Below are 55661 nucleotides of genomic sequence, written 5' to 3'. Positions count from 1 at the left end.
CAGGTCTTGCCGTCCACGTCGCCGATGATGTTCATCACCGTGGCCACGTTCGCCTTCGGGCGACGCTTGTCGATGATCGCCAGATCGGCATCGTCCAGACGCTTGGCCAGCGCGCGTGCGCGCACCACGCCGCCGACGTCCGGACTGACCACGATCAGGTTGTCCATACTGTGGTTACGCCAGATGTCCGCCAACAACAGCGGCGAGGCATAGACGTTATCCACCGGGATATCGAAAAAGCCCTGGATCTGGTCCGCATGCAGATCGACGGTGAGCACACGATCCACGCCCACGGTGCCGATCATCTTGGCGACCATCTTGGCGGTGATCGGCACGCGCGCCGAACGCGGGCGACGATCCTGGCGGGCATAGCCGAAATACGGCATCACCGCCGTGACACTGGCGGCCGACGCCCGCTTGAGCGCATCGACCAGGGTCAACAGCTCGAACAGGTTCTCCGCGCTCGGCGCGCCGGTCGGCTGCAGCACGAACACTTCCTGCCGGCGAACATTTTCCTCGATCTCGATCTGCGTTTCGCCATCGCTGAAACGACCGATCAAGGCCTTGCCGAGCGGAACGCCCAGGCGTTGTGCGACATCTTCGGCCAGCTTGCGGTGCGCATTGCCGGTGAAGAGCATCGGGGAGGACGTATCCACGGTCACTTCCTTAAAAAAACTTACAGCCATTCGGTTGGATGGCTGGGGCGGCAGGATTCGAACCTGCGCATGCGGGAATCAAAATCCCGTGCCTTAACCAGCTTGGCGACGCCCCAGTGTTTCTCTATCCACAACCTGCGCCGGTAACCGCCGTAACGATCACCCACGCTTGTCTACCTGGTTTTTCAGGCCTGGCCGCCATGGCGGACCAGAGCCTCGTGTAACGGCGAAACATCCACCCCCGCGGCTACCCGCGCAGTAAATGTCGCCGGACATGCTTCGGCGATGACTTCCGCTGCGTCGCGCGAGCGCGTTTCGACAAAAACGCAGGCGCCACTACCGGAAAGCCTGGGCCGACCGTAGCTCTTGAGCCATTTCATCGCCGCGGCCACCTTGGGATGGCGCGCGATGACTACCGGCTCGAAAGCGTTTTCGGTCGTTTCGCCCGAAGCAAAGGATGAAATTGTCGCCCGAGCGGCATTTCGTGTCAATTCAGAAGCTTGAAAAAGTGCCGCGGTGGGCACCTGTTCATGGGGGTCGAGCACCACGTACCAACGGTTGGGGAGCTTTATCGGCTCCAGCTTTTCGCCGATCCCTTCGGCCCAGGCCGAGCGACCGCGCACGAAGACCGGCACGTCGGCTCCGAGCGTGCGCCCCAACTCGGCCAGCTCCGCCGGCTTCAGCCCGCAACCCCAGAGGTGGTTGAGCGCGACCAGCACGGTGGCCGCGTCGGAACTACCCCCACCCAGCCCGCCACCCATCGGAATGCGCTTTTCCACTTCGATATCGACGCCGGCCGTGGCGCCCGTGTGGGCCTGCAATGCCAAGGCCGCTCGCACGATCAGGTCGCTTTGGGCAGGTACCTCGGGAATATCGGTCAGCCGCAGCACCTGCCCATCGGGGCGGACGCGCAGGCGCAGCTCGTCACCCCAGTCGAGCAGGCGGAAAACGGTCTGCAGCTCGTGATAGCCATCCTCGCGCCGCCCCAGGATGCGCAGGAACAGGTTGACCTTGGCCGGTGCCGGCCAGACGGTCCATTCATCCGCGGCGGGCCGGTCGAACGTGCGGCTCATGAAGACGCGCAGGCTCTCGGGAAAGCCGTTCTCACGGTCGCGATCCAGGGCAAAAGCGAATTCAGGTGCGTATTTGTCGACTTCGACAAAGCCATGGCGACCGTAGAACGGCGCATTCCAGGGCACGTCGCGCAGGGTGCCCAGGTCGATCTTTCGGTAACCGGCGGCACGCGCCCAATCGCAAGCGTGCTCCAGCAGGGCCGCGCCAATGCCGCGGCGACCCCAGGTCGGCAGCACGTCGATCTCGGCAATGCCGATACTGTCGCCACCCTCTTCCACGTCCAGGCAGACGAAACCGACCAACTCCTCGGCGTCGCTGATGGCTACCCAGACCAGGCCACGCGCAATGGCGTCACCCAGGATGTCCGGCGGCAGTTCGATCGCCGAGTACGCCGGCCACGCGGCGTGTCCGCGGAACATTTCGACGGCACTGCGCTCGATGGCGCAGAGGGTGCCGACTTGGGAAGGTTGAGCGCGCTCGATGCGGAACATTTTTTCTTGTGGGATCGGCCACTGCGCGGCCTTGGGAACGGTGAACAGTAAACAGGAAGTGCCGGATAGGCCAGCTTTATCGGAAACTTCGAAAAGCCAGAGCTTTCTTGCAGGCACGGCTTCAGCCGCGACCCACGGTTACGTAACGACCTGTCGACGCTGAAGGAAATCCAAAAGGCATCTCCTACCCGTCGTCCCGGCGAACGCCGGGACCCAGCGCCTTACGCCGCAACATACCGAAGACGCTGGGCCCCGGCGTTCGCCGGGGCGACGATGAAAAGTGAGGTTATTCGAGGCTCCCTAAAGATTGGGCGCTTCAAGCTCCCGTCACTGCCCCAGCTGCCAGCTCTCGATGGAAAGCTTCACCTTGAACGGCGCCTTGTCCGCGAACACCTTCTTCGGCAACGCCGGCTGACGGGTCGTGTCCCATTCGCGGTAGTCGACATTCCAGCCGTCCTGCTGCAACAGCGACGGCAGGCGGTCCTGGCCGAAGCTCAGTTCGGCCGGCCCGCCATCGGCACGCAGGCCAAGCACCCAGGCCCGCAGCTCGCGCAACGGCACTTCCCAGCCCAGCGCCCGGCGCAGCAACGCTTCGGCATCCGGGCCGTTGATCGGACCGCCATCCATGCCTTCGAGCAAGGCCGCGTCCGGGCTACCCGTCAAACGAAAGCTCTTGCCGAAGGGGCCACGGATGGTGAACACGTAGTGCTGGCCATCCTGCACCCAGGTGATGTCGCCACTGCCGCTGGTCTTGCTATCGGAGACGGCGATGCGGCCTTCCAGCGTCCAATGATCCGTACCGGCCAGCGCCTGCTCGCGTGTCTGCTGCTCGTTGAGCATGCCGGCGTCGCCGGGCGTGCGTACGACGGCCTTGGGCACGCAGGCAGCCAGCAGCAGCGACAACAGCGCGGCTGCGCCCAGACGTTGGATCGACCTCATGGATTCAGACGCTTCAAGGTGTCGTGCAGGCTGGTGTTCTGCGGGTCGATCTTGCGCACCTCGTCAAACACTCGCCGCGCGTCCTCCTGCTTGCCCTGGCGCCACAACACCTCGCCAAGATGCACGCCGACGTCGGCGTCCTTATGGCTTTGCCAGGCGCTGTTCAAGGCTTTTTCGGCCTGATCGAGATGGCCCAGACGGTACTGCACCCAGCCCCAGGAATCGGTGACCGCCGGATCGTTGGGCTTGGCCGTGCGCGCGGTCTGGATCAGTTGCTCGGCCTCGGGCAGATCGCGATTGGCATCCGCCAGCGTGAAACCCAGCGCATTGCTCGCATCGGCGTCGCCGGGCTTGATCTGCAGCAGGCGGCGCAGATCGTCGATCGCCTGATCGGTCTGGCCGCCCGAGGCATACGCAAGACCCCTGCCGTAGAGCAGCCCCGGATCGTCCGGCGCAATCTGCAGGGCACGGCTGTAGGCCGCCTCCGCCTTGGCATATTGCTGCTCGCGCATGTACAGCTCGGCATCGACCTCGTAGGCACGACGCAGCTGCGCCGGCTGGTCGAGGTAATCGGTCTGCATTTCCTCCAACTGCGCGTGGGCTTCGGCCGAGCGTCCCAACTCAAGCAGCAGCACGGCGCTGCGCAAGTCGGCGTCGAAGGCGTGTTCGTCGTCATCCGGGACCTGGCCATACCACTTCAGCGCGTCGTCCTTCTGCCCCTGCATTTCGGCCAGCTGGCCAAGCAGATAGGCGCTGTCGTTGCGAACGTCGTCGGGCGAATGCTGTAGCTGATTGTAAAGACGACTGAGCGTGCGGGTGTCGTTGGCATGCGCCGCCAGAGCGGCACGCAGCTGAAACGTATCGGCGTTCTGCGGACCGTTGTCGAGCAGCTTGCCGGCGCTGGCGTAATCGCCGTTCTGCCCCAGCAGACTCGCATAGGCCAGGCGCAGGCGGATGTTCTTGGGCGCCTTGGCGATCGCCTTCTGGAACATCGCCTGGGCGCCCTTGCGATCGCCGGCCTTGTACTTGAGCTGTGCGGCCCATGCATAGGCGTCGGCGTTTTCGAAGCGTTTTACCGCCGCATCGGCAATCTGCTGTGCGTATGCCGTACGGCCCAGGCGGTCACCCAGCTCGCTCATGGCCAGCCACGCCTGCGCATCGCCAGCGGGCAGGCGCTGCGGGGTTGCCAGGGTCTCCAGCAGATTCGACGATTGCGCCGGATCGCGCCCGCCGACCAGCACACGGCCGAACTGGCGCCAGGCATCGATGTCGCCCGAGCTGGTGAGAATCTCGAGCTGACGCCGCGCCTCGGCGGTATCGCCCTGCCCCAACGCCAGTTGGGCCCGCGCCTGGGCCAGCTCGGCCGGCTTGGCGCCCAAGGCCTGCCAGCGAGCGATCGCACGCTGGGCGGCGGCATCGTCACGGATGGCGATGGCCATCCCGGCCGCCTGCTCGGCGACATGAGGGTCGTCCGAGAGCAGCATGGCCCGGTCGTAGGCCGCCGATGCGTCCTTGAGATCGGTACGCGTCAGTGCCATCTCACCCACCATGAGCTGCGCGAGCAGATCATGATCGGCATCGGGCGTCGCCACGACCAGATGGTCCAGGGGCTGACTGGACGCCGTCCGGCTTGGGCCCGTGCGATTGGGCATTGCAGTACAACCCACCAGGGCCAACACTATGACGCTCGCCCCAAAATGCCGCAGTTGCTTGAACTTGGCCGACCTGCTCAGCACACTATTCTCCGTTGGACCTTCTATTCCGGTCAGTTCGACGTCCGGACCGGGACATCAAGCCTAGTTTACGCCGCCCGGTACCCGTCGCAGCCACTTATTTCATGCCATGACGCTGATCGCCCTAGGGCTCAACCACCTCACCGCGCCGGTCAGCCTGCGCGAGCAGGTGGCGTTCGATTCGGACGCCGCGGGCAAGGCGTTGCATGACCTGCGTCAGCAGCCGGGCGTGGAAGAGGCGATGATCCTCTCCACCTGCAATCGCACCGAACTTTACGTCAGCGTCAAGGCCGGGGCGGAGAGCGCACCGCAGGTGTGGTTGAGTCAGCATCATCAGCTGACCCCGGGCAAGCTCGACGAGTTCCTTTACCGGCATGACGAGGACGACGCGGTCCGCCATATGTTCCGCGTCGCCACCGGACTGGACTCGATGGTGCTGGGCGAACCGCAAATTCTTGGGCAGGTGAAGGACGCGTATCAAATGGCGCGCGACGCCCAGTCGCTGGGCGCGCCGATGGATCGCCTGCTGCAGCACACCTTTGCCGTAGCCAAGCGCGTGCGCACCGACACGCGCATCGGCGCACATACGGTGTCGGTCGCCTTTACCGCCGTTCGCCTGGCCGAGCAGGTATTTACCGACCTGCGACAGGCCTGCGTGCTGTTGATCGGTGCCGGCGACACGGTAGAGCTGGCGGCCCGTCACCTGGTCGACAAGCAGGTGCGTCGGCTGATCGTCGCCAATCGCACGCTGGAAAACGCGCAGGAGCTGGCCGGCCGCCACGGCGGTTATGCCATTGCACTGCAGGATCTGCCGCAGCACCTGGCCGAGGCCGACATCGTCATTTCCTCCACCGCCTCGCGTGTTCCGGTGGTAACGCGTGCCATGGTCGAAAAAGCCATCAAGGCTCGCCGGCACAAGCCCGTTTTCATGGTCGACATCGCCGTACCGCGCGACATAGAGGAAGGCGTCGGCAAACTCGACGACGTCTATCTCTATGGTATCGACGACCTGAAACAGGTGATCGACGACAACCGTCGCTCGCGTGAAGCCGCCGCGCGCGAGGCCGATGCGATCATCGACCTGCAGGTCGAACGCTATATGGCCTGGCGCCGCGCATTGAACGTGCGCAACCCGGCCATGGACATGCGCCAGCATGCGGAAACCTATCGTGACGAAGTGCTGGCCAAGGCGCAGGCGATGCTGGCACGCGGACGTCCGCCGGAGGAAGCGCTCACTTTCCTCGCCAATACGCTGACCAACAAATTGCTGCATCATCCCAGTGCGCGCCTGCGCGAAGCCGCATTGAATGGCGACATGGACCTGCTGCATGCCGCGGGGCGGCTGTACGGCCTGAACGACACACCAGAAGCGAGTACCGAGGAGTGAGAAACGAGAAAGAACTGCCGATCCACTTTCTCGCCTCTTACCCCCTCCCTCTCGCTGCTGCCCCATGACGCCATCCATTCGCCGCAAACTCGAAGCCCTTGCCGAACGCCACGAAGAAGTCGGGCTGTTACTAAGCCAGCCGGATGTGCTGGGCGACAACACACGCTTTCGCGAGCTCTCGCGCGAGTACGCACAGTTGGAGCCGGTGACCGCGTCGCTGCGCGAACACGACCAGGCCGAGCGCGAACTTTCCGATGCGCGTTCCATGCTGGACGATCCCGATATGCGCGAAATGGCGGTTGAGGATATCGATCGCCTCGAACAGCGCCTGGTCGAACTCGATAGCGAACTGCAGATCCTCTTGTTGCCGAAAGATCCGCGCGACGAAGCAAATCTGTTCCTCGAAGTGCGTGCAGGCACCGGCGGCGACGAGGCGGCGATCTTCGCCGGCGATTTGTTTCGCATGTACGCGCGTTACGCCGAACGCCGCCGCTGGCACGTGGAAATCCTGAGCGAACACCCCGGCGAGCACGGCGGTTACAAGGAAATCGTCGCGCGCGTCGAAGGCGCAGGCGCGTATTCCAAGCTGAAGTTCGAATCGGGCACGCATCGCGTGCAGCGCGTACCGGAAACCGAATCGCAGGGGCGTATCCATACCTCGGCGGCGACAGTAGCGATCCTGCCCGAGCTGGACGATATCGCCGATATCGAACTGCGCGATGCCGACCTGAAAGTCGACACCTTCCGTGCATCGGGCGCGGGCGGCCAGCACGTCAACAAGACCGACTCGGCCATTCGCATTACCCATCTGCCCAGCGGCATCGTGGTGGAATGCCAGGACGAACGCAGCCAGCACAAAAACCGCGCCCGCGCGATGAGCCTGCTCAAGGCACGCCTGCTCGACGATGAGCGCAGCAAGCAGGCCGCCGCCCAGGCCGAATCGCGTCGCCTGCAAGTGGGCTCGGGCGACCGCAGCCAGCGCATCCGCACCTATAACTTCCCGCAGGGCCGTATCACCGATCACCGCATCAACCTGACCCTGTATCGCCTGCCCGAAGTGCTCCAGGGCGATATGGACGAAATGATCGATACGCTAACCCGCGAGCATCAGGCGGACGAGCTGAAAACGCTGACGGGTTAGGGGTAAAGAGTGCAGCAGTTCGCTGCCCTTGTGCCTCATTCCTGCCCTCTTGCTCCTGACGCCCCAAAAAGCTTGGCCCGGAACCCGACCTGCGCTAGCGTGCGCGCATGAACCGTACCGCATCACCTCCCGATTCCAGGCAACGAGTCGCCGACCTCATTGAGCGTGGCGCCATCGCCGAAGCCGAAATGGCCGCTGCCGAGTTGCGTGCGCAATTTCCCGGCGATGCCGAGTATGCGCGCATGCACGGGCTGGCCCTGTTTCAGCTGGGACGTAAGGAAGAAGCACTGGCTGCGCTAAAACGCGCGACCGAGCTGGCACCTGAACATGTCGACGCGTTCTGCAATCTTGCCACGGTGATGGTCGAAAGCGGTCAAGCCAATGCGGCGATCGAGCTGCTGCGCAACACCTTGAAGAAATCGCCCGGGCATCCGGGCATCCTGCTTACGCTCGGCAATGCATTGATGGCCGCGGCGCGTTACGCGCAAGCACGCGAGTCGTATGCGATGGCCACGCACGGCGCACCGGAGCACCCCGGACTGCGACTGAATCTTGCCGCGGCCGAACTGGAGCTGGGCAACACCGACCAGGCCATCAAGCACATCGAAGAAGCCCTGCATCTGGACTCGACCTTCGACGTCGCCTATGAACTGCTCGGCATGGTGTATCGCGCGCAGGGACGGCGAGCCGAAGCGGCGCAGGCTTTTCTGCATGCCGAGCAATTGTCTCCCGAGAACCCGCGTTATCCGCTGCAAGCCGGTATCGCGCTGGATGACTCTGGCCAATTGGAGGCAGCCGGTCAGGCCTATGCGCGCGCGTTGCGCCTGGATGCATCGTCAGGTCTCGCGCTGAGCCAGTTGGTGTTTACCAAGCGCCGGCTATGCGATTGGATCGACCTGGAGGAACTGAGCACCCGGCTTCATCGCGCCGTCGCCGAGCAACGCCAGGGCATCACACCTTTCCCCTTTCTGGCCGAAACGGCGACGCCAGCGGAACAGCTGCGTTGCGCAACCACGTTTGCCAAACACACGGAAACACAGATCGACCCGCTGCGACGCCAGCTGGCCTTCAGCTATCCGAGCCTGAAAGCCACCTCGGCCTGGCGCGTCGGCTTCGTCTCGAACGGATTCGGCGAACATCCGATCGGTCGGCAGATCGTGACGCTGATCGAAACCTTGCGCGGCGACGATTTGGATATCCACCTGTTTGCCACCACGCCCAGCGACGACAGCCCGATTCGTCAGCGATTGGAAGCCGCGGCCAAGGTGCACGACATCACCCGCCTGGGCGTGGCCGAAACCGCCGAACGCATCCATACGGCGGATATCGAAATCCTGTTCGATCTGCGCACCTTCGGCAGCGGTTCGAACATCGACTTGTTCGAATTGCAGCCGGCGCCGATCCAGGTCAATTGGCTGGGCTTTCCCGCCACGTCCGGTGCACCATGGATGGATTACCTGATCGCCGATACGGTGGTGCTGCCCACCCCCATGCGCAAGCATTTCAGCGAAAAGCTGATTCGTTTGCCGCGCTGCTTCATTCCCTGCGATCCCGCTGCCGATGTTGCCGACGCACCTTCGCGCTCCGCCTGCGGCCTGCCCGAACAAGGCACCGTGTTCGCCAGTTTCAACAGCAGCTACAAACTCGACCCGGCCACATTCGCGCGCTTCATGCTGATCCTGCAGCATGTGCCCGATAGCGTGCTGTGGCTGCAGACCGGCCCCGATGGCACCGACCGTCGTCTGCGCGCGGCCGCGCAGGCGCTCGATATCGCGCCCGAGCGCGTGATCTTCATGCCTAAACTACGGCACGACGACTATCTTGCGCGATATGCACATGTCGACCTGTTTCTGGACACGGCCCCGTACAACGCACAGGCTACAGCCATCGATGCCTTGCGCGCAGGCTCCCCGGTGCTGACGCTCCCCGGCGCCAGCCTGGCCGGACGTGTCGGTGCGAGCCTGCTGTTTCATGCCGGCCTGCCGGAGCTGATCGCCGAAGACGAAGACAGTTTTGTCGGCATCGCGACCGAGCTCGGTAACGATCCGGACGCTTTGAAGGTGGTGCGCCAGCATCTGCTAAAGAGCCGGGCAAAGCATCCGCTGTTCGACATCGACGCCTTCGCCGCCGATTTCCGTCGCGCGATCCAGGGCATGAGCGCACGTCACCGCATCGGCAGGCCGCCGGCGGATATCGATCTGGGAGGGTTGCTGTGAGCAAACGAGACAAGGCCTATGAAAAGGCCATGGAAGAACTGCAATTCGAGCTGGCTGGGCTGAATCGCTACCTGCGTCGCAGCGGTCAGCGGCTTGCGGTGATTTTCGAAGGTCGCGATGCCGCCGGCAAAGGCGGCACGATCAAGCGCATCACCGAAAGCATGGACACGCACAACTACCGCATCGTGGCCCTGTCCAAACCAAGCGAGGAAGAAGCCACCCAGTGGTATTTCCAGCGCTACGTACCGCACCTGCCGTCGGCCGGCGAATTCGTGCTGTTCGACCGCAGCTGGTACAACCGCGCCGTGGTCGAACCGGCGATGGGCTTTTGCAGCAAGGAACAATACGAGGCGTTTCTCGGCCAGGTACCGACCTTCGAAAAGCTGCTGACCGACGACGGCATCATCCTGATCAAGTACTGGCTCGCAGTGGATCAGGAGGAACAGGAAAAGCGCTTCAAGGATCGCGCGGAAGACCCGCTCAAGCGCTGGAAGCTTTCGCCGGTCGATATCGCCGCGCGCAAGAAATACAAGGAGATCGGCGAACTGCGCGACGTCATGATCGAGCGCACGCACGCCGCAGCGGCGCCCTGGTTCGTGGTGGACTTCAACGATCAGAAGCGCGGGCGCGTCAATCTGATCCGACACTTGCTCGAACAGGTGCCGCGACATGACGCAAAGATTCCCGAGATGAAGCTCGACAAGCTCAAGCACAAGCCTCGCCAGGAACATGTCACCGACAAGGCGCTATGGGTGCCTGATGCGTTCGGCCGGCTCTAGATCAGTCTAGAAATCTCATCTCCCCCTATCGTCATCCCTGCGCAGGCCGGGATCCAGTGACTTTGCAATCGGTTATCGCGAGAGCCAACAAGCATCTCCTCATATCGCGAAAACCGGAAACCGAAGTCACTGGATCCCGGCCTGCGCCGGGATGACGAGTAGGGAGGGCATTTAGAGGTTCCCTCAGCCGCTCCAGAAAAAGCCGCTGCCGGCAAACAGCGCTCCACGCACGTTATTTCTTGCCCAACCCTATCGCCTCACCGAGCGACTTTTCGTTCACCGTGCCCACAAAGCGCTTGGCAACCTTGCCATCCGGCGCGATCAACCAGGTTGTCGGCAAGCCACGAGGCTCATCGAAATCAGGCAGTGGCTTGTCCAAGGGCACCTGCGCCACCGGATAAACCACCGGGTGCTTGACCAGGAAGGCCTGAATATCGGCTTTTTCACTGTCGTCATAAGCCAGGCCGATAGCGGCGACCTTGTCCTTGTGATCGGCGACGAACTTGGAAATATCGGGCATCTCCTTGATGCATGGCACGCACCAGGTCGCCCAGTAATTGACGATCACCCATTTGCCACGCTCGGCAGCAAGGTCGAAGGTCTTGCCATCGAGCGTGGTGACCTTGAGCTTGGGTTGTGCCGGCATCTCGGCGTGAGCCGGCGCGGCCAGCAGCAAGGCGGCCGCGAGGGCAATAGGAGCAAACAGCTTCATCAGGGGTATTCCTCAGACTCGGATTCGGATGCGCAGAGCGTTGACGATGGGGACGATGGATAGGCCTTTTCAAGCCGGGTACCCAGTTCACCCGATAGCGTCCTGGCGACACGCTCGAGCACACTGACCAGTTCTTCCGGCAACGCCAGACCCAACGCCGCCACTTTCTCAACCGGCTGCAATGGCAGGCGATAACTGCTGTGACCATACACCCTGAGCAGATCAGCGCTGTCGAGACTGCGACTGAGCAACCAACCGCCGGATTCGCCGCGACGGATCAGGTCCGCGCGCTGCAGGTCCTCGAAATAATCCGCGATCGCCGACGTATGAAGATACGGGGCGCGTGCGCGTATCGTCTCCGGCTCCACTTCGCATCCGCTGCGCTGGCCGTCGACAAAAAATTTCAACACCACCAGCAATCCGAGAAACTCATCGCCCTGCGGCAACGCTTCGCTGGGCGGCTGATAATCGAAGGCGGAAATCGAAGCGGAAATCGAGGCGCCCAGGATCACGATCACCCAGGAGAGATAAATCCAGAGCAACAGGATCGGCAGCGCCGCCAAGGCACCATAGATCTGGTCGTAGGTATGCGCATTGCGCACGAACAGGGTAAAACCCCAGCGCACGATTTCGAACAGCACCGCGCCGATAACCGCACCGATGCCGGCCTTACGCCATGGCACGCGACGATTCGGAATGAACGTGTACATCAGCCACAGAATCAGCAAGGTCAGCACGAACGGCAAGGTGCCGATCAGGCGGCTGCCGATGGTCTGGCGAAACTGGCCCACGGCATCGTTCAACAACGGCAAAGCCGTGACGTACGAGGTCACGGCAATACTGCCGGCCATGAAAATCGGTCCCAGCGTCAATGCAGCCCAATACAAGAGAATGCGCGAGGTCCAGCGGCGCGGGCGCTGCACGCGCCATACGCGATTGAGGCGCTCTTCGATACTGATCATCATCGACACGGCGCTGAACAGCATGACCAGGATGCTGATGCCAGTCAGCCCGCGTGCGTTGTCCGCAAACTTCTGCAAGGCATCCTGAACTTCGGTGGCGGCGGTCGGCACGAAGTTCTGGAATACGAAATTGATCAGGGTGACGCGCGCATCGGCGAACATCGGAAAGGCGGCAAACACGGTCAGCACCGCCACGGTAAGCGGCACCAGCGAAACCAGTGTCGTATAAGACAAGGCACCGGCAGTTTCGAAACACTTGTCGTCGACGAAACGGTGCCAGAGAAAGCGACCAAAACTCAGCAAGCGCGCGCGGTCGAAACGAAAAGCCATTGACGGGTCCTTCATCGGCTGCCACCGAGGCGGTGGCAGGGCATCGGCTATCGCCGAAGGCGGCGACAGGGTGGCATCGCCCGGTACACTAGCGCATTGCCACTGAATGCCCCAATGCCCATGAGCCACGACATCCTGGTGCTCTACTACAGCCGCAGCGGCCATACCGCCCAGCTGGCAAGGCTGATCGCACGCGGCGTCGAAGAAATTCCCGGCATGCGCGCACGCCTGCGCCAGGTACCACCGGTGGCGCCGGTGACCGAAGTGGCTCAACCTCCCGAACCCGAAGAAGGCGCCCCCTACGCCACGCGCCAGGACCTGCACGATTGCGCCGGACTGGCGCTGGGTAGCCCGACCCGCTTCGGCAATATGGCAGCGCCGCTCAAGTACTTCCTTGACTCCACCGGCGCCGAATGGGCAAGCGGCGCCCTGGTCGGCAAGCCAGCGGCCGTCTTTACCGCCACCAGCACCATGCATGGCGGCCAGGAATCGACCCTGCTGTCGATGGCCCTGCCCCTGTTGCATCACGGCATGCTGTTGCTCGGCCTGCCCTTCACCGAAGTCGCCCTGAATGCCACACAGACCGGCGGGACGCCGTATGGCGCCAGCCATGTATCGGGCGCACAGGGCGATCGCGGCATCAGCGAGCACGAACGTGAGCTGGCGCGCGCCTTGGGCCGGCGCCTGGCCGACACCGCGCGCAAACTGGCGGCATCGGCGTGAGTCAGCTGGCAACGACTTACCGCATCGGTCTCGCTGCCTGGGCCGCGCTTTTTGTCCTGCAACTGGCCTGGTATCTATGGTTGTTCCCGCCGCAGACGATGCCGCTGTGGCTGGTTGTCCTGCTCACGATGGTGCCACTCTTGCTGCCCTTACTGGCCATCCGTGACATACGCCGTGCCCTGCTGTGGACCGGCATCCTCAGCCTGTTCTATTTCTGTCACGGCATCGCCGAGGCATGGAGCTCCAGCGGCGAACGTTGGCTGGCGCTGATCGAGATTTTTCTCACGGTGTTGTTGATCGGTACGCTAGGAGCTGGCGTGAGGCACAAGCGCGCTGCCTGATCCCACTGCCGCGCTTCGAATGGTGGCGACTTAAGAGAACCCTTCCTAATCGTCATTCCGGCGCAGGCCGGAACCCAGTGGCTTTGTGATTGGTTGTCGCCAGAACCTGCAAAAGTCAGCTTTATCGCGAAAACTGAAAACTGATGCCACTAGGTCCCGGCCTGCGCCGGGATGACGATAGGAAAGCCGAGGTTAGTTGAGGCTCCCTTCAGCCACCGCTAACCATAACGCAACCGCAAAACCGCCTAGCTGAAGACAACCATGCTCTGTCGCCCCAAGGCCACCGGCTCACCGCCAGGCCCCCACAGCACGATGCCCTGACTGGTATAGCCATCTATCGCAGCATCCAGTTGCGCATCCACACGCCAGCCCTCGCACGGCATATCGCGCTTGTCCGTAAGCAATTCGAGCATCCATGTCAACGAACTCCCGGGCGCCGGCTTGGAAAGCAACGACAAGGCGAGCGGTGGAATAAAATCCGCAAACGCGATGATCTGCACTTCATCCGCCGGACCTTCGTCCTTCAAGGTCAGCTCGACCGAACTAGTCGTCTTGCGGCCGCCGCTATACGGCAGGTCGCCGCGCAACCAGCGTGCGGTGAAGTGCTGGGTAAATGCCGGCGTCAGGCCCGGAACAAACGGGAGCACGGTCGCACCGGCACCGGCACCGGCATCGACCGGCGGACGCTGCGGCAAGATGTGCACGACCGACTCGCGCGCCACGCCGAAGATGGCGATCACCAGACATAGCGTCTGATCGCCATCGACAATACGTCCTTCCAGCTGCAAAGTGTTCTTACCCTCACGCAACAGCTTCGCCTGTATCTCCACGCGACCGGCGGGCACCGGCGCAAGAAACGTGACCTGCACGGTACGCAAGGGCATCGTGGCCGGCACAAGCTCGCGCATGGCGCGTATGACCAGCGCTGCCTGCAGACCGCCGAATGCGCTGCGGCCCTGTAGCCAGTCCTCGCCGAACTCAGCCGTCCAATGCTCGCCATTGCGCACAACGGTGGCCATGACTTCACTAAATCGCATGATCAAATCCTGTTCTCAGACTCGCCTACACCCAGGCTCTCGCGATCAACGCAGGCGCGTCGATACCTCGCGGCAGCGTACCGTAAACGCGGCCGCCCTCGCCGAGCCGGCTGGCGATAAATGCCTCGGCCACCAGCGTATTGCCCGATGCCAGCAACAGCCTGGCCTGCAGCGCCAGCGCCATGTCCTGTGCGATCTGGCGTGCGCGATAAGCTAGCGCGTCGTGATCGTCGAGGTTCCGCCTGAGTCGGTCGACCAATGCGGCAAGCCGCGTATCGCCATGGCCTCCATCGAGCTCGTCGAAGAATACGTCGATCACGCCAGGCTCCTTGGCCAGCGCGCGCAAGACATCCAGACATTGCACGTTGCCCGAGCCTTCCCAGATCGAATTGACCGGCGCTTCGCGATACAGGCGCGGCAGGATGGTGTCTTCGATATAGCCGGCTCCACCCATGCATTCGGCCGCTTCATTGATCATCGCCGGCGCGCGCTTGCAGATCCAATATTTGCCGACGGCCGTCACCAGTCGAGCGAACTTGTGTTCGTGCTCGTCGTGTGCGTGATCCAGCGCATGGCCCATGCGCATTGTCAACGCCAGCGCGGCTTCACTTTCCAGGGCAAGGTCGGCCAACACGTTCTGCATCAACGGCTGGTCGCTAAGCAGCTGGCCGCCTACCTTGCGATACGAGCAATGATGTATGGCCTGGGTGAGTGCCTGGCGCATCAGCGCGCTGGAGCCGAGCATGCAATCAAAGCGCGTCATCGCGACCATCTCGATAATGGTCGGAACACCACGCCCTTCCTCTCCAACCATCCACGCCAACGCACCGCGGAATTCAACTTCGCTGGACGCATTCGACCAGTTGCCCAGCTTGTTCTTGAGCCGCTGGATATAGAACTGGTTGCGTTCGCCATCGGGGCGATGACGCGGTAACAAAAAGCAGGTCAGGCCTTTGTCGGTCTGCGCGAGGGTCAGGAAGGCGTCGCACATCGGTGCGGAACAAAACCATTTGTGCCCGACCAGCTCATACGCCTGACCGCGGCCGGGCGTGCTCACCGGATAGGCACGGGTCGTGTTGGCGCGAACATCGGTGCCGCCTTGCTTCTCGGTCATCGCCATGCCGATGGTGACGCCCGCCTTCTCGCTCATCGGCACATTGCGCGGATCGTATTGGCGAGCCAGGATCTTCGGCAGCCAGAGATCGGCCAGTTCCGGCTGCAGGCGCAACGCGGGCACACTGGCAAAGGTCATGGTGAGCGGACAACCGCTGCCAATCTCGGCCTGGGCATGCAGGTAATAAAGGCCGGCGCGAGTCACCTGCGCCGCCTGCCGGGTATCGGCCCACGGCGTGGAGACCAGGCCATGCTCGATCGCGGTGCGCATCAGCTCGTGATAGGCCGGGTGAAACTCCACCAGATCGATACGATGACCGTAGCGATCATGGCTCTTGAATATCGGCTTGTTCTCGTTGGCCAGAAAACCCGCTGCCATCAAGGGCCCGCCCGCCAGCGCCCCGTAGTGCTGCAGTTGCAGCTCGGCCTCAGCGGCACCATAGCGAGTCAGCCAGTCCTGCAGTGGCCGGTCGTGACTGTAGAGATTCGTACCCTCCAGCGGGGGCACCTGATTGGTCACTTCGTGGGTTTCGGCGTATTGATGGAAATTCATCGCTTCAGTCTCGAAGGCACGGCAGATGGGCCGAGTTTCCACGATTGCGCTCGCGTGGCAAGCAAATGAAGGCCGGGGGGGCTAAAATGGCGCCGTTTCCCTGTTCGGATAAGCGACCATGCAGCATCTCACCATCGTCACCACCGGCGGCACCATCGACAAGATCTATTTCGACGACAAGTCGGACTACAAGATCGGTGCACCGCAGATCGGTGAGATCCTCACTCAATTGGGCGTTGCATTTCAGTTCGACGTGATTCCGATCCTACGCAAGGACAGCCTGCACATGGCCGACGAGGACCGCGCCCTGGTCCGCTCCACCATCGAGGCGCAGCCGCATCGGCATGTGCTGGTGACGCATGGCACCGACACCATGGTCGAGACGGCACGCGAGCTGGCGCAGATCAAGGGCAAGGTCATCGTCCTGACCGGCGCGCTCAATCCCGCCCGCTTCCAGGGCTCGGACGCCGTGTTCAATATCGGCTGTGCCGTCGCGGCCGTGCAGACCCTGCCTGATGGGGTGTATATCACCATGAACGGACGAGTGTGGGATCCGTTGAAAGTTCGCAAGAATCGGGAAGCAAACCGGTTCGAAGAAGTCTGAGTTCAAGCGCGTCATAGCGAAGAACGATTCGACCTTACAAACATTTACGTTGCCTTGGAACAAAGCGAGCCGGATGTACTCCGGCTCGCCTGAATATAACTGCGTACTCAGCGCTTGCAGGTCACCCCAACCACTGAGAAAGCGTTAGTCACATCCTGCACGCTCATCCCAAGGTCTTTGGCAGCACTTTGTACCCCGCAGGCACCGCCCTCAAAGGTCTCGCTCGCCTTCCAATACAGCATGTTGGCGCGCGCAAATGCCTTGAAGGCCTTTTCAGGGTTCCAGCCATTGCTCTTGGAAAGCGCGCAAAAGGCCTTGTTGTATATGCCACTGGAGTGGTGGACGTCGATGCCATTGCGATATTTGCTGAGATGGTCGATCGAGCGACCATCGCGCGTGGGCTCGCACATGTATCGCAACGCGCCATCGAGCTTCTTGTAGATAGAGGCCCCAACCAGATAGTCGGTCTTGCCCTGATCGAACCACTTGGCCGCTTCACCCGCCATGTCCGAGAACGCCTCATTCATGCCACCTGATTGAGCGCGATATATCAGGCCTGAGTTCTGCTCGGTAAATCCGTGGCTTACCTCATGAGCTGTCACGTCCAGGCTCACAAGCGGATAAAACGAGTTGGCACCGTCTCCAAACAGCATTTGTCTACCATTCCATGCGGCGTTTTCCTCGTTCTTGCCTACGTGCACTATCAATTCCAACCGCTTCGTCAGCGGCTTGACGCCTAGATAGTCGTTGTACATCCGAAATATAACGCCACCGGCGTGGTGCGCGTCATTGATCGGACCGTAGGCACCGTTGACAGCATCACCTTCGCTACTCCCACAAGGAAAGCGCCAGTCCGAAGGCCGCGGCGCAATATTCAAGATGGTGCTGCCCGTATTGTGCGCATGATACGTGACGACATCGGGTGTATCCGTCGTGCAGAAGCTGCCATCCTGTTTGACTTGCAACGCAGGTCGGTCGGTTCCGTAATAGTAACCACCGACTTTTCGGTTTCCACCAGGGCCGGTAGCTTCGGCCGTTGTCAGTCCTTCCCACCGCTGCAGTACTTCTCCCGTATTCGCATCGATGATGGCTGTGGGGCGTGAGCCACCCATCACATGGGAAAGTAGATACACGAGGTGTGCCTTGCCATCGCCTTCGGCATAGACATAGAGCACGGCGTCACGATCTTCCGAATTGTCTACCGTTGCACCGGTCTCTTTCCGCCACAGACTGCGAATAGCGGCTTCGCTCAGGCGGGGTTGCGCAGTAGCAATGTCAGCCGCCAAGCCGATAAACACATCTCCGCGCTTGGCGATGACCGCATCCGTCGCACTCGCCTCAAGCGTGACGTCAGCTCCAAAAACCGGTACGCCATGCCACTGTTGCTGCAATCGCACTGTGCGCGTTCCATGCACTGTCAGCGCTTCTTGCTTGACTATCAGCTGACTATCCGCATCCAGACCGAGGCTATCTGCCAAGGTGGCAACCTGTGTCGGCGCCAGAGACCGTGATGCGAATTGCTCGACCTGCAACTTTGTCGCCGCCGCTACCGACGAACTTGCCAGCAACATCGCAACAGCAAGAAACAACTGCTTCTGTGAATGTCCTTCCATGGTGCCATTCTCCCGATTCATCGTTGGCGTCCAGCCGGCCCCCAATAGGCCGGCAATAAAACGCTGAATCAGGCTAGAGTGAATGGAGCTGGCGCAGTACCCGGGAAGCGCCATACCCGCGAGTCAGATGGGACTCGATAACAGCGTGCGATAAAAAAGATAAACAGCACGCTTTCCGAATGCCTGGCAGGCCTTTACAACATACCGGTCTCGAGCTTCGCCGCATCGGACATCATCGAATGATTCCACGGCGGGTCGAATACCAGATCGACATCCGCTTCGGACACAGTGGGAATCAATTCGAGTTTGGTACGTGCATCGTCGATGAGGATGTCGCCCATGCCACAACCGGGTGCGGTCAGCGTCATCTTTACGTACACCTTGCGCTGCTGTTCGGCGGCCGCCTCCACACTCACATCGTAGACGAGGCCCAGCTCGACGACATTGATCGGAATTTCCGGATCGAACACCGTGCGCAGTTGCTGCCACACGAGTTTTTCAACATCAGCGTCCGACGCGTTATCGGCCAGTTCCAGTGGTGGCAACGGCTCCTTGCCCAATGCATCGGCGTCATTGCCGGCAATGCGGAACAGGTTGCCTTCCACGTATACGGTAAAGCTACCGCCCAGGGCCTGCGTGATATAGCCGATCTGGCCGGCCGGCAGCACCACCGGCTCGCCTTGCGGCACCATGATGGCTGCGCAGTCGCGCTCCAATGTGAAAGGCTCGCTGCTTAGACTGAAACCGCTCATGCCAACCCTGTTCGATACCTTGATGTAGACGTAGCCGGTTGCCACGCCAAGCCGCCTATTATGCGCCCGGCGACAGGGGCTTCCTAATGCAAATCGGGCCAGCGTCATGCTTTCTCAAGGTGCACAGGACGCCTCGCCGGGCCGATTACCTGTCATGCACGTTATGATGCCGGTTTTGCTCCAGGGACAGCCGGATGTCAGAAACCCCTATTCGCCTCGCCTTGGCCGGGCCGTCGCAATGAGCGCACGTCGCTTACTGGGCTTCGTTTTTGCCTTGATCTGCACAGTCATGATCGGCCTGGCCGCGGGTGCGATCTGGCTGGTGCCGACCGTCGTGATGAGCAAGCTGATGCCCTGGCTGGCCGTTCCGATCGGCTGGCTCCTGGGTCGCATCGTACGCGGCTGGGTCAATCCGGGAGGACGCACCGGCGCTGCCGTGCTTGCAGCCCTCGCGATGATCGTAGCCTCGGCCTATCTGGTGGTACTGGTCGCCGGAGCACGTATCGCCGGCTCACTAGGCCTGGGCTTCTTCGACACGCTGCGCGTGGCGGGCATCGCCTTACTGACCGATATTGCCCGGATGACGCTTACCGGCGGCGATATGGTCTGGTACGCGGCCGGCACGGTTCTGGCCGTCATGGGCGCCCTCCACCGAGGCCGAACGGCAGTGCCGCCGAGCAACTAGGTGTCGAGCGTCTTCAAGGCCGCGACCAACGCACCGGCAGCGGCCTGCCCATCGCCATAGAGCATGCGCGCGTTATCGGCGTAGAACAGCGCATTCTCGATCCCGGCAAAACCGGTGCCCTTGCCCCGCTTGACCACGATGACCTGACGGGCGTCGGCGACATCCAGAATCGGCATGCCGTAGATCGGCGACGCCGGGTCTGTTTTCGCCAACGGGTTGACCACATCGTTGGCGCCTATGACCAAAGCCACGTCCGTAGCGGGAAACTCCGGGTTGATGTCGTCCATATCGGCGATCAGGTCGTAAGGCACGCCGGCCTCGGCCAGCAGGACGTTCATGTGCCCCGGCATGCGCCCAGCCACCGGGTGAATGGCGAATTTCACCTTCACCCCGCGCGCGATCAGCAACTGCGCGAACTCCCACACCTTGTGCTGCGCCTGGGCCACGGCCATGCCGTAACCGGGCACGATGACCACACGCTCGGCGTAGGCCATCATCACGGCTGCATCGGACGCTTCGATTGGCTTCTGTGCCCCCTCGATCGCCTGGGCCACGCCGCCGCCGGCGCCGAAATTGCCGAACAAGACATTGCCGATCGAGCGATTCATGGCCTTGGCCATCAGCTGGGTCAGCAAGGTGCCTGCCGCACCGACCACCGTTCCAGCAATGATCATCGCCTCGTTCTGCAGCACGAAGCCCTCGAACGCCACCGCCAGACCGGTAAAAGCGTTATAGAGCGAGATCACCACCGGCATATCGGCGCCGCCGATCGGCAGGGTCATCATCAGGCCGAACAGCAAGGCCAGCGCAAAAAACGCCCCGATCAACGGCAGGGTCAGGTGGCCCGCCGCCAGCAATGCGCCGATCACCACGGCACCGGCCAGCACCAGCATGTTGACGACGCGCTGGCCTGGGAACACGAAACGCCGGTCCAGCCAGCCCTGCAGCTTGGCAAAGGCGATCAATGAACCGGAAAAGCTCACCGCGCCGATCAGAGCGCCCAGGACGGCCAATGCCAGTTGCGGCGTGGAGGGCGCCGAGCCGCCATTGGCAGTGAACTGGCCGCCATCGATCAGAACCACCGAGCGACCGGCATAGCCGATCAGCTCGGCCGCGCCGATCGCGGCCGCCGCGCCACCGCCCATACCGTTATAGAGCGCCACCATCTGCGGCATGGCCGTCATGGCCACTCGCCGCCCCGACCACCAGGCCGCGGCGACGCCGATCAGTACGGCCGCCAGCATCAGTCCGCGGTTATGCAGATCCGGCAAAGCGAAAGTTGCTACGACGGCCAGCAGCATCCCTACGCCCGCCCACACGATGCCGCCCCGCGCCGTGCGCGGCGAGCTCATGCGCTTCAGACCCAGGATGAACAGCAATGCGGCGAGGAAATAGCAGGCTTTGATCAGGTCCGGCAGCCAAGCCATCACTTGGCCCCCTCGCTGCCCGGCTTGGGCTTGCTGGTCTTGAACATCTCCAGCATCCGCTCGGTCACCACGTAGCCGCCGGCGGCATTCCCCGCCCCCAGCAGCACGCCGGCGAAACCTATCGCGATTTCGAACGAAGTTTCGGCATGCCCTAGCGCAATCATGGCCCCGACCAGCACAATGCCGTGGATGAAATTCGACCCGGACATCAAAGGTGTGTGCAGAATCACCGGTACTCGCGCGATGATCTCGTAACCGGTGAATGCGGCGAGCATGAAGATATATAGCGCCAGGAACCCGTCGATCATGACCCCTCCGTGCCGAACCCCCGTGGTTCAGCCATCATACGGTCGCAGGTCAACGCGCGCGAGCCTGCCGCGTTGATGTCGGGGGACGAATCAATGGAGTCTCAGGATGCGCGATCCGACGACGACGCGGACGACGACGCCATGAACAGCGCAGTCTCCGCTCTCGACACGGACCTGATGACCGACGACGCCCGAGCGGCGCCGGCGACGCTGGACGCTTTCCTGAGCCAGGTGGAACGGCGTGCGTTCCGGCTGGCCGAGTTGAACCTGGGCAACCGCGAGGACGCCCTGGACGCCGTACAGGACGCGATGTTGCGTCTGGTCAAGCACTACCGCGACAAACCCGCGCAGGAATGGACGCCGCTGTTCTGGGGCATCCTGCGCCGCCGTATCGTGGACCTGCAGCGCCGCCGCAAGGTCCGCTCCATCATGGTCGGCTGGCTGGGTGGCGGCCGCGATGATGACGGCGATGAACTACCGAGTTGGGACCCGGCCGATAACGGCCCGGGTCCGATGGACCGACTGCAGGATGCACAGTCGTATGCGGACATGGCGGCAGCCGTGAAAAAACTGCCACAGCGCCAGCGCGAGGCTTTCATGCTGCGCGTGCTGGAAGGCCTGGACGTCGCCGAGACGGCACAGGCTATGGGCTGTTCCGAAGGCAGCGTGAAAACCCATCTGTCGCGCGCGATGCAACATTTGCGCGATCAATTGGAGGAATGGCGATGAACGCGCCAAAACATTCCATCGACCATCGGTCTCTCGAGCAGCGCGCCCGCGCGCTCTATCGCGAGGCCTCGCACACCATCGACCCGGCCACCGCCGGTCGACTGCGCGCAGCGCGCCGCACCGCGCTCGAAGCCGCCCAAAAGCCTGCGCAACCACGCGGGGTACGCATGCTGCTGCCGACCGGCGCACTCGCTGCGGTCGCACTGGCCGTGCTGATGGCCTGGTCGCCGCTGCAAAATCGCGGCAACGATGCCTTGCAGGCGCAGATGAATGTCGCCAGGGCTATCGATGCCGACAGCGACCTGCCACCGGATCCGGATAAAGCCGACCCTGGCATGGTTCAGAACCTCGACTTCTACGATTGGCTGGCATCCAATAACACTAACAACTCATCCTCTCAGGCGAATCGGTAAGCATGCCATTGCGTCGTTTCGCCTTGTCGCTGTGCCTGGTAACGCTGCTCGCAGGCACAGCGGCGCCACTGTGGGCACAAGCCGGGCCACCTCCCGGCCAGGGCCAGGCGGCACCACGCCCCTGGAACAGCCTGTCGCCTGCCGAACGCGACATGCTGTCACCGATGGGCTCACAGTGGGACTCGCTCAAGCCGGAACGCCAGCAGCGCCTGCTGGAACGCGCTCAAGGCTGGAACCGGCTTCCGCCTGACCAGCGGCAGGAAGTGCGCGACCGCATCGCGCAATGGCAACAGATGACCCCTGAGCAGCGAGATCAGGCGCGCGAAAACATGCGCCGTTTCCAGCAACTGCCGCCCGAACAACGCCAGCAACTGCACAACGCGTTCAAGCGCTTCCAGGAACTACCACCCGACCGACGGGAGCAGTTGATCAAGCAGTTCCAGCAACAGCGTCCTGGAGGGCATCCGCCAGGGAGCATGGGACATCCTGGCGGCGGGCCGCCCAGGCATTGAGGAATAAGATAAAAAAGCCGCGATATTCGCGGCTTTATTTATATGGGCTTGTCGTTCCAACTATCTGGCAAGCGATGCGAAGCGAGCAGTCAGCACTCGGGGCCCCTCGGGAGTCGAGTGAGGCTTGGACGATCAGGCCCCGAAGGGGGACTCGGCAGGGCGCCGAGTCCTTTTCCACAGGACAGGGACGTTCCCGGATCAAGTCCGGGACAGGCTCTGTCGAAAAGCCCGGCCAAGCCTCACGGTCCGAAGGACGGCGGACGCGGGGTGTCCTTTCTTTGGTTATCTTTCTTTACTCCGGGCCTTACGGCCCTCCGCCCTTCGGGCCGGCTAACGCCGTTCGCACTGCGTGCGTGGACAAGCAAAGAAAGTAACTCGGCGACCGGCAGGTCGGCGAAACACGCCGCAGGCGACTTCAACACGAGCGCGCTAAACCAAAGCGATAGACGCTCTCGCGACAACCAACCACCGAAGCCACTGGATCCCGGCCTACGCCGGGATGACGATGTAGCGGGAGTTGCGCAAATTTTTCGTCACTGGCGAAATGACGATGCAGGGGGAGCTGCGCGAGTTTCCCGTCGACTGGCGAAATGAGGAGAAAGCCATCAGCCTTCGAAGCAAACCTTCCCATCTCTCACCACACAACTCTTACTCACCAACTCATCATCAAAATCAGGACTCAACACCCCATCACGCACCAACAACTCGGCAAAATTGAACACATTGCGCGCATACATCTCCGACGCATGCAACGGCGCCCCCGCCGGCAAATTCAACGGCCCAAGAATCGTCACCCCATGAAGCTCGACCCGCTCACCAGGCCGCGTCAGCTCACAATTGCCGCCACCCTCGGCCGCCAGATCGACAATCAAGGCGCCAGGTTTCATGCCTTCGACCATCGCAGCGGTAAGAATTTTCGGTGACGGACGCCCCGGCACCGCAGCCGTGGTCACGATCACATCGACCGACTTCACATGCTCGGCCAGCGCCTGCTGTTGCGCAGCGCGTTCCTCGGCGGAAAGCTCGCGTGCATAGCCGCCACTACCGGCAGCGCTGACGCCCAACTGGACAAACTTCGCACCCAGCGACTCCACCTGTTCGCGCGTCTCCGGCCGCACGTCATAACCTTCGATCTGCGCGCCCAACCGGCGCGCCGTGGCGATTGCCTGCAGGCCGGCAACACCCGCGCCGATCACCAGCACGCGCGAGGGGCGGATGGTACCGGCGGCGGTCGTCAGCATCGGGAAAAATTTGGGCGCGGCTTCTGCGGCGATCAGCATCGCGCGATAACCGGCAACCGCCGCCTGCGAACTGAGCACATCCATCGCCTGCGCGCGCGTCGTGCGTGGCAACAGCTCCAGCGCAAAGGCGGTGATACCCCGCTCGCTCATGGCAGCGATACGTCCCGCGGCACCATAGGGCCGCAACTGCCCGATCAACACACTGCCAGCGCGCAGGCGCGCTACCGTTGTATCGTCCGGCGGCAGCACGCAGGCCAGCACATCCGCCTGCGCCAGAACTTCCGCGGCATCGCCGAATTCACCATCGACGTAGCTGGCATCGGGAAACCCGGCCGAAGCGCCAGCGCCATGTTCGAGCAAGACCCGAACCCCCTTGGCACGCAATTTCTTTGCAGTTTCCGGCGTAATCGCGACACGCCGCTCGCCAGCGGCGGTTTCACGCAATGCGGCCACGGTGATCGGCATCGGGGACTCCCTGCGGATGATTCGGGCCATCATAAGGCCTTAATGGACCGCGCTTGTACCCGGGGGGCACCTCGGGAGTAGACTGACCAGCCGCTTACGGCATCGATACCCGGCGGGCAAGACGAGCTGGAGATCCATTGATGTCCGTGCAGGTGAAATTCGATTCGCTCTCTCCCGATCCGCTGCTGGCCAGGGCACGTGCAGTACGCGAACGGGCTTATGCGCCCTATTCCAACTTTCTGGTGGGCGCCACCTTGCTCACCCACGACGGCCGCCATTTCGATGGCTGCAACGTGGAAAACGCGTCCTATGGCTTATGCAATTGTGCCGAGCGCACGGCGCTGTTTGCGGCGATCGCCGCAGGCTGCAAGCCCGGCGATTTCGCCGCCCTGGCAGTGATCGGCGACACACCTGCGCCCATCGCGCCTTGCGGCGCCTGTCGCCAGGTGATGGCCGAACTCTGTAACCAGGAGATGCCCGTCATATTGGCCAATTTGCAGGGCGACGTGCAGTTGACCACAGTCGGCAAGCTGCTCCCAGGCTCGTTTCAATTGCCCTGAGCCCGATGAGACCCGGAGTCATCGGACGTGAGCCGATGAACTGCTAGCATGACCGCTTTGAGATCGAGTCACGCCATGCTTTCTGCTCTCGAGTTGCTACAACAGCGCCATTCGGCACCCTCGCGCCAGCTTGGCGAGCCCGCGCCCGACGATACGACCTTGCGCACGTTGCTGGAAGCGGCCATCCGGGTGCCCGACCACAGCAAGCTCGAGCCGTTCCGGCTGGTGCTGCTACGCGGCGACGCCAAGCTGCATTTTGGCGAACGCCTGGCCGAGATCGCCATTCGCCGCAATCCGGACCTGCCTGAGTCCAAGCGCGAAAAAGAGCGCTTGCGCTACACCTTTGCGCCGCTCGTGGTGATAGTGATTTCGCACGTGCACCCTGAAAGCACGGTGCCTGTCATCGAGCAACAGTTCGCCGCCGCCTGCGTCGCACACAACCTGCTGCTCGGCACCTATGCCCTTGGCTACGGCGCGCAGTGGCTGACCGGCTGGGCGGCGTACGATCGCGAAGCGGCCGCGCTACTTGACCTCAAGGACAACGAACAAGTCGTTGGCTTCGTGCATATCGGCACGCCGGATATCGATATCCCCGATCGCGATCGCCCCGTGCTCGACGATCTGATCTCGACCTGGGCACCATGAGCGAGGCAAGCCCCATCGTTCATCTCGTTGACGGAAGCCTGTATGTCTTCCGTGCCTGGCACTCCATGCCCGACGAGTTCACCGACGTCGACGGACACCCGATCAACGCGGTGCACGGGTTTACGCGGTTCTTGTGCGAACTGCTGGAAAAGACCAAACCGGAACATATCGCGGTGGCCTTCGATGCATCGCTGACCACCTCGTTCCGCAACGCGATCTATCCGAAATACAAGGCCAACCGCGAGCTGCCGCCACCCGATCTCGAACGGCAGTTCGTCGTGTGCCGAGAGATCGCCGAGGCGCTTGGCCTGCCCGTCCTGATCGACCATAGCTACGAAGCCGACGATCTTATCGGCAGCGCGCTGTGGGGACTGCGCGCGCATGGATTCCGCGGCGTCATCGTTTCGGCCGATAAAGATTTCGGTCAGCTGCTGGGCGAACACGACGAACAGTGGGACTACGCGCGCAATCTGCGCTGGGGTCCGGCCGGCGTGCTGGAAAAACTCGGCGTGCATCCGCACCAGGTCGCCGACTATCTGGCCTTGTGCGGGGACGCCGTCGACAACATCCCCGGCGTACCGGGCGTCGGCGCCAAGACGGCAGCGGCCTTGCTCATGCATTTCGGCAGCCTCGACGCCCTGCTCGACCGCGTCGACGAAGTGGCTTTTCTGCGCATTCGTGGCGCTGCGTCTTGCGCGGCGAAGCTCAAGGAGCATGCCGAGATGGCACGCCTGTATCGCCGTCTTACACGTATCGCGCTTGATGTGCCCGTTGCATCACATGCCGACGCCTTGCTTCGCCAGGATAGCGAATGGGCAAAACTGGAGGTCATCAGTGAACGACTTCGCTTTGGCCCATTGACGCGTTCGCGACTGCGCGCGCTGACCACTGGTTAGTCGCTCAATCTCTTGCGCCGAGCCTGCGCAACGCGTTTGCCGATTGATCGTTGCCTTGTTTTAGCGCCACGGCGAGCGCCGTATTGCCGTGCACATCGACATGATCGATATCCGCGCCCTTGGCGATAAGGGCTGGCAGCAGATCGAGACGCCCGAACAGCGTTGCAAAAGACAGCGCCGTTTCACCAGCGTTGTTGGCTTGATCGACCGGACAATGCGCATCGAGTAGCACATGGGCGACTTCCGCGTGACCTTTGTACAACGCCCCCATCAAGGCCGTATTGCCATTGCGATCACCGAGGCAAGCATTGGCGCCTATGCTCAATAGGTAGCGCAGAGCATCGGGCTGATCGTTGTAGGCAGCAAGGACGATGGCGCTATAACCGCTCGACGTTTGATTATCGATCGGATAATGCGCCTCGTAGAGCGCTTGCAGGATATCGGTGCGGCCGACACGCGCGGCATCGAACCATTCCGAATCGTAGCGATGAGCATCGACCCACTGCGCCTGCGGCTTGGGGATGTTCTGTATGTGCTCGGCACGCGCCATCAGGCGCAATGAGGGAAAGCAGGACCACACGCCTACCGCGACTAGTGCAACGACGATAGGGGTAATCACGAACCAGGTTCGGCGATGTCTAAACATGGCCAATACTCCTTGAAGCCTTCGTTAATAGCGGGCGAAACGATAACGGCGCCCCAAAGGCCTCGAAACGTCCCCTACGCGTCATTCCGGCGGAGGCCGGAATCCATTCCTCAGCGCAAACGCTTGCCAAATGCCACCTGACAAGCAGGGACTGAGGAATGGATCCCGGCCTACGCCGGGATGACGATGGAAACTGAGGCCTTACAGGGCTCTCATCAATCCGCGAGCTTTTCGGCGGCAGCTTTCACGCGCGACAGGTCGGCGTGCGTCGCCTTGACTAGTCGCGTGCCATAGTCCGCATCGGCCTTGTAAAAGTACGACAGCATTGCGTACTTATTGGCATCGTTAGTGACCTGGTTGAGGTCGTTGCTGAGTGCCACGATCAGGTCGTTCTTTTCCTGTGCCGGCAGCGCCTTGTAGTACTCGCCTGCTTGCACGAAGTTGCGCGGCTTGCTGATTGCCTGCTGCTGCGTGGTGCCGGACAATTCCGTGCGCACCAGTTTGGCCGACGGGTCTTCGGAGACCTCGTTGATACTGGACGGCTCGTAGTTGATTTCGCCCTTGCGACCGCTGATGCTCATCGCGCCGTCCTGGTCCCCATTGTTCACCGCAACAGCCGGCTTGTTCACCGGGATGCTGAGGTAGTTGGCGCCCAGGCGATAGATCTGCGTGTCGGCATACGCGAACAGCCGGCCCTGCAACATGCGATCTTCCGATGCTTCGATACCGGGTACCATGCGCGACGGCGCGAACGCCGATTCCTCGGTACTTTCGAAGAAGTTGTCCGGCACGCGATTGAGCGTCATCGTACCGATCTTCTGCTCCGGCACGCCCGGCCATATCTTGGTGTCATCGAGCGCATTGAAGTCGAACTTGGCTAGATCCTTAGGCTCCAGCACCTGGATATACAGGTCCCACTTCGGGTGATCGCCTGCCTTGATGCTCTTGTAGAGATCATTGGTGTAGTGATTCCAGTCGGCGGCAAGAGAGGCCGACACTTCCTGCGGCCGCAGACTATGCAGACCCTGCCGGCTCTTCCAGTGGAATTTCACGTAATGCACCTGGCCCTGTGCATTGACCAGCTTGAACGCATGCACGCCGAAGCCATCCATATGGCGATAATTGTCCGGCATGCCTTCGCTGGAGTAGAGTCGTGTCAGCATCGCCGTTGCCTCGGGCGTATGCGCGAAGAAATCGAAAGCCAGGTTGGCATCCTGCACGCCAGTTACCGCGCTCGGCTTGTTCGCATGCACGAAATCCGGGAACTTGATCGCGTCGCGGATAAAAAAGATCGGCATATTGTTGCCTACCAGATCCCAATTACCTTGCTGCGTATAGAACTTGATCGCGAAACCACGCGGGTCGCGCGCCTGCTCCGGGGAGCCACGAAAGTTCATCACGGTGGAGAAACGTGCGAACACCGGCGTGCTGGTACCGGGCACGAAGACCTTGGCCTTGCTCAGCGACGAAATATCGGCGCTGGGTTCGAACACGCCAAATGCGCCGGTGCCACGTGCATGCACGACACGTTCTGGAATACGCTCGCGATCAAAACGCTGCAGCTTTTCGATCAGACGCGAGTCCTGCAATAGTGTCGGGCCATTGGGGCCAGCGGTTTGCGAGTTCTGGTTATCGCCGACGGGAATGCCTGCGTCGCTGGTCAGGTGGGCATCCTGCGCACTGACCGCAAAAGCTATGCTCAATGGAAGCGCCAGCAGAACACTAGTGCGAGCAAAGTTTTTTTTTGTGGTTTTCATGAACCATCCTTATCGTTGGGGATACGCCGGAGCGCACCGTATTAGCCGTCATTGGCCGGAAACCAGTCTAATTGATTCTTCGCATAAGTCCGATAGCTCATCGCTATAACGTGACAGGCTACGCACCTGACAACGATTGAGCGATCGGTGCAAGACAGTCATCATGGCGAATGCCGAATAACGCTCAAGGACTTTGCATGAACACATCGACGCAAGCTATTCCCGCCGACGCCAATGCGCCGGTCGAAATACTTTTCCAAGGCCGTTGGTTGAGTCTGCGCAAACGTGGACGCTGGGAATATGCCGAACGCAACAATCCCGGCGGCGCGGTCATCATTCTGGCGGTGACACCGGAGGACAAGGTGCTGTTCGTCGAGCAATATCGCGTGGCGATTCAGAAACACACCATCGAAATGCCGGCTGGCCTGGTCGGTGATCTAGCCGATCAATTGGACGAAGGCGCCATGCTCGCCGCCAGTCGAGAACTGGAAGAAGAAACCGGCTATCGCTGTGAGCGCGTGGAATTCGTGCACGAGGGCCCGTCATCGTCCGGCATGAGCACTGAGATGATCACCTTCGCCCGCGCCCATGGGCTGACCCGGGTCGGACCCGGTGGTGGCGATGAAAGCGAGAATATCGTGGTGCACGAGGTCCCTCGCACCGAGGCCGGAGCGTGGCTGTTCGCGCGGGCACGCGAAGGCTACTCGATCGACCCCAAGCTGTTTGCCGGACTGTGGTTTATCGATCACAATCAGTGAGTTGGGATCACCATCTTGATAGTCGGGAGTGAAAGCGGCGCGCCAATCATGCGACTGGCGCAAACCTGCTTCTCACTTCCGGCAACTCTTCGCTAAAGTCCTGACACTTCCTGCCGATCTCATGAGAGACCCCGCCTACGCGGCTAACTTTTGACTTTGGAGGAAGTCTGCCCATGAAGCGCTTCATCGTTTCCGCCGCCCTGATTCTGGCACCACTGGCTGCCCATGCTGCCTGCGCCCCTACCGATTTCGCCATCCAGGATTTCAAGATGAAGGCCACCGGCTCCGGCCAGGGCGTTCGTCTGAGCTTGAGCGGCCAGCTTGTCAATCACTGTGCCGAGGCCGCTGCCGCGCAGGTGAAGATCGAAGCCAAGGACTCCGACGGCAAGGTTCTGCAAGCCAAGCAGGGCTGGCCGGCCGGCACCACGAACATTGCACCGGGCCAGTCGGTCGAATTCGACCTGGGCCGTTTGTTCCGTTATCAGACCGACATGCAGAACTACACCGTCGGCGTCACGGACGTGCGCACCTGGTAAGTGTTGTTGCTGTATGGCTGTTCCGCGAGAATATTCAGGCCCCGGATTCCGGGGCCTTTTTTTGCCCGGCGCTCAGCTCGACGCGGTCTGGATCGTCACTTCCAGATCGTATTCCTTCGCCGAGGAGCCGGGCGTGGTCTGGAATTGCATGGTCACGTGGCGGCCTTCCTGTAATCGGGTCCACCGATAGGTATTGCCTTCGCGCGTCCAGCCAGTGATGCCATTGACGCCCTTGCCCATGCGATCGAGCAAACCCTTGGCATCGGTGGCCGAGCTTATGTGATAACGCGCCTGCCATTGAGTCTCGTCGCCAAAGGCGCTGAGCTGATCGATCTTCATATCCTTCGGCCATTGCACTGCATCGTGCAGTTCGGCGGGAATGTAGCGATCGGCCATGCGCGAGCGCACGAAACCGCCGTCGCTTTTCCAGTCGTATTCCAGATGCATGGCGACGGTCTTGGCCTCGTCGAGGCCGTGCAACCGGGCCACCACATGCAGAGCCGCGTCGATACCCGAGGACAGCCCTGCCGAGGTGATCACCTTGCCGTTATCGGCCCAACGCACATCCTTGATCACATCCACCTTGGGGTAACGCTTGGCCAGGCTGGCGATGCTCGGGTTGAACGTGGTCGCCTTCAGGCCATCGAGAACGCCCGAGCTGCCTAGAATGAACGCCCCCGTGCACACCGAAAGAACATAGTGCGAGCTGTCTGTGTGCTGGCGAATGAAGTCGAGAATGCGCGGGTCTTTCTGCGCATCGCCTGTATCGCCGCCCGGCACCAGCAGCACGTCAAACTGTGGCGCGTTGGCAAAACTCGCGTCGGGCGTCACGGTAAGCCCCATCGCCGTCTTCACCGGTTTGCCGTCGGGCGACAGCGTCACCACGCCAAAACCGGCTGTACCGAAGACTTCATAGGGACCGGCGAAATCGATGATCTCCACGCCGTCGAACAACACGATACCAACCCGGACCTGCGGTTGCGTATGCGCCTCGTGCTCGGCCAGCACGGGCAACGCGAAAAACGCCGCAAACAGCAACACGAAAAGACGGAACGAAAGCCTGCGCATACCTGACCCCTTGGCAAGAAACGCCGGCACGATACGAAAAAACCATACGCAAATGCGGACGCGCAGCACGCCTATCCGGACAAATCAAACGGTGCCGAAACGCTCGCGGTAATCGCGTGGCGACACACCCAGCTGGCGTGCGAAGGCGCGACGCATGGCCTCATCGGAAGCGAACCCGCATTCGGCAGCGATGCGCTTGATCTCCTTGGCCGTGCTTTCGAGCAAAGGCTTGGCCGCTTCGATGCGCTGCTGCTCGACATATTTCTGCGGGGTTGTGCCGAACGTGGCGTGGAACCGACGCGTGAACTGACGCGGGCTGATATGCAGACGCGCCGCCAACAAGTCGATATCCAGACGCGCCTGCAGATTCGCCGCGATCCAAGCCGCCAGCTGCTCGAACTGATCGGGCAGATCCTGGGCCTGCAACTGGCTGCTGAACTGGCTTTGTCCGCCCGAACGCTTGCTGGCCATGACCATGCGCTTGGCCACCTTCAGCGCCAGCGCATGGCCATGATCGGCAGCCACCATCGCCAGCGCCAGATCCATGCCGGCGGTGATGCCGGCCGACGTCCAGACCTCACCATCGCGGGTATAGATCGCATCGGACTCGACGCGCACCTTCGGATAGCGCGTGCGCAGCTCGTGCAAGTCGCTCCAGTGCGTGGTGGCTTGGCGCCCGTCCAGCACGCCGGCTTCGGCGAGCAACAGCGCACCGCTGCATACGGATGCCACCCGACGGACTCGCGCGGCACTGAGCCTCAGCCACTCGACCAGGGCCGCATCGGCGCGTGCGCAGTCCAGCGCGTCACCCATGCCGCCGCAGACCAGCAAGGTGTCGGTGCTATCCGGAAGCGACGCGCAGGGCATATCCGGCAACAACCGCATGCCGGCGGCCATCGTAATCGGCTCGTCGCGCATAGCTACGATGTGCAGGCGATACAAGGGCCATCGACCGGGATGGTCGTCCTGCGCCTGGCGGCTGGCCAGTGCAAACACTTCGAGCGGGCCGCTGATATCCAGCGACTGTGCGCCTGCGTAGACCAACATGCAGACGATCTTGGGCGATGCTTCTTGCATGGTACCGAGCCAGCCTGGGTGGCCGGTACGGTAAATGGAAACCACCACAATCGCCAACCGGCAATGCCTCGCCACCGGGAGGTGGCGAGGCATTGGTCAGATTACTGTACTTCTTCGACCGACTGGTCACGCTCGATCTTGTAGACCTTCTGCGGTGTATCGGTCTTGAGCAGTTTCAGACGCTTGACGCCGGCCTGCTTGCAGACATTGACGCCATTGGCGAAGACACCACCCTGGTTGCACTTCCAATTGTAGAAATTGGCAATGCCATCGGCCAACTGCAGGCTGTAGTCGGTGCTGAGCGCACCGGCATCGAACGGATGGCCAGCCATTTCGTTCTGGAACCAGCGCATCCATTCCTTCGAACCGACCGGCGGCGGGTTGGACTGGAAGCTCGGATTCAATGGCGCCAGCTGCGGACTCTCGGCGGTCATGTGGCAGCTCATGCAGGCGCTGACCGGGTTGTCCACCGGGCCATCGAGGCGGCCGTTCCAGCCTAGATGGGTCGGCGGCAGCTCCGGCTTGGCATTGATGGCGGTCTGCTTCAGATCCGGATTGATCTTGGTCACCGTCGGCTGCTTGTTGGTATAGGTGTCCTGGTTGTTTTCCGGATCGTTACCCCACATCACGCCCACCGGAACCAGGTTGTCCCAGCCCGGCTTGCCGGTCTTGGCACCGTTGTACTGGAACGTGCCGAAAATCCAGCCGGTCCCCGGAATGCGCGAGTCACGCACCGCAAAGTCCATCTGGATCAGGGCTACCTCCTTGACCGAGCGATCGGACGAGTTGAAGGTGTTGGTGATGTAGGCCTGCCACAGCACCGGATTGACCAGGAACGGCACCTGCTTGAGGTCGACGTCGGCGAACAGCGGCTTACACACCACCGTACCGTCGTGGAAGCTGTTGGGCTGAGTGGTGTAGGTGGGGTCCGGGTTCTGCGGGTCTTTCCACACCTCGCCGAAGGTAAAGCCACCGATATCGTTGTAGATACCCACGGCGTACGTCTGGCCGGTGGTGGTCTGGGTCGGGGCCAGCTGCTTGACCTGGATCTGCGCTTCCTTGGTCAGGCCGTGGATGCCTTCACGACCCAGGGGACCGTAATGCTGCCAGGGTGCGTGATACCAGGCGCGCACCTTGTTCTTTTCGACGTACCAATCGTTCTCGACATTGCCTTCCAGGCAGTAAGCCTTGACGGCTTCGGCATAAGGGCGCCATTTTTCAAAATCGTTGGTCAATGGACTGGGCAATAGCTTGAAAAAGGCTGGCGGCACCTTGCTGGGCAATGCCTTGGGGTAGTTCTGACTCAGGGTGAAAGTCGGCCCCTTATAAGTCGATGGGGCTTGATAACCATAATCGGGAAACGTGCCTGCATTTGCGCTGCCCACTAGCAACGTTAGCGCAGCGATAATGCCCAGAGCACCGCCTTTAGCGAGTTGCATAATCCACCTCCTTGAAGCATTGAATTACTCCTCATGCCGCCATTACGCGGCACACCGGGTTATCCGGAAAACAGCCAAGCCCCGGATCGGCCAAAAGTGATCCTCCGGCAATGACGCCGGCCAGAACAAATAATGATAACTACCGAAATCCCCAACCGACCGAATGCGCCGGCCTTGCATCGGCTCGCCTTTGTCAGCGAGCAGTCGATTACCCTAATGGCGGGATAGTAGATAAAGGCGGCAATAAAAGAAATAGACGAGTCGACAAAATAAAAAAAGGCCGGGGCACGTCCCTGTCGACGATACCCCGGCCTCAACGCACAAAATGTGCAATACGATTAATGCAGTACGAATAACTTGTCGAAACCGGCCACTCGCAGGGTGCCCCGCAATTCGGTGCCGGCATTGACGATACGAATCTCCGCACGCTCCCCGCCGGCATGCTCGCGCAGCAGCAGAAGCATGCCCAGCGCGGAACTATCCATGCTGTTCACCTCGCCCAGGTCGATCACATAGCTGCGTGCCGGCGCCTTGACGCCCAGGCAGGCGTCGTGGAAATCCCGATGCACGGAGAAATCGAAGTTCTCGCCCATCTGCAAGGTCAGGCAGTCCAGCTCGGTATCGTGATGAATGGTCAGGCTCATGGCTGTAATGCCTCTCAAAACAAATCGGTTTAGAACAATTCGATCTCGCCGGCGTCCATCGTGCTCTGCAAGGCAGGGCCACGCGAGCGCAGCTTGGCTTTTTCGCGCTGCACGGCAAGCCGTGAGCGCACTTGCTGGGCACGTTCGGCCAGCACATGGGCGTCGATCGGGTCGCAGGCCAGCGCCTCGATATCGCGCGTGCACTCGGCCGTCACTTCCTGCAGCTCGACCAGTCGGGTACGCGTCTGGTTGAGCAGCTGGCTGAGAATGTCTTCGAACTGCAGCGAGCGGATCGTGGTCGACACGTCGTTACCCAGGCCACGGTTGATCTCGACAACCTGGTCGGCAACCACGCTGGTGCGCGCGTCGCTTTCGGTCACGTGGGCCATCATCGCGTCGATACCGCCCTTGGCCGACAGCGCCACGTTCAAGTCCTGGGACGCCATCGTGCCGACCAGCTCGCGCAGGTGGTCCATCGCGGCGCGGGCGCGCTCGACGTGGCTGCCGATCTGTTCGTTGAACTGGTTGGAGTTGCTGGCGAGGTTGCGGATTTCGCCCGCAACCACCGCGAAACCACGGCCGGATTCGCCTGCCCGCGCCGCTTCGATGGCGGCATTCAAGGCCAGCAGGTTGGTTTCTTCGGCAATCGTGTTGACGTTCTTCAACAGGCCGAACACCGCGTCCATTTCCTTGGCCATGCCGTCGATGCGGTAGACGATGCGCAGGCTCTCGCGCGACAGCTGCACGATCAGGCCGACGAAGTGCTCCAGCAGGTCGCCGGTGCGTGCGGCAAAGTCCTGCACCGACACGCCGCCGTTCTGCACATCGATGATCTGCTTGAGCAGCGACTGCTGCATGCCGGTCTTCTGCGACAGGCCGTCAAAGCCACCGCCAAGTTCCGAGACCGCGTCGCGCAGCAGGTCCATCGCCTGATGCAGTTCGCGCGAGGCGTGGCCCATTTCGTCCACGAGCGCGCCACGCACGTCTTCGAGTGCCTCGCGTACAGGTGCGGAATCGATGATCGGGGCTTCGGTCACCACCGGAGCGTTGCGCCGCGTCTCGACGATCCACACTGCCGTGAGCGCGATGACCAGCACCGGCGCCAACCAGGCGGGATGCCAGAACAGGCAGAGCAGCAACGCGGCCGCACTGGCGACAAAGCCGTACAGTGGCCGCGAGGCGATCGATGAAGGAATGACTGACATGGGCTTGTCCGAACTCAAGTGACCGCGCGGGCAGCGCGGGCGACGGGTTGACGCGCCATCTCAAGGAGGCGCGCAGCGATATTTTCCAGGGGCAGCATTTCGCTGGCGGCGCCCATCTTCCAGGCGGCGCCGGGCATGCCCCATACGACCGAACTGGCCTCGTCCTGCACCAGCGTGGGAGCGCCGCATTCGCGCAGCTCGGCCAGGCCACGTGCGCCGTCGTCGCCCATGCCGGTCAGCAAGGCGGCGATGGCCGGCGCGCCGACACTGGCGGCTACCGAACGGAACAGCACGTCGACACTGGGTTTATGACGATTTACCGGCGGCCCGTTGTGCAGACGGCAGACGTAGCGTGCGCCGTCCCACATCACCAGCAGATGCTGGCTGCCCGGTGCGATGTAAGCATGGCCGTGCTGGATGGGCTGGCTATCGCGCGCTTCGCACACGCGCATTGCCGAGCAGTTGTCCATGCGCTGGGCGAACGGGCCACTGAAAGCGGCCGGAATGTGTTGCGTAATCAGGATCGGCGGCGCATCCGGCGGCATCGATTCGAGTACGACGCGGATGGCTTCGGTGCCGCCGGTCGACGCACCGATCGCGATAATGCGTGTACCGCCCCTCGAATCGGCAGTCTGGGCGCGCGGCAGCACGGCATCCGCGCTCAAACGCGGCGGCACGTCCAGCTTGCGTACGGCACTGCGCATCTTTGGCCGTGCCAGGGCGGCCAGCTTCACCTTGGCGCAGATTTCCTGCGCACCCTCGGCAAACGTACTAGCCAGGTCATTGCTGGGCTTGGTGAAGAAGTCGACCGCACCCAGCTCCAATGCCTTGAGCGTCACTTCGGCGCCTTGCTGGGTCAGCGAAGACACCATCACCACCGGCATCGGGCGCAGGCGCATCAGGTTTTCGAGGAAGGTCAGGCCGTCCATGCGCGGCATCTCGACGTCCAGCGTCAGCACGTCGGGCTCGAGCTGCTTGATCTTTTCGCGCGCGATCAACGGGTCGGCGGCCACACCCACCACCTCGATCCCCGGATCGCAGGCGAGCATGGTCGACAACAGTTTCCGCACCAGGGCGGAATCGTCGACGATTAGTACACGCACTCTAGCCATTAATGCTTACTCGCCTTTGCCTTAAGAGGTGAAAACGTCTCGAAGAACCGGGTCTTGCATGGCGAATGCGAGCCTTTCCTCCTCGCCTCGCCGCCCTTTCCTAGAACAGCTCCACTTCTCCCTTTATCGGATCGTTTGCCAAACGCTTGAGGTAATGCTTCTCGGTGTCGACCAGGCGACTTTCCTGCAGCCCATGCATCAAGCGCACGCGCACGCGCCCGGTCTGCGGGAAATACTGGACCTGGCGCGGATGCACGTCGCCGACATCCTCGGCCACCAGATTGAGCTTTTCCGTCTCGATATAGCGGCGAACGAAGGCGATATTGCGTCTACCGATATCGGTCATCTGCGCCAACACGCGGCCACCGCCAAAGATCTTCACTTCAAGATCGTTGCGATGCCCGCCGGCCTTCAGGATGCGGTTGATCAGTTGCTCCATCGCGTCGTTACCGTAGCGCGCGGCGCGACTGACCGTGGACGACCAGCTATCGCGGTCGCCGACCGGCTCGGGCAACATGAAATGGTTCATGCCGCCGATCTGACGCTGGCGGTCGCGAATGCAGGCCGATACGCAGGAGCCCAGCACGGTCGAGATCATTTCGTCCTGATCGCTGACGTAGTACTCCCCCGGGAGGATTTTCGCGGTCATGCATGACTGCGTCGGATCCCAATACCGACGTACATGTTCGAAGCCGGGCAATACGTTCTGTGCCGCGGCAGGTCGGCGACTGGCCATGACTTCGCTCATGTGTCGCGCTTCCGGTAGATCGTGCGGCCGACCAGATCGAAGTCGTCGCTCAGACCATACATCGACTCCGAATGCCCGAGGAACAGATAACCGCCCGGGGGCAACAGGCTCGCATAGCGGGCGAACAGGCGCTGCTTGGTCGGCTTGTCGAAATAGATCACTACGTTGCGGCAGAAAATCGCATCGAACGGCCCTTGCATCGGCCAGTCGTGCAACAGATTCAGCGGTTGAATGGTCACCAGTTCGCGCAAGCGCGGATGGACACAGGCCAGGCCTTCGTAGGCGCCTTCGCCGCGCAGGAACCAGCGCCGGCGACGCTCAGGGCTGACGCCACCGAGCTTGTCCACCGAATACACGCCCTTGCGTGCTGCTTCCAAGGCCTGCGGCGACAGATCGGTAGCGAGAATTTTCGCGTCGATATGGCTGCCGTGCTGCTCGAGCGCCTCGGCCAGCACCATCGCCAGCGCATACGGCTCTTCGCCGGTGGAACAACCGGCCGACCAGATCCGCAGGCGATCGTCATGACGCTTTTTCTGCTGCAACCACAGCGGTAGCTGCGTTTCGATCAGAAAGTCGTAATGGTGCATCTCGCGAAAGAACGAGGTGACGTTCGTGCTGATCGCACTGGCCAGCTCGCCCAACTCGCTTTCCGGATCGCGCCGCAGGATCTCGCAATAGCTGGCGAATTCTTTCAGGCGCAGCGCACGCAGACGGCGCAACAGACGCCCCTGGACCAGCTGACGCTTATGTTCGCCAAGCGAGATGCCGCAATGCTCCAGCACGAACTCGCGCAGGAAACGAAACTCCGCATCACCCAGGCTCGGTCCACCGATGCCCGCATTGGCAACGCTTTCATCGGTGGCCGGCACGGACATGGCTTAGAACTCCTTCCACACACCGCTGTCGGCGGCTTCAGCAGCGGCCGCACGCGCAACGGGCCTGGCCGGCGCACCGCTGCGCACAGCGGCAAATACGGCTTCGGTCTCGGCGGCAACAGCCGTCGTGCGCGCCTTCTGCGTGGGTGCCGGTGCGTAGTCGGCATCGTCACCAAGCTGGAAGAAGCCCACCTGACGTGTCAGCTCGGTGGCCTGCTCCTGCATCGCGCGTGCGGCGGCAGCAGCCTCTTCCACCAATGCGGCGTTCTGCTGGGTCATCTCGTCCATCTGCAGCACGGCGTGGTTGACCTGATCGATACCGGCCGACTGTTCCTGGCTGGCCGCGGCGATTTCGGCGACGATGTCGGTCACCTTCTTCACGCTGTCGACGATCTCGGCCAGCGCCTTGCCTGACTGATCGACCAGCTCGGAGCCGGTGCGCACCTTGGCGGCACTGTCGTTGATAAGACCCTTGATCTCCTTGGCTGCACCCGCGCTGCGCTGCGCGAGGTTGCGCACTTCGGTCGCCACCACCGCAAAACCGCGGCCCTGTTCGCCCGCACGTGCCGCCTCGACCGCGGCATTCAGCGCCAACAGATTGGTCTGGAACGCGATTTCGTCGATCAGACTCACGATGTCGGCGATCTTGCGGCTGGAGGTATTGATCTCGCGCATCGCGCCGACCGCCTGGGCGACCACTTCGCCGCCGCGCTCGGCCTGTTCGCGAGCACCGCGGGCCAACTGATTCGCATGGCTGGCGTTCTCGGCGTTCTGTTTCACCGTCGAGGTCATTTCTTCCATCGACGAAGCGGTTTCTTCCAGGCTAGACGCCTGCTCCTGCGTGCGCTGGCTGAGATCGTCGTTACCGCGCGAAATCTGCTGCGCCGCCGTGCTGACCGAACCCGAGCCGTGGCGTACTTCATTGACGATCGTGCTCAAGCGCTCATCCATCGTACGGAAGGCTTCGAGCAGCTTGCCCAGCTCATCGGTGCGATCGACGGTGATCTTGTGGCCCAGCTTGCCGTCAGCAATGGCGTGCGCAATGCCCACCGTGCGGTTAAGCGTGTTGATGATCGAGCGGATCACCAGGGCGGCGACAAGCAAGGCGATAAACAGGCCAGCGATCAGGGACGTCAGGCTCACCGCACGAATCAGCTTATAGCGCGACACCTGCTGCTCGTAGATGCTCATCGCTTCGGCGCGCTGCAACTCGTTGAGCTTGGCCATGCGTGCCTGGCGGTCCATCAGCATCGGGCGGAGCTGCATTTCCAGGATATCGGCTGCGCTAGCATCGCCCTGCTTGAGTGCATCGAGCGTGTCCTGCTTGGCCTGGTTATAGTCGGCATCCGTCTCATGCATCTTCTTGTATTCCTTGGCGATGACATCGCTCATCGGAATCTCGTCGAAGCGCTTGCGCAGATCTGCAAAACCTTCCTGCAGCTTGTCGTACTCGGCCAGCTTCTGTTTCAGCGCGTCGGGCTTGCTGACCTGGTTGGCCGCTTCGCCGAGCACGATGAACGACATCAGCGCCTGCTGTCCGATGCGGCTGAGCAACTGTGCCGGCACCACTTCCTGTTCGTAAATCTGCTTCATGCCGTCGTTCTGCAGGCTCATCGAACCCAGGCCGATCACGGCGCCGCCGATCAGCATCACCGCGAGCAAGCCCATGACGCCGTACAAGCGCATGCGAACCGATAAGGAAGGGAGTTTGAAAGTGAACTTCTTCATTGCTGATCCAATTGATGACCGGAACGAGGAACTGCGTTAAGCCACGGCTTTTACGTCGGCGACCGCGGGCAAGGCGGCCTCGAGCATCTGCGCATCCTGCGGCTGCAACAGCTTGTCCACGTCCAGCAGCAAGACCATGCGCTCTCCGGCCGAGGTCAGTCCCTTCAGATATTCGGTGTCCACGGCCGTACCCATATCGGGCACGGGTTTGATCGAATGGGCTTCGACATCCAGCACGTCCGAGACGCCGTCGACCACGACGCCGAAATGACGTCCGGCGACCGTGATGATCACGGTGACGGTCGTGGCGTTGTATTCCTCGCGTGCCAGCCCGAAGCGCAGGCGCAGATCGAGCACCGGCACGATCGCGCCACGCAGGTTGAGCACGCCCAGCACATAGGAAGGCGCTTGCGGAATGCGCGTCACCGGGGTCCAACCGCGGATTTCGCGTACGGCCAGAATGTCGATCGCGTATTCCTCCTGGGCGAGGTTTACGGTGAGGTATTGCGTGACGGCCGATTCAACGGCTTGGACTTGAGACAGGCTGGCTGTTTGGCTCATATGCATTCCAGGACGGGACCCCTCTATGTATGGGGTATCGGCAGGGGGGCGGGGAGCTTGAACGCGTGCGGGGAGTTTTTTTGCGCTTTTTTGGCCGGGGGTGCCGACTCCCACTCTCTCGCGCCACCTCACCTTCGTCATTCCGGCGTAGGCCGGAACCCAGTGGCGCCAGTGCTCGGTTCTTGCCTGGGTGTTCGGGCGATCTGGCCGCTTACGCAGCGGGCGTTTCGAACGCCTGCCGGCGTCCGAGTCACTTTCTCTTTGCTGGCCCACGCTTGCGCGTAGCGCATGCGAACGGCGAAGCCGGCCCGGAGGGCGGAGGACCTTTAGGTCCGGAGTAAAGAGAAAGTAACCAAAGAGAGAATGGCCTTTAGAGCCAAGGCTCTGAGCAGCATTGAGAGATACAACCGTTCGTGCCGCCTACTCGAATCGATAGGGGACACTTCTGGCGCTTCTGAGGTGCGCCGGAGCTGTGCGCGAGGCGTCGTGGCGGTGAGGACTTAAAGCGTTCATCCTCTCACCCTTGCCTACCCCTCTCGTCATTCCGGCGCAGGCCGGAGGCGCTTTTCAACAGCGAAGCTGGTCATCCATGCCTCAGCGCCTCCGCTTGCGAAGCCTTGTCTGAACTCAAGCTGCCTTCTTACGCCCCTGCATACGTACCAGGCCAAGCACATCCACGATCAACGCCACCGAACCATCCGACAGAATCGTTGCGCCGGAAATGCCGTTGACGCGGCGGAAATTGGCTTCGAGCGACTTGACGACGGCCTGCTGCTGGCCGATCAGTTCGTCGATAAACAGGCCGACGCGCGAACCTTCGCCTTCGACGACAACAACCAAACCTTCGTCGATCGTCGTGCGCGCACCGGCAATACCGAACACTTCGTGCAGGCGAATGACCGGCAGATAGCCGTCGCGGAAACGGAACAGCTCGCCGCCACCGGCCACGCTGCGGATGGCATCGCCGCGCAGCTGTATCGACTCGACGATCGATACCAGCGGCACGATGTAACGCTCATCACCGACTGCCGCAGTCAAACCGTCGATGATCGCCAGCGTCAACGGCAGGGTGATGGTGAAGACCGTACCCTTGCCCTCGGTACTGCGGATGGCGACGGTGCCGCCCAAATCCACCACGTTGCGACGGACCACATCCATGCCTACACCGCGACCCGATAGATCGGTGGTCGCCGCGGCAGTGGAAAAGCCCGGCTGGAAGATCAGCTCGGCAACGGCGTCGTCACCCAGGTTGTCGCCCGAGGCGATCAGGCCGCGCTGGATGGCCTTGTTGATGATGGCCTGGCGATTGAGACCCGCACCATCGTCGCTGACTTCCACCACGATCGAGCCACCGCGATGAAAGGCTTCCAGCCGCAGCGTGCCGGTATCGCCCTTACCCGCAGTACGCCGACGGTCGGGTGACTCCAGACCATGGTCGATCGCGTTGCGCACCAGGTGCACCAGCGGATCGCCGATTTTTTCGAGGACCGTCTTGTCCAGCTCGGTCTGCTCGCCGACCAGATCCAGCTTGACCTGCTTGCCGAGCTTGTTGCTCAGGTCGCGCACCAGACGCGGGAAACGGCTGAAGACCGAGCCGATGGGCAACATGCGGATGCCCATCACACTTTCCTGCAAAGCGCGCGTGTGACGGGCGAGTTGCGCCAGGCCCTGACGCAGATGTTCCAGGCGCGACATATCGAAGTCGTCGCGGAACGGATCGAGCATGGACTGTGTGATCACCAGCTCGCCGACAAGATCGATCAGGCTGTCGATCTTGTCGATACCGACACGTACCGAGCTGGTTTCGCTATTTGTAGTCGCCTCGCGGACTGCGCGCGGCGCCGCTGGTGTTTCGTTTGCTGCGCGCGCCGCTGTGGGTACGGCGGCGGTAGCCGGCGCAACGGCGAGCAACGGTTCGACTTTCAGGTCGCACTCGTCTTCCACCCAGTCGAAGACACCTGTGATGGCCGAGCGCTTCACCGGCGCATGCAAGGTGATGCGCCAGGACAGATGACATTGCGACGGATCGAGCTTGGCCAGTTCCGGCAGCGCATCGCAATGGGCGACCACTTCCAGACGCCCCAGCTCGGCCAGCTCGCGAATCATGCGAATGGGTTCGTTACCACCGGCCAGCATGGTCGGGTGCGGGCGGAAATCGATCACCCAGGCATCGGCCTGGTCGCTGACCTCGGCCTTGGCCGCAACGGCTACGCCGTGTCCCATCGCGGCTGCCAGCTCCTGCCGCACGCTTTCGCTGACCGTGTCCGCCAGCGGTTCGCCGGCCTGGGCACGATCGAACATGCCACGCAGGCAATCGACGGTGCGCAACAACAGCTCGACGATGACCGAGTCGACCGCACGCCGACCGTCACGCAGTTCATCCAGCAGCGATTCGGCCTCGTGAGTGAAGGCCGCCATCTCCGGAAAACCGAAGGTCGCCGCACCGCCCTTGATCGAGTGCGCGGCGCGGAAGATGCCGTGCACCAGCTCCGTGTCGCCACCGTCGTCCAACGACAGCAGCGCCGATTCCATGCTGGCGAGTCCTTCGAGGCTTTCGTCGAAGAAGGTCTGATGAAATTGCGCAAGGCTGACATTGGCCATGGGATTAACCGAGCACGCGTTTGACCGTGGCCAGCAATTGCTCCGGATCGAACGGCTTCACCAGCCAGCCGGTCGCGCCGGCGGCCTTGCCTTCCATTTTCTTGTCGGTGTGCGACTCGGTCGTCAGCATCAGGATCGGCACGCCCTTGTATTCGGTCAGCGTGCGCAACTCGCGCACCATGCTGATCCCGTCCATTACCGGCATGTTGACGTCGGCCAGCACCAGGTCGAAGCGCGAACCACGAGCCGCATCCAGTGCCAGCTGGCCATTCTCGGCCTCGCTCACCTCATGACCGGCGCCGCGCAGGGTAAAAGCCACCATGCCACGCATCGACGCCGAATCGTCCACCGCGAGAATCTTTGCCATCGTCTACCTCGTCGAGCCGGCTTTATGCCGGCAGTTCCAATGTCTGTTCCAGCCCCAGCAGCGCGACTGCATCACGCAGCGGCTCGCCCACGCCCTGCCAGTTCACCTGTCGCCCGGAGGCATAGGCCGCACGGCGAAAGGCCGCCAGCAACTGCACCGCTGCCGTATCGACACGCGTCATGGCCGAGGCATCAAGCGTGCAGGAGGGGTGCTCCAGCGCCGCCATCAACTCGTCGCGCAGCGCCGGCAAGGCCGCCATCCGGCAATCTTCCGGAAGCTGCACCTTTTGATCCGTCGTGTCGCGTGACGCTTTTGTGCTCTTGCCCGCCATGACTGCTAGCTCGCTGCTGTTAGGCTGTCGTTGGTGTGCTTATCGGCGGTCTTGGCCTGGGCTTTAGCGAATTGCCGGGCTCAAGTTATTGCGTCCCCCGCCGATGCAGTGGCCGCAACCCTTCATTGGTCTGCGATTAGCCCGAGCGTCACAGGAGCCTGTTTGATCATCCAACCCACCAGCCTTGCCGCCCTTACCTGGGCCGGCGCCGCCGCCGGCAGCACGGCTGATAGCTGGCGGATCGGTACCGTGCTGTCCGCGCGGCCGCTGGGCGTGAGCCCGCAGGGGATGATGATCTTGCAGATCGGCGCGTTGGCGGTCGAAACCCAGTCGCCAAGCACGCAATTGCCACCGCAGTTCCAGGTGCGCGTCCTGAGCATGGGCGCCGAGCCTTTGCTGGAGGTGATGATCCCCTCCGGGCCGGAAACCTTCGTGCAGCAGGCCATGCGTGAGCGCCTGCCGCAGCAGAACGGCTATGCCCCGCTGCTGGCGACGCTGGATACCCTTGCGCAGCGTCCGCAGGTACGCCAGTTGCCCTCTTCCATCCGTACCGCATTGGCCTTGCTCGAAAACGCCATGCGCACGCCGGAGGAAATCAGCGACGGCCCTGGTTTGCGTGAAGCAGTCGCGCGCAGCGGCCTGTTTCTTGAAGCGCAGCTCGCCGATCCGATGGCCATGGGCGAGGCGCTGGGCGAAGAAGACTGGAAAGGTGCGCTGTTGCGCCTGGCTACCGCCCTGCAGACCGGCGGCTACGTCGGCAAGCCCTCCGCCAATGGACCGGGCAATGCCCCCGATACCGCACCGCCGTTGCAGCACCGCGGTCTGCTGGCGCAGCCTCGCGCGGCCGCGCCTGAAGAAGGCGATCCGTTGCTCGGCGACGATGCGCAAGATCTCCGCCCATTGCTCGAGCGACTCAACACCGACGTGCATGCCGCGCTGGCCCGCCTCGAAGTGGCCCAACTGGAAACAGCGGCCACCTCGGTATGGATGGTCGAGATACCGGTGCAAGGCAAGGACGGGCGCGACGTCGTGCAACTGCAGTTGGAACAGGGCGCGACCAGCAGCGATCCTTCCACGTGGACGTTGGGCTTTGCGCTGGAACTGCCGAGCCTTGGCCCGGTGCAGGGCGAGGTTCAATTGCGCGGGCAACGCCTGAGTGTTCGGCTTTGGGCGCATATGGGATCGACCGTCGAAAAGCTCGATCGCCGCTTCGACATGCTGCGCGATCGTCTTGCCGCCAGTGGGCTTATTCTCGATCAATTGAGCTGCCAGCATGGCATGCCGCAAACCGGGCAGTCCCGTAGCGCCGTACTACTGAAGACCATGGCATGACCCAGGCACTCCCTCCTCCGCGTCGCAAGGTCAGCTTGCGTATCAGCCACAGCGAAGGGCCGGCACCGACGATGCCGCCTGAATCGCTGGAGCGTTTGCTTGCGCGGGCACGGGATGCGGGGGTGCCATTGCATCATGATCCGCAGGTGGCGGCTGTGCTGGCTGCGCTGCGGTTGCGGGATGATGTGCCGGCGACGCTTTATGCCGCTGCGGCTGCGGTGCTTGGGTGTGTTTATGATGCGGCTGGGGAGTGAGTTGGGTTTTCGCTTCTCCTGCGCTGTGACTTAAAGCCGGTTTCGGCTGTGGTTGGTCCTCGCCTGTGTGTTCGCACAATTTGACCGCTTACGCAGCCTCTCCTATTTCGTCATTCCGGCGTAGGCCGGAACCCAGTAGCGTCAGTGCTTGGTTCTTACCTGAATGCTTTCGCGACCTGGCCGCTTACGCAGCGGGCGTTTCACTCGCCTGCCGGCGAGCGAGTCACTTTCTCTTTGCTGGCCCACGCTTGCGCGTAGCGCATGCGAACGGCGAAGCCGGCCCGGAGGGCGGAGGACATTTAGGTCCGCAGTAAAGAGAAAGTAACCCAAGAGAAATGGCCTTTAGAGCCAGAGCTCTGAGCAGCATTGAGAGATAAAACCGTTCGGACCGTCTACTCGAACCGATTGGGGACACTTCTGGCGCTTCTGAGGTGCGCCGAATCTGTGCGCGAGGCGTCGTGATAGTGAGGACTTAAGGTGTTCCCTGACCCTCGCCTACCCCTCTCGTCATTCCGGCGTAGGCCGGAATCCATGCCTCAGCGTTTCCGCTTGCGACACGTTGTCTGACGAGCGAAAGACTGAGGCATGGATTCCGGCCTGCGCCGGAATGACGAATAGGAGGGTGGGCGCAAGGCTGGGATTTTGCTCTTCGCTCTTAGCAAGCGATGCGCAGCGAGCCGTCAGCTCTTCGGGCCCCCTCGGGAGCCGAGTGAGGTTTGGACGATCAGGCCCCGAAGGGGGCATCGACAGGACGTCGATGCCTTTAGGACGGGACACGGATGTCCCGTCCTAAAGCCCGGCCAAGCCTCACGGTCCGAAGGACGGCGGACGCGGGGTGTCCTTTCTTTGGTTATCTTTCTTTGGACAAGCAAAGAAAGTAACTCGGCGACCGGCAGGTCGGCGAAACACGCCAAAGGCGACTTTCTAGCCTAAACGCAGAACCAGAGCGATGCGCGCTCTCGCGACAACCAACCACCGAAGCCACTGGGTCCCCGCCTACGCGGGGATGACGAACAGGTGGGGGACCGGGCAAAACGTGCCGGATCAAAGCACCTTCACGCCACACCATGCATCCGCCGAACCAACTCCGCCTCATCCCGCGACAACCCACACCGCAAAACCAACTCATCCACACCCACACCCTCACGCGCCAACTGCTGCGCCAAGGCATACGTCTGCGGCGAGGCGGCGGGCACGGGCATATGCGCACCATGACGCTCAAGATGTCGCTCGACGGATTCAAGGCGGCGCTCCAGACGACCGAGCATCATCACCAGCATCGAAGTCGGAACGTCCGTACCCGACGCGGAAAGACACTGCGCCAATTGGATACGTAGACGCAACTGCTGCCGCCACACCCAATAAAGCAACATCCCCTGTGCCGTCACCAACAAGATCAGCGCGATCAGGCCAATCTCAATACCCATGCTCAATCCCCGTGCGCCGCCCCCTGCGGCAAACGGCATAGTTTGCGCACATCCAGCAGCGCAACGAAACCCTGCTTCCAGGGAACGACACCACGGACGGGGTCGTCGGTGCGTTGGGCGCGGCCCGATGGCGGGGCAGCCATGTCCGCCTCGTTCAAGGACAGTAGCTCGTCGACGGCGTCGACACGCACGCCGACTTGGTGGGATTCATGCGTCAGCACCACGATGCGCGCCTGCGCAAGCGTGGTGGTCGAGGTATCCAGCCCCAGGCGCAGGCGACCGTCCAGGACTGGGACGATCTGGCCACGCAACTGCCGGATGCCGAGCAGATCCGAGGCCGACCCAGGCACGGGCGTAACGGCGCCGTCGCGCACGATTTCGCTGACCTGAGCCGACGGCGCGGCATAGGACTGACCAGCGAGGAAGAACACCAGCCACTGGGATGGAGTCTGTGCAACTTGGGCTACGGCGTTCATGCTTATCCTTTGTTCTCCGGCTCCGGCGTTTGCAGCGCACTGATCGTCGCGGCGGCCGGGGCAGGTACTGCGTCTTGGCCGGGGTTCACCGTGATCAGGCTCGGTAACGCAGGCAACGTGGCGGGTGCGGCGACCGGTGTCGCGGTATTAGCCGGCTTCGGCGAAGACGGTGCATCGGCGATCGGATGGTCCGCATCGCTGTAGAACCGACTCGGTGCGTTGCCGTCGCTCAATACGACGACCAGCACACGACGGTTGCGATTACGGCCTTCTTCGCTGGCGTTATCGGCGGCTGGACGAAACTGGCCCCAGCCGATGATACCCAAGCGACCCGGATCGACACCCTTGTCGGCGAACAAACGCGCGACACTGGCCGCACGTGCCGCGGACAGTTCCCAGTTGGACGGATACAAGGCCGTGTTGATCGGCTTGTCGTCGGTATAGCCCTCGACGCGCAGCGGATTGGGGAACGGCGAAAGAATGGCGCCGATCCGGCTCAATACATCATCGGCGGAACTCGAAAGCTTGGCCACGCCGCTGGGAAACAGGATATCGGTGCGTATCTCGATCTCGAGATAGCTCTCCGTGCGGCGCATGGTGATCAGGCTCTTGTCGATCAACGGCTGCAGCGCGTGCTGCACCTCGCCCTGAATCTGTTCGAGGTTGTGCTGTTGCGCGCCACCGGTGCGCTGCACGGTCGGCTGTTCGCCCTTTCCGGGTGTGGGCTGACGACGCAGCGGCAGTTCGATACGGCGTGCCGACGAGGTGGCCGTCGACGATGCACCGGCATCGGGCACGGGCGCCAGCACGGAAGGCGTGCGACTCGGGGTCGCTTCCAGTCGCTTGCTGTTGCCGTTGAAGGCTTCGATGATCGACTGCGACAGCACGCGGTACTTGCCCTCGTTCACCGCGGACATGGCATACATGACCACGAAGAACGCGAGCAGCAAGGTAATCAGGTCGCCATACGGAATCGCCCAGCGTTCGTGATTGACGTGCTCTTCGTGACGACGGCGTCTCATTGCAGATAACCCTGCAACTTGCTTTCGATCTGGCGTGGGTTATCACCCTGCGCGATCGACACCAGGCCTTCGATCACGATCTCGCGCATCTCGCTTTGCTTGTGCACCAGCCCTTTCAGACGCGCCGCCATCGGCAGCATCAGCAGGTTGGCCAGGCCGATGCCGTAGATGGTCGCGACGAACGCGGCGGCAATGCCATGGCCGAGCTTGCTCGGGTCGGCCAGGTTCTGCATCACCGCCATCAGGCCCATCACCGCGCCGATGATGCCGAGCGTCGGCGAATACGTCCCCGCGTTTTCGAACACCTTGCTGGCATCCAGGTCGATCTGTTCGCGTGTGCCCAGCTCGACTTCGAGCACGCCGCGTATCGCTTCGGGCTCGCTGCCATCGACCAGCAACTGCAGGCCCTTGCGCACAAAGCTGTCCTGCTCGGCGTTGATCTGCGGCTCAAGACCCAGCAGCCCCTGGCGACGCGACAGCTCGCTCCAGCCGACGATGCGACTGATCAGATCGGCCGGTTGATGACGCGGCGGCTTGTAGACCATGGGCAGCATGCCACCGGCGCGCTTGAGCACCTTGCCCGGCGTCTGCACCAGCAGGGCGGCTATGGTGCCGAGGAATACGATCACGAAAGCAGCCGGATTCCACAATGCCTCGAGCGTCGATCCCTTGAGGATCGTACCGATCGCGATCACCGCGAAGGCGAGGATGGTTCCGATGATGCTGACCAGATCCATAACTTAAGCCGTTTCCTTCAAAGCGGTTGAAAGCAGCGCGCCACCCTCGTCGGCCAGACCGGCCAGATCGAGCACCAGCGCCAGCCGTCCGTCGCCGGTCACGGTCGCGCCGGCAATACCGGGCGTGTCGGCGAACAAGGGACCGAGCGGTTTGACCATGACGTCTTCGCGACCGATCACCGCGTGCACCAGGCAACCAATGCGTTGATGACCGATGTGCACCACCACGACCTGGCGGGGCGGCGCAGCGCCGTGCGCACGTGCCCATGCGGACAGATCGCCCAACGGCAACGCGCGGCCACGATGTGCGGCGACACGACGCCCGTCCAGCCATTGATCCTGGCCGGCGGATAGTTCGAATACTTCGCTGACGTTGCTCAACGGCAGCGCAAACAGGCGATCGCCCACGCCGACCATCAGCACGCGCTGGATCGCCAGCGTCAGCGGTACGGCCAGCTCCAGCTCACTGCCCTGGCCGAGCTTGGAGCGCACCTGCAACGTGCCTCCGAGCTCGATGATGCGTGTCTTCACCACGTCCATGCCGACGCCGCGGCCGGAGATGTCCGACACCGTCGCTGCCGTGCTGAAGCCGGGGCGGAAGATCAATTCCAGTGATTCGACTTCGCTCAGGCGCGCGGCCTGGTCTTCGTCGATAACGCCCTTCTCTACCGCCTTGGTCCGCAACACCTGCGGGTTCATGCCGCGGCCGTCGTCGGAAACGATGATGACGATCCGCTCGCCACGCTGGCTGGCCGAAAGCCGCACACGCCCCTTGCGCGGCTTGCCGGCGCGTTCGCGATCCTCGGGCATTTCCAGGCCGTGATCGACCGCATTACGCAACAAATGCACGAGCGGATCGGCGAGTGCTTCGACCAGGCCACGATCGAGATCGGTGTCTTCGCCCTCGGTCACCAGCTCGATATCCTTGCCGAGCTGACGCGCGAGATCGCGCACGATGCGCGGGAAGCGCTGAAACAGACGCCCTACCGGCTGCATGCGCATACCCAGTACCGCGCCCTGCAAATCATCGGCGACACGATCGAGATCGCCCGCCGCCACTTCCAGAGTTTCGTCGCCGCTGCGCGAGGCAAGACTCAGCAGGCGGTTACGTACCAGCACCAGTTCACCGGCGCGATTGACCAGATCGTCGAGACGACCGGTATCGACACGCACGGTTTGCTCGGCCTGTGCCGGAGCACGCGCAGGCGATTTCGGTGCGGGCTCGGCGACTGGCGGTGCTGCAACAACCACCGGAGGCGGCGCCACTGCCGTGGGTGCCGCGCCCTTGCCATGCAGGCTGTCGAGCAGCGCCTCGAATTCATCGTCGCTGATTGCGGTCGATGCGGCGGGCGCAGGTGCCGGTGCGCCCGGCGCACCATTGCGACCGTACAAACTATCCAACAATGCCTCGAATTCGCTGTCGTCGATCGCGCCGCCTTCTTCCGTCGGCACGGGCATCGGTGCAGCAACCGGTGCGGGTGCGGGTGCGGGCGCATGCGCTACGCCGCTTTGCAGGCGACGCAACAGGCTGGCAGCGGGCGCCGGCAAAGTGTCGCCAGAACTCATCGCATCCATCTGCACGTTGAGCAGATCGAGCGCTTCGAGCAAGGCATCCATCTGCGCCGAGTCGAGCACCACTACGCCGTTGCGCGCCTCGTTGAGCAGGTCCTCGGCCTGATGGCACAACTGCACCATCGGGTCGATGGCCAGGAAGCCGGCGCCGCCCTTGACGGTGTGAAACGCGCGAAAGACTGCATTGAGCAGTTCGGCATCGCGCGGCGACGCTTCCAGCTCAACCAGCTGTTCGCTCAAGCGTTGCAGCAACTCCCTGGCTTCAACCAGGAAGTCATCGCGCAGCTCATCGTCCAAGGGTGAAGACATCCGCTTGAGTTCCTTTAGAAACCGAATTCGCTAAGCAGACGATCGGCCTCGTCCTGGCTGTTGACCTTGGCCGCTGCTGCAGGCGCTTCGCCGCCGGCCAGTGCGCCGGTGAGGCGAACCAGTTCCAGCAGGGACGATTCCACGCTACCGATAAAATGCGCGACCTTCTTGATGCGCTGGCCGGAAAGATCCTGCCAGGACTGCGCCAGCACCATGTCGTTGAGACCGTCACGGCTAGCGGCGGCAAACTCACGTGCCTGACGCGCGAGTACGGCACCGGCTTCGTTCTCGTCGCTCCACGCGAGGATTTCAATCGCGTTGGCTTCCAGCGCTTCGGCCTGCGGACGCATGCGTTCGGCGAAATCGAGGCTGCGATGCGCGGCCTGCGAACTCATTTCCAGTACATCGAGCAGGTTCTTGCGCGCATCGGCGACGCTATCGGGTACGCCCTCCAATGCCAGGTCGCTGCCGAGGCGACGTACCGCTTCGTGCAGGTCGCGCGCCAGCAGGCCCAAGGCGCGGAACAGATGCTGTTCGCGCTGGCGTGCCAGCGCATCGAGCGCCAGTTCGAAATCCGCGCGGTCGGCACTGTTGAGCAGCTGCTGCAGCTCGGTCGGCAAGGCGGTCTCGGAAAGTAGCAACGAAGAAGTGCTCATGCGGTGGCTCCTTGCGCGGCGAGCCGCTCGAAGATTTTGTCGAGTTTTTCTTTCAGCGTGGCCGCGGTGAACGGCTTGACGATGTAGCCGTTCACGCCGGCCTGCGCGGCGGCGATGATCTGGTCGCGGTTGTTTTCCGCCGTCACCATCAGCACCGGCATGCCCTTCAACGAAGGCTCGGCGCGGATCGCGCGCAACAGGTCGATGCCGGTCATGTTGGGCATGTTCCAGTCGGTCACGACCAGGTCGAACGGCATCTCGCGCAGCATCGTCATGGCGTTATTGCCGTCTTCGGCTTCCTGGATCAGCGGGTTGGAGAAACCCAGCTCGACCAGCAGGTTACGCACGATGCGCCGCATGGTGGAAAAGTCGTCGACCACCAGGATTTTCATGTTCTTGTCCAACGGGAGGGCTCCGGCTTGTAGGTTGGGAACGGGGAATAAGGAACAGGGAACGGAGAAGAAGGTTGCGGATAGTTCGAGGTCAGCGGCGGCGCTCCACCCTCCCCGTTCCCCGTTCCCCATTTCCGGCGCCATCGCGCCAACCGGACATCCGCGCCCGCAACCGCACCAGCGCCTGGCCGTGGATCTGACACACGCGCGATTCGGTAACGCCGAGCACGGCGCCGATTTCTTTCAGGTTCAATTCTTGTTCGTAGTACAGCGACATCACTAGTTGTTCGCGTTCGGGCAGACCGGAGATCGAGTCGATCAGGGCCTCGCGCATGCCTTCCTGTTCGACGCGATCCTGCGGCTCCAGGCCATCCTGATCGACTACGTCCAGCGCGGCGCCGCCTTCGTCGTCGTCCGGCGCGGTGAGGCTGAGCAGACGCGCGCTGGTCGCGTCGGCGAGAATCTGGTGGTACTCCTGCGCGGTGATGCCCATGCGCCGGATCACCTCGGCATCGATGGCATCAGCGCCGGTTTCGTTTTCGATCTGACGCACCACTTCGGTGACTTCGCGCAACTTGCGATGCACCGAGCGCGGCGTCCAGTCGGTCTTGCGCAACTCGTCGAGCATGGCGCCGCGGATGCGGATGCCGGCATAGGTCTCGAAGCTGGCCGAGCGATCGGTGGCGTAGTTACGTGCGGCCTCGAGCAGGCCGATCATGCCCGCCTGCACCAGATCGTCCACGTCCACGCTCGACGGCAACCGCCCCATCAGGTGATAGGCGATACGCCGCACCAGAGGCGCGTGCTGGCGCACCATGTCTTCGGTGCTCTCGCGTTGCAGTTGCAGATATTCGGAAGCCACGCTCATCTCGCCCACCCATCCCCTGCCAGGCTTGGCTCCAACGCCGCCTGACCACCAAAGAAGGCAATCCGGTCGTGGTTGGGGTACTCGGGTTCACCCCATGTATCGACCGCACCTGCCAATTGCTTGAATCCCTGTGCCGACCGGCTGCCCGGGGCGGCATCGACCACCGCGCACTGGCGCCGGATCGCCCGGCGCAGGTACTCGTCGTGCGGGATCATCCCCATGAAGTCGAGCGCGACGTCGAGGAACCGGTCGCTGACCCGAGAAAGCTTTTCATACAAGTGCTTAGCCTCGCCGGCATGGCGCACCATATTGGCCACCACGCGGTAGCGGCGTACCCCGAAGTCGCGGCTGAGCACCTTGATCAGGGCGTAGGCATCGGTCAGCGAGGCCGGCTCGTCACAGACCACCAGAATGACGTCGTCGGCCGCGGCCGCGAACATGGCCACGCTGTCGGAGACGCCCGCGGCGGTATCGACCAGCAGGTATTGGGGCGGGCGCACCAGTTCGTCGAAGGCGCGGATCACCGCCGCATGCTCGCCATTGCTCAGCTGGGCCAGGCGCCGCGCGCCCGAACCGGCCGGGATGATCTTCAGGCCATGCGGCGCGGTCACCGCCAGCTCGTCCAGCGTGCAGCTGCCGTCGAGCAGGTGACCGATATGCCGCGACGGCGTCAGGCCGAGCAGCACGTCGACATTGGCCAGCCCCATATCCGCATCGAGCAGCATGGTCTCGTGCCCGGCCATCGACAGCGCCATACCCAGATTCACCGCGACGGTGGATTTGCCCACGCCGCCCTTGCCGCCGGCAATCGTGATCGCGCGAGTGCGCGGCCGCGGCACTGTCGAACTCAAACCCATCGCCTGATCTCCACGCAGATGTTCGCTGGCGTGCGCGTCGCGCGCACGCAGTGCCGCAAGGGCAGGAAACATCTGCCGCAATCCCCACGCCTGATTCATCGCCAAGGTTCCCATGGGGTTCAAGCGCTCGCCAGGCTGAGGCCGAAACGATCGGCCATGGTGGTGTCTTCGGTAGTGCCGCTGGATTTCAGCGCCTGTGCAGCGCGGCAGACCAGCGCACGCGCATCGGCAGCGGCAATGTCTTCGGGCACGCGCTGGCCGTCGGTCACGTAGTCGAGCGGCAGGTGATGGCGGATCAGCGTGGACAAGGCACCGCCAAGATTCGGTGTCTCGTCCAGCTTGGTCAGAATGCATGCCTGCGGCTTCAGCGGCAGGTAGGCGCGAATGGTGGCGTCCAGCGCCTGTGCCTGCGTGTTGGCGGCCATCGCCACGCACACGCGGACGTCGCCGACGTCGTGCAGCAACTCCATCTGCTGCTGCAGACGCGGATCGTTACCCGCCACACCGGCGGTGTCGACCAGCACGGCCTGGCGACCGCGCAATGAAGTCAGTACCTGGCGCAGGCTGACCGCGTCATGCGCGGGGAATACGCGCACGCCGAGCAGGCGACCGTAGTGTTCGAGTTGCGCGGCGGCACCGATGCGATAGTTGTCGGTACTGATCAGTGCGACCTGCCCTGCGCCATGACGCAGGACGGCGCGCGCGGCCAGCTTGGCGATGGTGGTGGTCTTGCCGACGCCGGTCGGGCCGACCAGTGCGATCACGCCACCGGTCGCCGCCAGATCGCGGCCACTCACCGCAAGGCTGCGGCTCAGCACACCCAGCGGCAGGTAACGCGCCTGTTCGGCACTGATCTGATCGGGGAGTTCATCGATCAACTTGCGCGCGACATCGGCTTCGATACCGAGCCGGGTCAGATCGCGCAGGATGCGCGCGCGCAGCGGATGGCGGCGCTCCATATCGTTCCAGGCCAGACTCGACAGCTGCGTTTCGAGCATCGAACGCAAGTCGCCGAGTTCCGCACGCATCCGGGCGCTGTCCTGCGCGGCGCGTTCGAGCATGGATTGAATCGGTGCCGGCTCGACGCGCGGCGCGGGCTGCGCTGGTGCGGCAGATTCGTAGGGCTGCTGCGGCTCGGGACGCGCGACACGTTCCTGCGCCACGCTGATATCGCGCAACGGTGGTTGGGCGCGAGGGGCATCGTCGACTTCGGCGTGTGCGGGTGCCATCGCTGCCTGCGGAGTCACCGGCGCAGCCGGCGCATGAGCG

56 protein-coding genes and 1 tRNA gene (2 of these 57 cut by a window edge) are annotated in these 55661 nt (G+C 62.4%); 18 read left to right on the top strand and 39 right to left on the bottom strand.

Features of this window, described 5'->3' with window-relative positions; genetic code table 11:
- From ACZ6WW_RS21750 to ACZ6WW_RS21730, 5 genes are all read right to left on the bottom strand, one after another.
- A protein-coding gene (locus ACZ6WW_RS21750) for a ribose-phosphate diphosphokinase (protein ID WP_465276060.1) crosses the window boundary here: on the bottom strand, window positions 1-638 show its 5' portion. The gene continues 301 nt to the left of window position 1, outside the view; only the first 638 of its 939 coding nucleotides appear in the window; its start codon is at window positions 636-638; the stop codon falls past the left edge of the window.
- Window positions 639-695: 57 nt separating this feature from the next.
- Window positions 696-772 (bottom strand) — tRNA-Gln (locus ACZ6WW_RS21745).
- A gap of 69 nt (window positions 773-841) precedes the next feature.
- Complete coding sequence (gene ispE / locus ACZ6WW_RS21740; RefSeq protein WP_465276046.1) at window positions 842-2221, bottom strand: 4-(cytidine 5'-diphospho)-2-C-methyl-D-erythritol kinase; 1380 nt, start codon at window positions 2219-2221, stop codon at window positions 842-844.
- Between the two features lie 327 nt (window positions 2222-2548).
- On the bottom strand, window positions 2549-3160 hold the full coding sequence (gene lolB / locus ACZ6WW_RS21735; protein ID WP_465276045.1) for a lipoprotein insertase outer membrane protein LolB: 612 nt from the start codon (window positions 3158-3160) through the stop codon (window positions 2549-2551).
- On the bottom strand, window positions 3157-4812 hold the full coding sequence (locus tag ACZ6WW_RS21730) for a tetratricopeptide repeat protein (protein ID WP_465276044.1): 1656 nt from the start codon (window positions 4810-4812) through the stop codon (window positions 3157-3159). Before ACZ6WW_RS21730 ends, lolB begins: the two co-directional genes overlap by 4 nt.
- Before the next feature lie 190 nt (window positions 4813-5002).
- Between ACZ6WW_RS21730 and hemA the strand changes: the two genes are divergently transcribed.
- From hemA to ppk2, 4 genes are all read left to right on the top strand, one after another.
- Complete coding sequence (gene hemA / locus ACZ6WW_RS21725) at window positions 5003-6280, top strand: glutamyl-tRNA reductase (RefSeq protein WP_281849889.1); 1278 nt, start codon at window positions 5003-5005, stop codon at window positions 6278-6280.
- 64 nt (window positions 6281-6344) lie between these two features.
- Complete coding sequence (gene prfA, locus ACZ6WW_RS21720) at window positions 6345-7421, top strand: peptide chain release factor 1 (protein WP_465276043.1); 1077 nt, start codon at window positions 6345-6347, stop codon at window positions 7419-7421.
- Window positions 7422-7528: 107 nt separating this feature from the next.
- Window positions 7529-9637, top strand: a complete 2109-nt coding sequence (locus ACZ6WW_RS21715) for an O-linked N-acetylglucosamine transferase, SPINDLY family protein (RefSeq protein ID WP_465276042.1) — start codon at window positions 7529-7531, stop codon at window positions 9635-9637.
- Window positions 9634-10416, top strand: a complete 783-nt coding sequence (gene ppk2, locus ACZ6WW_RS21710; protein WP_465276041.1) for a polyphosphate kinase 2 — start codon at window positions 9634-9636, stop codon at window positions 10414-10416. The genes ACZ6WW_RS21715 and ppk2 overlap by 4 nt, the downstream gene beginning before the upstream one ends.
- 232 nt (window positions 10417-10648) lie before the next feature.
- Here the strand turns inward: ppk2 and ACZ6WW_RS21705 are convergent, their stop codons facing one another.
- Window positions 10649-11128, bottom strand: coding sequence for a TlpA family protein disulfide reductase (locus tag ACZ6WW_RS21705; protein ID WP_465276040.1), 480 nt, complete (start codon window positions 11126-11128; stop codon window positions 10649-10651).
- A complete protein-coding gene (locus tag ACZ6WW_RS21700) occupies window positions 11128-12420 on the bottom strand; it encodes a YihY family inner membrane protein (RefSeq protein ID WP_465276039.1) in 1293 nt (430 codons plus the stop codon). The genes ACZ6WW_RS21705 and ACZ6WW_RS21700 overlap by 1 nt, the downstream gene beginning before the upstream one ends.
- A 120-nt stretch (window positions 12421-12540) precedes the next feature.
- Here ACZ6WW_RS21700 and wrbA point away from each other — a divergent pair, with 120 nt between their 5' ends.
- Entirely contained in the window at window positions 12541-13143 is a 603-nt protein-coding gene (wrbA, locus tag ACZ6WW_RS21695) for an NAD(P)H:quinone oxidoreductase (protein ID WP_465276038.1), read from the top strand.
- Window positions 13140-13484 carry a DUF2069 domain-containing protein gene (locus tag ACZ6WW_RS21690; protein WP_465276037.1) on the top strand — a complete coding sequence of 115 codons (345 nt, stop codon included), beginning with the start codon at window positions 13140-13142 and terminating at the stop codon, window positions 13482-13484. The genes wrbA and ACZ6WW_RS21690 overlap by 4 nt, the downstream gene beginning before the upstream one ends.
- 245 nt (window positions 13485-13729) lie before the next feature.
- On the opposite strand, the gene ACZ6WW_RS21685 is transcribed toward ACZ6WW_RS21690, so the two are convergent.
- Together ACZ6WW_RS21685 and ACZ6WW_RS21680 are read right to left on the bottom strand one after the other, a co-directional pair.
- Window positions 13730-14521 carry an acyl-CoA thioesterase gene (locus ACZ6WW_RS21685; protein WP_465276036.1) on the bottom strand — a complete coding sequence of 264 codons (792 nt, stop codon included), beginning with the start codon at window positions 14519-14521 and terminating at the stop codon, window positions 13730-13732.
- 25 nt (window positions 14522-14546) lie between these two features.
- Window positions 14547-16187, bottom strand: coding sequence for an acyl-CoA dehydrogenase family protein (locus ACZ6WW_RS21680; RefSeq protein WP_465276035.1), 1641 nt, complete (start codon window positions 16185-16187; stop codon window positions 14547-14549).
- Between the two features lie 118 nt (window positions 16188-16305).
- Between ACZ6WW_RS21680 and ACZ6WW_RS21675 the strand changes: the two genes are divergently transcribed.
- Window positions 16306-16791, top strand: coding sequence for an asparaginase domain-containing protein (locus tag ACZ6WW_RS21675; RefSeq protein ID WP_465276034.1), 486 nt, complete (start codon window positions 16306-16308; stop codon window positions 16789-16791).
- Between the two features lie 107 nt (window positions 16792-16898).
- Here ACZ6WW_RS21675 and ACZ6WW_RS21670 read toward each other — a convergent pair whose 3' ends face one another.
- Entirely contained in the window at window positions 16899-18425 is a 1527-nt protein-coding gene (locus ACZ6WW_RS21670) for a M4 family metallopeptidase (protein WP_465276033.1), read from the bottom strand.
- Window positions 18426-18598: 173 nt separating this feature from the next.
- Window positions 18599-19156: a putative Fe-S cluster assembly protein SufT gene (gene sufT, locus ACZ6WW_RS21665; protein WP_281849903.1), complete on the bottom strand. Its 558-nt coding sequence runs from the start codon at window positions 19154-19156 to the stop codon at window positions 18599-18601.
- Between the two features lie 238 nt (window positions 19157-19394).
- Here sufT and ACZ6WW_RS21660 point away from each other — a divergent pair, with 238 nt between their 5' ends.
- A complete protein-coding gene (locus ACZ6WW_RS21660) occupies window positions 19395-19841 on the top strand; it encodes a hypothetical protein (RefSeq protein WP_465276032.1) in 447 nt (148 codons plus the stop codon).
- On the opposite strand, the gene ACZ6WW_RS21655 is transcribed toward ACZ6WW_RS21660, so the two are convergent.
- Together ACZ6WW_RS21655 and ACZ6WW_RS21650 are read right to left on the bottom strand one after the other, a co-directional pair.
- Window positions 19838-21268, bottom strand: a complete 1431-nt coding sequence (locus ACZ6WW_RS21655; protein WP_465276031.1) for an NAD(P)(+) transhydrogenase (Re/Si-specific) subunit beta — start codon at window positions 21266-21268, stop codon at window positions 19838-19840. The two genes, ACZ6WW_RS21660 and ACZ6WW_RS21655, sit on opposite strands and share 4 nt — an antisense overlap.
- On the bottom strand, window positions 21268-21576 hold the full coding sequence (locus ACZ6WW_RS21650; protein WP_281849906.1) for an NAD(P) transhydrogenase subunit alpha part 2: 309 nt from the start codon (window positions 21574-21576) through the stop codon (window positions 21268-21270). The genes ACZ6WW_RS21655 and ACZ6WW_RS21650 overlap by 1 nt, the downstream gene beginning before the upstream one ends.
- Window positions 21577-21717: 141 nt before the next feature.
- Between ACZ6WW_RS21650 and ACZ6WW_RS21645 the strand changes: the two genes are divergently transcribed.
- Genes ACZ6WW_RS21645 through ACZ6WW_RS21635 form a run of 3 tightly spaced genes read left to right on the top strand, consistent with a single transcriptional unit; the run spans window position 21718 to window position 23230 of the window.
- Window positions 21718-22305 (top strand): RNA polymerase sigma factor, encoded by a 588-nt coding sequence (locus ACZ6WW_RS21645; RefSeq protein ID WP_281852945.1) that lies wholly within the window; start codon window positions 21718-21720, stop codon window positions 22303-22305.
- The gene (locus ACZ6WW_RS21640) at window positions 22302-22718 is read left to right on the top strand and encodes a hypothetical protein (RefSeq protein WP_465276030.1); all 417 of its coding nucleotides are present in this window, start codon (window positions 22302-22304) and stop codon (window positions 22716-22718) included. The genes ACZ6WW_RS21645 and ACZ6WW_RS21640 overlap by 4 nt, the downstream gene beginning before the upstream one ends.
- A 2-nt stretch (window positions 22719-22720) precedes the next feature.
- Window positions 22721-23230: a DUF3106 domain-containing protein gene (locus tag ACZ6WW_RS21635; protein ID WP_465276029.1), complete on the top strand. Its 510-nt coding sequence runs from the start codon at window positions 22721-22723 to the stop codon at window positions 23228-23230.
- A gap of 605 nt (window positions 23231-23835) precedes the next feature.
- On the opposite strand, the gene ACZ6WW_RS21630 is transcribed toward ACZ6WW_RS21635, so the two are convergent.
- Entirely contained in the window at window positions 23836-24936 is a 1101-nt protein-coding gene (locus ACZ6WW_RS21630; protein WP_465276028.1) for an NAD(P) transhydrogenase subunit alpha, read from the bottom strand.
- Between the two features lie 140 nt (window positions 24937-25076).
- Here ACZ6WW_RS21630 and cdd point away from each other — a divergent pair, with 140 nt between their 5' ends.
- From cdd to ACZ6WW_RS21615, 3 genes are all read left to right on the top strand, one after another.
- Window positions 25077-25496 carry a cytidine deaminase gene (cdd, locus tag ACZ6WW_RS21625; RefSeq protein ID WP_281849910.1) on the top strand — a complete coding sequence of 140 codons (420 nt, stop codon included), beginning with the start codon at window positions 25077-25079 and terminating at the stop codon, window positions 25494-25496.
- 75 nt (window positions 25497-25571) lie between these two features.
- Window positions 25572-26141 (top strand): nitroreductase family protein, encoded by a 570-nt coding sequence (locus ACZ6WW_RS21620; RefSeq protein ID WP_465276027.1) that lies wholly within the window; start codon window positions 25572-25574, stop codon window positions 26139-26141.
- A complete protein-coding gene (locus tag ACZ6WW_RS21615; RefSeq protein ID WP_465276026.1) occupies window positions 26138-27037 on the top strand; it encodes a 5'-3' exonuclease in 900 nt (299 codons plus the stop codon). Before ACZ6WW_RS21620 ends, ACZ6WW_RS21615 begins: the two co-directional genes overlap by 4 nt.
- 4 nt (window positions 27038-27041) lie before the next feature.
- Here the strand turns inward: ACZ6WW_RS21615 and ACZ6WW_RS21610 are convergent, their stop codons facing one another.
- Entirely contained in the window at window positions 27042-27683 is a 642-nt protein-coding gene (locus ACZ6WW_RS21610; RefSeq protein WP_465276025.1) for an ankyrin repeat domain-containing protein, read from the bottom strand.
- Between the two features lie 215 nt (window positions 27684-27898).
- Complete coding sequence (locus ACZ6WW_RS21605) at window positions 27899-29440, bottom strand: catalase (protein ID WP_465276024.1); 1542 nt, start codon at window positions 29438-29440, stop codon at window positions 27899-27901.
- A 197-nt stretch (window positions 29441-29637) separates the two neighbouring features.
- Here ACZ6WW_RS21605 and ACZ6WW_RS21600 point away from each other — a divergent pair, with 197 nt between their 5' ends.
- Together ACZ6WW_RS21600 and ACZ6WW_RS21595 are read left to right on the top strand one after the other, a co-directional pair.
- Window positions 29638-30198, top strand: coding sequence for an NUDIX hydrolase (locus ACZ6WW_RS21600; RefSeq protein ID WP_465276023.1), 561 nt, complete (start codon window positions 29638-29640; stop codon window positions 30196-30198).
- Between the two features lie 173 nt (window positions 30199-30371).
- Entirely contained in the window at window positions 30372-30734 is a 363-nt protein-coding gene (locus tag ACZ6WW_RS21595) for a hypothetical protein (RefSeq protein ID WP_281849916.1), read from the top strand.
- Window positions 30735-30806: 72 nt separating this feature from the next.
- On the opposite strand, the gene ACZ6WW_RS21590 is transcribed toward ACZ6WW_RS21595, so the two are convergent.
- The 13 genes from ACZ6WW_RS21590 to ACZ6WW_RS21530 all read right to left on the bottom strand — a co-directional run bounded on the left by ACZ6WW_RS21590 (window position 30807) and on the right by ACZ6WW_RS21530 (window position 44442).
- Window positions 30807-31802: a DJ-1/PfpI family protein gene (locus tag ACZ6WW_RS21590; RefSeq protein WP_465276022.1), complete on the bottom strand. Its 996-nt coding sequence runs from the start codon at window positions 31800-31802 to the stop codon at window positions 30807-30809.
- 84 nt (window positions 31803-31886) lie between these two features.
- The gene (locus tag ACZ6WW_RS21585) at window positions 31887-32879 is read right to left on the bottom strand and encodes a GlxA family transcriptional regulator (RefSeq protein WP_465276021.1); all 993 of its coding nucleotides are present in this window, start codon (window positions 32877-32879) and stop codon (window positions 31887-31889) included.
- Window positions 32880-32980: 101 nt separating this feature from the next.
- The gene (locus ACZ6WW_RS21580) at window positions 32981-34318 is read right to left on the bottom strand and encodes a hypothetical protein (protein ID WP_281849920.1); all 1338 of its coding nucleotides are present in this window, start codon (window positions 34316-34318) and stop codon (window positions 32981-32983) included.
- Between the two features lie 338 nt (window positions 34319-34656).
- Complete coding sequence (locus tag ACZ6WW_RS21575; RefSeq protein WP_281849921.1) at window positions 34657-34962, bottom strand: STAS domain-containing protein; 306 nt, start codon at window positions 34960-34962, stop codon at window positions 34657-34659.
- A gap of 29 nt (window positions 34963-34991) precedes the next feature.
- A complete protein-coding gene (locus ACZ6WW_RS21570) occupies window positions 34992-36167 on the bottom strand; it encodes a methyl-accepting chemotaxis protein (protein ID WP_465276020.1) in 1176 nt (391 codons plus the stop codon).
- 14 nt (window positions 36168-36181) lie between these two features.
- The gene (locus ACZ6WW_RS21565; protein ID WP_465276019.1) at window positions 36182-37279 is read right to left on the bottom strand and encodes a protein-glutamate methylesterase/protein-glutamine glutaminase; all 1098 of its coding nucleotides are present in this window, start codon (window positions 37277-37279) and stop codon (window positions 36182-36184) included.
- Between the two features lie 100 nt (window positions 37280-37379).
- On the bottom strand, window positions 37380-38027 hold the full coding sequence (gene cheD / locus ACZ6WW_RS21560; RefSeq protein ID WP_465276018.1) for a chemoreceptor glutamine deamidase CheD: 648 nt from the start codon (window positions 38025-38027) through the stop codon (window positions 37380-37382).
- Window positions 38024-38902, bottom strand: a complete 879-nt coding sequence (locus tag ACZ6WW_RS21555) for a CheR family methyltransferase (protein ID WP_281849925.1) — start codon at window positions 38900-38902, stop codon at window positions 38024-38026. Before ACZ6WW_RS21555 ends, cheD begins: the two co-directional genes overlap by 4 nt.
- 3 nt (window positions 38903-38905) lie before the next feature.
- The gene (locus ACZ6WW_RS21550; RefSeq protein WP_465276017.1) at window positions 38906-40630 is read right to left on the bottom strand and encodes a methyl-accepting chemotaxis protein; all 1725 of its coding nucleotides are present in this window, start codon (window positions 40628-40630) and stop codon (window positions 38906-38908) included.
- A gap of 36 nt (window positions 40631-40666) precedes the next feature.
- Window positions 40667-41191 carry a chemotaxis protein CheW gene (locus tag ACZ6WW_RS21545; protein ID WP_465276016.1) on the bottom strand — a complete coding sequence of 175 codons (525 nt, stop codon included), beginning with the start codon at window positions 41189-41191 and terminating at the stop codon, window positions 40667-40669.
- A gap of 627 nt (window positions 41192-41818) precedes the next feature.
- On the bottom strand, window positions 41819-43792 hold the full coding sequence (locus ACZ6WW_RS21540; RefSeq protein WP_465276015.1) for a chemotaxis protein CheA: 1974 nt from the start codon (window positions 43790-43792) through the stop codon (window positions 41819-41821).
- Between the two features lie 4 nt (window positions 43793-43796).
- Window positions 43797-44159, bottom strand: coding sequence for a response regulator (locus tag ACZ6WW_RS21535; protein WP_281849929.1), 363 nt, complete (start codon window positions 44157-44159; stop codon window positions 43797-43799).
- A 22-nt stretch (window positions 44160-44181) separates the two neighbouring features.
- Entirely contained in the window at window positions 44182-44442 is a 261-nt protein-coding gene (locus ACZ6WW_RS21530; RefSeq protein ID WP_465276014.1) for an STAS domain-containing protein, read from the bottom strand.
- A gap of 210 nt (window positions 44443-44652) precedes the next feature.
- Between ACZ6WW_RS21530 and fliK the strand changes: the two genes are divergently transcribed.
- Both fliK and ACZ6WW_RS21520 read left to right on the top strand, forming a co-directional pair.
- On the top strand, window positions 44653-45822 hold the full coding sequence (fliK, locus tag ACZ6WW_RS21525; RefSeq protein WP_465276013.1) for a flagellar hook-length control protein FliK: 1170 nt from the start codon (window positions 44653-44655) through the stop codon (window positions 45820-45822).
- Entirely contained in the window at window positions 45819-46076 is a 258-nt protein-coding gene (locus ACZ6WW_RS21520; RefSeq protein ID WP_281849932.1) for an EscU/YscU/HrcU family type III secretion system export apparatus switch protein, read from the top strand. Before fliK ends, ACZ6WW_RS21520 begins: the two co-directional genes overlap by 4 nt.
- A gap of 1055 nt (window positions 46077-47131) precedes the next feature.
- On the opposite strand, the gene ACZ6WW_RS21515 is transcribed toward ACZ6WW_RS21520, so the two are convergent.
- From ACZ6WW_RS21515 to flhF, 10 genes are all read right to left on the bottom strand, one after another.
- Window positions 47132-47503 carry a DUF2802 domain-containing protein gene (locus tag ACZ6WW_RS21515; RefSeq protein ID WP_281849933.1) on the bottom strand — a complete coding sequence of 124 codons (372 nt, stop codon included), beginning with the start codon at window positions 47501-47503 and terminating at the stop codon, window positions 47132-47134.
- A 2-nt stretch (window positions 47504-47505) separates the two neighbouring features.
- Window positions 47506-47979, bottom strand: a complete 474-nt coding sequence (locus ACZ6WW_RS21510; RefSeq protein WP_281849934.1) for a chemotaxis protein CheW — start codon at window positions 47977-47979, stop codon at window positions 47506-47508.
- Between the two features lie 2 nt (window positions 47980-47981).
- Window positions 47982-49001 carry a flagellar motor protein MotD gene (gene motD / locus ACZ6WW_RS21505; protein WP_465276012.1) on the bottom strand — a complete coding sequence of 340 codons (1020 nt, stop codon included), beginning with the start codon at window positions 48999-49001 and terminating at the stop codon, window positions 47982-47984.
- Window positions 48998-49738, bottom strand: a complete 741-nt coding sequence (locus tag ACZ6WW_RS21500; protein WP_281849936.1) for a flagellar motor protein — start codon at window positions 49736-49738, stop codon at window positions 48998-49000. Before ACZ6WW_RS21500 ends, motD begins: the two co-directional genes overlap by 4 nt.
- A 3-nt stretch (window positions 49739-49741) precedes the next feature.
- Window positions 49742-51619: a chemotaxis protein CheA gene (locus ACZ6WW_RS21495; RefSeq protein ID WP_465276011.1), complete on the bottom strand. Its 1878-nt coding sequence runs from the start codon at window positions 51617-51619 to the stop codon at window positions 49742-49744.
- Window positions 51620-51633: 14 nt separating this feature from the next.
- Window positions 51634-52275, bottom strand: coding sequence for a protein phosphatase CheZ (locus ACZ6WW_RS21490; RefSeq protein ID WP_281849938.1), 642 nt, complete (start codon window positions 52273-52275; stop codon window positions 51634-51636).
- Complete coding sequence (gene cheY / locus ACZ6WW_RS21485; protein ID WP_281849939.1) at window positions 52272-52679, bottom strand: chemotaxis response regulator CheY; 408 nt, start codon at window positions 52677-52679, stop codon at window positions 52272-52274. The genes ACZ6WW_RS21490 and cheY overlap by 4 nt, the downstream gene beginning before the upstream one ends.
- A 79-nt stretch (window positions 52680-52758) precedes the next feature.
- Complete coding sequence (locus ACZ6WW_RS21480) at window positions 52759-53535, bottom strand: RNA polymerase sigma factor FliA (RefSeq protein WP_465276010.1); 777 nt, start codon at window positions 53533-53535, stop codon at window positions 52759-52761.
- Complete coding sequence (locus ACZ6WW_RS21475; protein ID WP_281852946.1) at window positions 53532-54491, bottom strand: MinD/ParA family protein; 960 nt, start codon at window positions 54489-54491, stop codon at window positions 53532-53534. The genes ACZ6WW_RS21480 and ACZ6WW_RS21475 overlap by 4 nt, the downstream gene beginning before the upstream one ends.
- Window positions 54492-54511: 20 nt before the next feature.
- A protein-coding gene (gene flhF / locus ACZ6WW_RS21470; protein ID WP_465276009.1) for a flagellar biosynthesis protein FlhF crosses the window boundary here: on the bottom strand, window positions 54512-55661 show its 3' portion. Its footprint extends 278 nt past the window's final position; the window shows 1150 of its 1428 coding nt (coding positions 279-1428); its start codon lies beyond the right edge, outside the window; its stop codon occupies window positions 54512-54514.

It is taken from the genome of Dyella sp. NPDC103356 (assembly GCF_055584465.1).
Note: the sequence above shows the minus strand (reverse complement) of the source record. Positions and strands in the feature narration are given on the sequence as shown.

Bases quoted from the DNA above. Each gene is read 5' to 3' on its own strand.
- ACZ6WW_RS21595 (WP_281849916.1), top strand. From the start codon at position 30,372: ATGAAGCGCTTCATCGTTTCCGCCGCCCTGATTCTGGCACCACTGGCT.
- lolB (WP_465276045.1), bottom strand. From the start codon at position 3,160: ATGAGGTCGATCCAACGTCTGGGCGCAGCCGCGCTGTTGTCGCTGCTG.
- ACZ6WW_RS21605 (WP_465276024.1), bottom strand. From the start codon at position 29,440: ATGAAAACCACAAAAAAAAACTTTGCTCGCACTAGTGTTCTGCTGGCG.
- ACZ6WW_RS21570 (WP_465276020.1), bottom strand. From the start codon at position 36,167: ATGTCAGTCATTCCTTCATCGATCGCCTCGCGGCCACTGTACGGCTTT.
- cheD (WP_465276018.1), bottom strand. From the start codon at position 38,027: ATGAGCGAAGTCATGGCCAGTCGCCGACCTGCCGCGGCACAGAACGTA.
- ACZ6WW_RS21500 (WP_281849936.1), bottom strand. From the start codon at position 49,738: ATGGATCTGGTCAGCATCATCGGAACCATCCTCGCCTTCGCGGTGATC.
- ACZ6WW_RS21730 (WP_465276044.1), bottom strand. From the start codon at position 4,812: ATGCCCAATCGCACGGGCCCAAGCCGGACGGCGTCCAGTCAGCCCCTG.
- ACZ6WW_RS21545 (WP_465276016.1), bottom strand. From the start codon at position 41,191: ATGAGCCAAACAGCCAGCCTGTCTCAAGTCCAAGCCGTTGAATCGGCC.
- ACZ6WW_RS21600 (WP_465276023.1), top strand. From the start codon at position 29,638: ATGAACACATCGACGCAAGCTATTCCCGCCGACGCCAATGCGCCGGTC.
- prfA (WP_465276043.1), top strand. From the start codon at position 6,345: ATGACGCCATCCATTCGCCGCAAACTCGAAGCCCTTGCCGAACGCCAC.
- ACZ6WW_RS21490 (WP_281849938.1), bottom strand. From the start codon at position 52,275: ATGAGCACTTCTTCGTTGCTACTTTCCGAGACCGCCTTGCCGACCGAG.
- ACZ6WW_RS21575 (WP_281849921.1), bottom strand. From the start codon at position 34,962: ATGAGCCTGACCATTCATCACGATACCGAGCTGGACTGCCTGACCTTG.
- ispE (WP_465276046.1), bottom strand. From the start codon at position 2,221: ATGTTCCGCATCGAGCGCGCTCAACCTTCCCAAGTCGGCACCCTCTGC.
- ACZ6WW_RS21715 (WP_465276042.1), top strand. From the start codon at position 7,529: ATGAACCGTACCGCATCACCTCCCGATTCCAGGCAACGAGTCGCCGAC.
- ACZ6WW_RS21655 (WP_465276031.1), bottom strand. From the start codon at position 21,268: ATGGCTTGGCTGCCGGACCTGATCAAAGCCTGCTATTTCCTCGCCGCA.
- ACZ6WW_RS21555 (WP_281849925.1), bottom strand. From the start codon at position 38,902: ATGTCCGTGCCGGCCACCGATGAAAGCGTTGCCAATGCGGGCATCGGT.
- ACZ6WW_RS21680 (WP_465276035.1), bottom strand. From the start codon at position 16,187: ATGAATTTCCATCAATACGCCGAAACCCACGAAGTGACCAATCAGGTG.
- ACZ6WW_RS21590 (WP_465276022.1), bottom strand. From the start codon at position 31,802: ATGCGCAGGCTTTCGTTCCGTCTTTTCGTGTTGCTGTTTGCGGCGTTT.
- ACZ6WW_RS21550 (WP_465276017.1), bottom strand. From the start codon at position 40,630: ATGAAGAAGTTCACTTTCAAACTCCCTTCCTTATCGGTTCGCATGCGC.
- sufT (WP_281849903.1), bottom strand. From the start codon at position 19,156: ATGAGCGGTTTCAGTCTAAGCAGCGAGCCTTTCACATTGGAGCGCGAC.
- ACZ6WW_RS21610 (WP_465276025.1), bottom strand. From the start codon at position 27,683: ATGTTTAGACATCGCCGAACCTGGTTCGTGATTACCCCTATCGTCGTT.
- ACZ6WW_RS21510 (WP_281849934.1), bottom strand. From the start codon at position 47,979: ATGAACGCCGTAGCCCAAGTTGCACAGACTCCATCCCAGTGGCTGGTG.
- ACZ6WW_RS21515 (WP_281849933.1), bottom strand. From the start codon at position 47,503: ATGGGTATTGAGATTGGCCTGATCGCGCTGATCTTGTTGGTGACGGCA.
- ACZ6WW_RS21685 (WP_465276036.1), bottom strand. From the start codon at position 14,521: ATGCGATTTAGTGAAGTCATGGCCACCGTTGTGCGCAATGGCGAGCAT.
- ACZ6WW_RS21700 (WP_465276039.1), bottom strand. From the start codon at position 12,420: ATGGCTTTTCGTTTCGACCGCGCGCGCTTGCTGAGTTTTGGTCGCTTT.
- ACZ6WW_RS21580 (WP_281849920.1), bottom strand. From the start codon at position 34,318: ATGCAACTCGCTAAAGGCGGTGCTCTGGGCATTATCGCTGCGCTAACG.
- ACZ6WW_RS21645 (WP_281852945.1), top strand. From the start codon at position 21,718: ATGAACAGCGCAGTCTCCGCTCTCGACACGGACCTGATGACCGACGAC.
- ACZ6WW_RS21660 (WP_465276032.1), top strand. From the start codon at position 19,395: ATGAGCGCACGTCGCTTACTGGGCTTCGTTTTTGCCTTGATCTGCACA.
- hemA (WP_281849889.1), top strand. From the start codon at position 5,003: ATGACGCTGATCGCCCTAGGGCTCAACCACCTCACCGCGCCGGTCAGC.
- ACZ6WW_RS21670 (WP_465276033.1), bottom strand. From the start codon at position 18,425: ATGAATCGGGAGAATGGCACCATGGAAGGACATTCACAGAAGCAGTTG.
- ACZ6WW_RS21495 (WP_465276011.1), bottom strand. From the start codon at position 51,619: ATGTCTTCACCCTTGGACGATGAGCTGCGCGATGACTTCCTGGTTGAA.
- ACZ6WW_RS21630 (WP_465276028.1), bottom strand. From the start codon at position 24,936: ATGCCGATCACCGTGGCCGCATTGCGTGAAACCGCCGCTGGCGAGCGG.
- ACZ6WW_RS21520 (WP_281849932.1), top strand. From the start codon at position 45,819: ATGACCCAGGCACTCCCTCCTCCGCGTCGCAAGGTCAGCTTGCGTATC.
- ACZ6WW_RS21705 (WP_465276040.1), bottom strand. From the start codon at position 11,128: ATGAAGCTGTTTGCTCCTATTGCCCTCGCGGCCGCCTTGCTGCTGGCC.
- ACZ6WW_RS21535 (WP_281849929.1), bottom strand. From the start codon at position 44,159: ATGGCAAAGATTCTCGCGGTGGACGATTCGGCGTCGATGCGTGGCATG.
- ACZ6WW_RS21475 (WP_281852946.1), bottom strand. From the start codon at position 54,491: ATGAATCAGGCGTGGGGATTGCGGCAGATGTTTCCTGCCCTTGCGGCA.
- cdd (WP_281849910.1), top strand. From the start codon at position 25,077: ATGTCCGTGCAGGTGAAATTCGATTCGCTCTCTCCCGATCCGCTGCTG.
- ACZ6WW_RS21650 (WP_281849906.1), bottom strand. From the start codon at position 21,576: ATGATCGACGGGTTCCTGGCGCTATATATCTTCATGCTCGCCGCATTC.
- ACZ6WW_RS21540 (WP_465276015.1), bottom strand. From the start codon at position 43,792: ATGGCCAATGTCAGCCTTGCGCAATTTCATCAGACCTTCTTCGACGAA.
- motD (WP_465276012.1), bottom strand. From the start codon at position 49,001: ATGAGACGCCGTCGTCACGAAGAGCACGTCAATCACGAACGCTGGGCG.
- ACZ6WW_RS21640 (WP_465276030.1), top strand. From the start codon at position 22,302: ATGAACGCGCCAAAACATTCCATCGACCATCGGTCTCTCGAGCAGCGC.
- ACZ6WW_RS21635 (WP_465276029.1), top strand. From the start codon at position 22,721: ATGCCATTGCGTCGTTTCGCCTTGTCGCTGTGCCTGGTAACGCTGCTC.
- ACZ6WW_RS21480 (WP_465276010.1), bottom strand. From the start codon at position 53,535: ATGAGCGTGGCTTCCGAATATCTGCAACTGCAACGCGAGAGCACCGAA.
- ACZ6WW_RS21620 (WP_465276027.1), top strand. From the start codon at position 25,572: ATGCTTTCTGCTCTCGAGTTGCTACAACAGCGCCATTCGGCACCCTCG.
- ACZ6WW_RS21615 (WP_465276026.1), top strand. From the start codon at position 26,138: ATGAGCGAGGCAAGCCCCATCGTTCATCTCGTTGACGGAAGCCTGTAT.
- ACZ6WW_RS21585 (WP_465276021.1), bottom strand. From the start codon at position 32,879: ATGCAAGAAGCATCGCCCAAGATCGTCTGCATGTTGGTCTACGCAGGC.
- ACZ6WW_RS21565 (WP_465276019.1), bottom strand. From the start codon at position 37,279: ATGGCTAGAGTGCGTGTACTAATCGTCGACGATTCCGCCCTGGTGCGG.
- ACZ6WW_RS21675 (WP_465276034.1), top strand. From the start codon at position 16,306: ATGCAGCATCTCACCATCGTCACCACCGGCGGCACCATCGACAAGATC.
- wrbA (WP_465276038.1), top strand. From the start codon at position 12,541: ATGAGCCACGACATCCTGGTGCTCTACTACAGCCGCAGCGGCCATACC.